47 protein-coding genes and 1 pseudogene (2 of these 48 only partly in view) are annotated in these 57,671 nt (G+C 63.6%); 23 read left to right on the top strand and 25 right to left on the bottom strand.

Annotation, left to right across the window (positions count from 1 at the left end; translation table 11 throughout):
* Window positions 1–912, top strand: partial view of an integrase domain-containing protein gene (locus tag ACNFIC_RS12565; RefSeq protein WP_416781107.1) — the 3' portion only. It extends 69 nt beyond the left edge of the window; 912 of the gene's 981 nt are visible here — the last part of the coding sequence; the start codon falls outside the window, past its left edge; it ends in the stop codon at window positions 910–912.
* Window positions 909–1,184: a hypothetical protein gene (locus ACNFIC_RS12570; RefSeq protein WP_416781108.1), complete on the top strand. Its 276-nt coding sequence runs from the start codon at window positions 909–911 to the stop codon at window positions 1,182–1,184. The genes ACNFIC_RS12565 and ACNFIC_RS12570 overlap by 4 nt, the downstream gene beginning before the upstream one ends.
* A 266-nt stretch (window positions 1,185–1,450) precedes the next feature.
* On the opposite strand, the gene ACNFIC_RS12575 is transcribed toward ACNFIC_RS12570, so the two are convergent.
* Window positions 1,451–2,404 carry a hypothetical protein gene (locus ACNFIC_RS12575; protein WP_416781109.1) on the bottom strand — a complete coding sequence of 318 codons (954 nt, stop codon included), beginning with the start codon at window positions 2,402–2,404 and terminating at the stop codon, window positions 1,451–1,453.
* Window positions 2,405–2,482: 78 nt separating this feature from the next.
* Here ACNFIC_RS12575 and ACNFIC_RS12580 point away from each other — a divergent pair, with 78 nt between their 5' ends.
* The 4 genes and pseudogenes from ACNFIC_RS12580 to ACNFIC_RS12595 all read left to right on the top strand — a co-directional run bounded on the left by ACNFIC_RS12580 (window position 2,483) and on the right by ACNFIC_RS12595 (window position 6,180).
* Complete coding sequence (locus ACNFIC_RS12580; protein ID WP_416781110.1) at window positions 2,483–3,262, top strand: hypothetical protein; 780 nt, start codon at window positions 2,483–2,485, stop codon at window positions 3,260–3,262.
* A gap of 4 nt (window positions 3,263–3,266) precedes the next feature.
* Window positions 3,267–4,772, top strand: coding sequence for a S1 family peptidase (locus tag ACNFIC_RS12585; RefSeq protein ID WP_416781111.1), 1,506 nt, complete (start codon window positions 3,267–3,269; stop codon window positions 4,770–4,772).
* Between the two features lie 92 nt (window positions 4,773–4,864).
* Window positions 4,865–5,074: pseudogene (locus tag ACNFIC_RS12590) on the top strand (transposase); the annotation flags it as partial.
* Between the two features lie 545 nt (window positions 5,075–5,619).
* Window positions 5,620–6,180 (top strand): hypothetical protein, encoded by a 561-nt coding sequence (locus ACNFIC_RS12595; protein ID WP_416781112.1) that lies wholly within the window; start codon window positions 5,620–5,622, stop codon window positions 6,178–6,180.
* A gap of 227 nt (window positions 6,181–6,407) precedes the next feature.
* Here ACNFIC_RS12595 and ACNFIC_RS12600 read toward each other — a convergent pair whose 3' ends face one another.
* From ACNFIC_RS12600 to ACNFIC_RS12610, 3 genes are all read right to left on the bottom strand, one after another.
* Complete coding sequence (locus tag ACNFIC_RS12600; RefSeq protein ID WP_171030929.1) at window positions 6,408–7,589, bottom strand: PAS domain-containing sensor histidine kinase; 1,182 nt, start codon at window positions 7,587–7,589, stop codon at window positions 6,408–6,410.
* Window positions 7,582–8,394, bottom strand: a complete 813-nt coding sequence (locus ACNFIC_RS12605) for an alpha/beta fold hydrolase (protein ID WP_138219420.1) — start codon at window positions 8,392–8,394, stop codon at window positions 7,582–7,584. The genes ACNFIC_RS12600 and ACNFIC_RS12605 overlap by 8 nt, the downstream gene beginning before the upstream one ends.
* Before the next feature lie 376 nt (window positions 8,395–8,770).
* A complete protein-coding gene (locus tag ACNFIC_RS12610; RefSeq protein WP_416781113.1) occupies window positions 8,771–11,047 on the bottom strand; it encodes a TonB-dependent siderophore receptor in 2,277 nt (758 codons plus the stop codon).
* Window positions 11,048–11,204: 157 nt separating this feature from the next.
* Between ACNFIC_RS12610 and ACNFIC_RS12615 the strand changes: the two genes are divergently transcribed.
* The 4 genes from ACNFIC_RS12615 to ACNFIC_RS12630 all read left to right on the top strand — a co-directional run bounded on the left by ACNFIC_RS12615 (window position 11,205) and on the right by ACNFIC_RS12630 (window position 14,579).
* On the top strand, window positions 11,205–11,924 hold the full coding sequence (locus ACNFIC_RS12615; RefSeq protein ID WP_138219360.1) for a response regulator: 720 nt from the start codon (window positions 11,205–11,207) through the stop codon (window positions 11,922–11,924).
* Window position 11,925: 1 nt separating this feature from the next.
* Entirely contained in the window at window positions 11,926–13,308 is a 1,383-nt protein-coding gene (locus tag ACNFIC_RS12620; protein ID WP_416781114.1) for an ATP-binding protein, read from the top strand.
* 721 nt (window positions 13,309–14,029) lie between these two features.
* Window positions 14,030–14,305 (top strand): hypothetical protein, encoded by a 276-nt coding sequence (locus ACNFIC_RS12625; RefSeq protein WP_416781115.1) that lies wholly within the window; start codon window positions 14,030–14,032, stop codon window positions 14,303–14,305.
* Window position 14,306: 1 nt separating this feature from the next.
* Window positions 14,307–14,579, top strand: coding sequence for a DUF3077 domain-containing protein (locus tag ACNFIC_RS12630; protein WP_138219363.1), 273 nt, complete (start codon window positions 14,307–14,309; stop codon window positions 14,577–14,579).
* Between the two features lie 43 nt (window positions 14,580–14,622).
* Here the strand turns inward: ACNFIC_RS12630 and ACNFIC_RS12635 are convergent, their stop codons facing one another.
* The 17 genes from ACNFIC_RS12635 to tagH all read right to left on the bottom strand — a co-directional run bounded on the left by ACNFIC_RS12635 (window position 14,623) and on the right by tagH (window position 35,646).
* Window positions 14,623–15,060 (bottom strand): hypothetical protein, encoded by a 438-nt coding sequence (locus ACNFIC_RS12635; protein WP_416781116.1) that lies wholly within the window; start codon window positions 15,058–15,060, stop codon window positions 14,623–14,625.
* A gap of 199 nt (window positions 15,061–15,259) precedes the next feature.
* A complete protein-coding gene (locus tag ACNFIC_RS12640) occupies window positions 15,260–15,658 on the bottom strand; it encodes a hypothetical protein (RefSeq protein ID WP_416781117.1) in 399 nt (132 codons plus the stop codon).
* 26 nt (window positions 15,659–15,684) lie between these two features.
* Entirely contained in the window at window positions 15,685–16,542 is an 858-nt protein-coding gene (locus ACNFIC_RS12645) for an NAD synthetase (RefSeq protein ID WP_416781118.1), read from the bottom strand.
* A 100-nt stretch (window positions 16,543–16,642) separates the two neighbouring features.
* Window positions 16,643–17,056, bottom strand: a complete 414-nt coding sequence (locus ACNFIC_RS12650) for a hypothetical protein (RefSeq protein WP_416781119.1) — start codon at window positions 17,054–17,056, stop codon at window positions 16,643–16,645.
* The gene (locus tag ACNFIC_RS12655) at window positions 17,053–17,955 is read right to left on the bottom strand and encodes an NAD synthetase (protein ID WP_416781120.1); all 903 of its coding nucleotides are present in this window, start codon (window positions 17,953–17,955) and stop codon (window positions 17,053–17,055) included. Before ACNFIC_RS12655 ends, ACNFIC_RS12650 begins: the two co-directional genes overlap by 4 nt.
* 374 nt (window positions 17,956–18,329) lie before the next feature.
* Window positions 18,330–19,256 carry a type VI secretion system-associated lipoprotein TagQ gene (gene tagQ, locus ACNFIC_RS12660; protein WP_416781121.1) on the bottom strand — a complete coding sequence of 309 codons (927 nt, stop codon included), beginning with the start codon at window positions 19,254–19,256 and terminating at the stop codon, window positions 18,330–18,332.
* A 76-nt stretch (window positions 19,257–19,332) separates the two neighbouring features.
* Window positions 19,333–21,108, bottom strand: a complete 1,776-nt coding sequence (locus tag ACNFIC_RS12665; RefSeq protein ID WP_138219373.1) for a formylglycine-generating enzyme family protein — start codon at window positions 21,106–21,108, stop codon at window positions 19,333–19,335.
* Window positions 21,101–22,303, bottom strand: a complete 1,203-nt coding sequence (locus ACNFIC_RS12670; protein WP_416781122.1) for an FtsX-like permease family protein — start codon at window positions 22,301–22,303, stop codon at window positions 21,101–21,103. Before ACNFIC_RS12670 ends, ACNFIC_RS12665 begins: the two co-directional genes overlap by 8 nt.
* Entirely contained in the window at window positions 22,303–23,007 is a 705-nt protein-coding gene (locus ACNFIC_RS12675) for an ATP-binding cassette domain-containing protein (protein WP_416781123.1), read from the bottom strand. The genes ACNFIC_RS12670 and ACNFIC_RS12675 overlap by 1 nt, the downstream gene beginning before the upstream one ends.
* The gene (locus ACNFIC_RS12680; RefSeq protein ID WP_416781124.1) at window positions 23,007–26,027 is read right to left on the bottom strand and encodes a protein kinase domain-containing protein; all 3,021 of its coding nucleotides are present in this window, start codon (window positions 26,025–26,027) and stop codon (window positions 23,007–23,009) included. Before ACNFIC_RS12680 ends, ACNFIC_RS12675 begins: the two co-directional genes overlap by 1 nt.
* Complete coding sequence (locus ACNFIC_RS12685) at window positions 26,024–26,752, bottom strand: PP2C family protein-serine/threonine phosphatase (protein WP_416781125.1); 729 nt, start codon at window positions 26,750–26,752, stop codon at window positions 26,024–26,026. The genes ACNFIC_RS12680 and ACNFIC_RS12685 overlap by 4 nt, the downstream gene beginning before the upstream one ends.
* Window positions 26,749–27,405, bottom strand: a complete 657-nt coding sequence (gene tagF / locus ACNFIC_RS12690) for a type VI secretion system-associated protein TagF (protein ID WP_416781126.1) — start codon at window positions 27,403–27,405, stop codon at window positions 26,749–26,751. The genes ACNFIC_RS12685 and tagF overlap by 4 nt, the downstream gene beginning before the upstream one ends.
* The gene (gene tssM, locus ACNFIC_RS12695; protein ID WP_416781127.1) at window positions 27,402–30,908 is read right to left on the bottom strand and encodes a type VI secretion system membrane subunit TssM; all 3,507 of its coding nucleotides are present in this window, start codon (window positions 30,906–30,908) and stop codon (window positions 27,402–27,404) included. Before tssM ends, tagF begins: the two co-directional genes overlap by 4 nt.
* Entirely contained in the window at window positions 30,905–32,218 is a 1,314-nt protein-coding gene (locus tag ACNFIC_RS12700) for a DotU family type VI secretion system protein (protein WP_138219380.1), read from the bottom strand. The genes tssM and ACNFIC_RS12700 overlap by 4 nt, the downstream gene beginning before the upstream one ends.
* A 187-nt stretch (window positions 32,219–32,405) precedes the next feature.
* Window positions 32,406–33,740 (bottom strand): type VI secretion system baseplate subunit TssK, encoded by a 1,335-nt coding sequence (gene tssK, locus ACNFIC_RS12705; protein WP_416781128.1) that lies wholly within the window; start codon window positions 33,738–33,740, stop codon window positions 32,406–32,408.
* Between the two features lie 15 nt (window positions 33,741–33,755).
* Complete coding sequence (gene tssJ / locus ACNFIC_RS12710; RefSeq protein WP_138219382.1) at window positions 33,756–34,250, bottom strand: type VI secretion system lipoprotein TssJ; 495 nt, start codon at window positions 34,248–34,250, stop codon at window positions 33,756–33,758.
* Between the two features lie 49 nt (window positions 34,251–34,299).
* Window positions 34,300–35,646 (bottom strand): type VI secretion system-associated FHA domain protein TagH, encoded by a 1,347-nt coding sequence (gene tagH / locus ACNFIC_RS12715; protein ID WP_416781129.1) that lies wholly within the window; start codon window positions 35,644–35,646, stop codon window positions 34,300–34,302.
* Window positions 35,647–36,040: 394 nt separating this feature from the next.
* Here tagH and tssA point away from each other — a divergent pair, with 394 nt between their 5' ends.
* The 9 genes from tssA to ACNFIC_RS12760 all read left to right on the top strand — a co-directional run bounded on the left by tssA (window position 36,041) and on the right by ACNFIC_RS12760 (window position 47,930).
* Window positions 36,041–37,078 carry a type VI secretion system protein TssA gene (gene tssA / locus ACNFIC_RS12720; protein ID WP_138219384.1) on the top strand — a complete coding sequence of 346 codons (1,038 nt, stop codon included), beginning with the start codon at window positions 36,041–36,043 and terminating at the stop codon, window positions 37,076–37,078.
* A 73-nt stretch (window positions 37,079–37,151) separates the two neighbouring features.
* A complete protein-coding gene (gene tssB / locus ACNFIC_RS12725) occupies window positions 37,152–37,667 on the top strand; it encodes a type VI secretion system contractile sheath small subunit (RefSeq protein ID WP_166885209.1) in 516 nt (171 codons plus the stop codon).
* A gap of 11 nt (window positions 37,668–37,678) precedes the next feature.
* Window positions 37,679–39,172 carry a type VI secretion system contractile sheath large subunit gene (gene tssC, locus ACNFIC_RS12730; protein ID WP_138219386.1) on the top strand — a complete coding sequence of 498 codons (1,494 nt, stop codon included), beginning with the start codon at window positions 37,679–37,681 and terminating at the stop codon, window positions 39,170–39,172.
* A gap of 136 nt (window positions 39,173–39,308) precedes the next feature.
* The gene (locus ACNFIC_RS12735) at window positions 39,309–39,797 is read left to right on the top strand and encodes an Hcp family type VI secretion system effector (protein WP_138219387.1); all 489 of its coding nucleotides are present in this window, start codon (window positions 39,309–39,311) and stop codon (window positions 39,795–39,797) included.
* A 137-nt stretch (window positions 39,798–39,934) separates the two neighbouring features.
* Window positions 39,935–40,450, top strand: coding sequence for a type VI secretion system baseplate subunit TssE (tssE, locus tag ACNFIC_RS12740; protein ID WP_138219388.1), 516 nt, complete (start codon window positions 39,935–39,937; stop codon window positions 40,448–40,450).
* The gene (gene tssF, locus ACNFIC_RS12745; RefSeq protein WP_416781130.1) at window positions 40,447–42,309 is read left to right on the top strand and encodes a type VI secretion system baseplate subunit TssF; all 1,863 of its coding nucleotides are present in this window, start codon (window positions 40,447–40,449) and stop codon (window positions 42,307–42,309) included. Before tssE ends, tssF begins: the two co-directional genes overlap by 4 nt.
* Window positions 42,273–43,322, top strand: coding sequence for a type VI secretion system baseplate subunit TssG (gene tssG / locus ACNFIC_RS12750; RefSeq protein WP_138219421.1), 1,050 nt, complete (start codon window positions 42,273–42,275; stop codon window positions 43,320–43,322). The genes tssF and tssG overlap by 37 nt, the downstream gene beginning before the upstream one ends.
* Complete coding sequence (gene tssH / locus ACNFIC_RS12755; RefSeq protein WP_416781131.1) at window positions 43,315–45,990, top strand: type VI secretion system ATPase TssH; 2,676 nt, start codon at window positions 43,315–43,317, stop codon at window positions 45,988–45,990. Before tssG ends, tssH begins: the two co-directional genes overlap by 8 nt.
* Window positions 45,991–46,001: 11 nt before the next feature.
* The gene (locus ACNFIC_RS12760) at window positions 46,002–47,930 is read left to right on the top strand and encodes a type VI secretion system Vgr family protein (RefSeq protein ID WP_138219391.1); all 1,929 of its coding nucleotides are present in this window, start codon (window positions 46,002–46,004) and stop codon (window positions 47,928–47,930) included.
* Window positions 47,931–48,060: 130 nt separating this feature from the next.
* Here ACNFIC_RS12760 and mutM read toward each other — a convergent pair whose 3' ends face one another.
* Complete coding sequence (mutM, locus tag ACNFIC_RS12765) at window positions 48,061–48,873, bottom strand: bifunctional DNA-formamidopyrimidine glycosylase/DNA-(apurinic or apyrimidinic site) lyase (protein ID WP_138219392.1); 813 nt, start codon at window positions 48,871–48,873, stop codon at window positions 48,061–48,063.
* 3 nt (window positions 48,874–48,876) lie between these two features.
* Window positions 48,877–49,695, bottom strand: coding sequence for an HDOD domain-containing protein (locus ACNFIC_RS12770; protein ID WP_171030936.1), 819 nt, complete (start codon window positions 49,693–49,695; stop codon window positions 48,877–48,879).
* Window positions 49,696–49,925: 230 nt separating this feature from the next.
* On the opposite strand from ACNFIC_RS12770, the gene ACNFIC_RS12775 reads away from it, so the two are divergent.
* Window positions 49,926–51,122: a class I SAM-dependent rRNA methyltransferase gene (locus ACNFIC_RS12775; protein ID WP_416781132.1), complete on the top strand. Its 1,197-nt coding sequence runs from the start codon at window positions 49,926–49,928 to the stop codon at window positions 51,120–51,122.
* Between the two features lie 305 nt (window positions 51,123–51,427).
* Window positions 51,428–53,269, top strand: a complete 1,842-nt coding sequence (ilvD, locus tag ACNFIC_RS12780) for a dihydroxy-acid dehydratase (RefSeq protein WP_138219395.1) — start codon at window positions 51,428–51,430, stop codon at window positions 53,267–53,269.
* A 149-nt stretch (window positions 53,270–53,418) separates the two neighbouring features.
* Here the strand turns inward: ilvD and ACNFIC_RS12785 are convergent, their stop codons facing one another.
* Window positions 53,419–54,477 carry a haloacid dehalogenase-like hydrolase gene (locus ACNFIC_RS12785; protein ID WP_138219396.1) on the bottom strand — a complete coding sequence of 353 codons (1,059 nt, stop codon included), beginning with the start codon at window positions 54,475–54,477 and terminating at the stop codon, window positions 53,419–53,421.
* Between the two features lie 288 nt (window positions 54,478–54,765).
* Window positions 54,766–55,281 carry a dihydrofolate reductase gene (locus ACNFIC_RS12790; RefSeq protein ID WP_138219397.1) on the bottom strand — a complete coding sequence of 172 codons (516 nt, stop codon included), beginning with the start codon at window positions 55,279–55,281 and terminating at the stop codon, window positions 54,766–54,768.
* A gap of 54 nt (window positions 55,282–55,335) precedes the next feature.
* On the opposite strand from ACNFIC_RS12790, the gene ACNFIC_RS12795 reads away from it, so the two are divergent.
* Complete coding sequence (locus ACNFIC_RS12795) at window positions 55,336–56,727, top strand: DUF2868 domain-containing protein (protein WP_416781133.1); 1,392 nt, start codon at window positions 55,336–55,338, stop codon at window positions 56,725–56,727.
* Window positions 56,720–57,671 carry the 5' portion of a GTPase/DUF3482 domain-containing protein gene (locus ACNFIC_RS12800; protein ID WP_416781134.1) on the top strand. 413 nt of this gene lie beyond the right edge of the window, so the window shows 952 of its 1,365 coding nt (coding positions 1–952); the start codon lies at window positions 56,720–56,722; its stop codon lies off the right edge, out of view. Before ACNFIC_RS12795 ends, ACNFIC_RS12800 begins: the two co-directional genes overlap by 8 nt.

A 57,671-nucleotide genomic window follows, 5' to 3' on the forward strand; every position in this document is an offset into this window, starting at 1 on the left:
CAGGCGTTGGAAGACATGTTCGGCGGCGGCCACTACGGCACGGTGAAGGCACACTGTGATCGGTGGCAGGCATTCGTCAGATGGTGCCGCTCCGAACAAGGGCCCGGTATCAATGATGCGCGGCAGATTGATCGGAAGGTATTGGCGGACTATGCGGCGTACCTGCGCGACGTGGTAAGGCGCGGTGACCTTGCTGTCAGCACCGCACAAAACCGCCTATCCAGCGTTAACAGGACAATGGCGGCGCTTCGCGGTGATCAGTGCGTGAAATTGCCCAGTCCGAGCAAGGCGTTGGGTATGCAGCGTAGCGGAGTTCGACACTCAGTGCCGCAGGGCCAAGACCGCAGACAGGTTAAGCAGATTGTCGATGTGCTTTGCCGCGATCATCAGCTACGGGCCGCTGCAACCGTTCTGTTGGCGCGAGCCACCGGCATGCGCTTGCGTGAGGCAATCCTAGCCGACTTGCCACGGCTGAGCCGTGAGGCTAACGACCTAGGCAGGATCAACATTCAGGATGGCACCAAAGGCGGCCGAGCTGGCGCCTCGGCGCCACGATGGATTGCGGTGGACCACCATGTTCAAGATGCACTTGAGTTTGCACGGCAGGTGTCGCCTGCGAGTAGCCGCAACCTGATTGCGCCAGACGAAAGCTATCGGAATGTTCTGCAGGAAATCATCCGCCCAGCGCGGGACGTCCTGCATGCACTCAAGCTCAAGGGCTTCCATGAGCTACGAGCGGCGTACGCATGTGAACGCTATGAGCAAATCACCCAGCACCCCGCGCCTATCAACGGCGGCCAATGTTGCCACGTAGATAAGACACTTGATCGTGAGGCCCGAAGGCAAATCAGCTATGAGCTGGGGCACGGTCGGATCGATGTGGTCGCGGCCTACATTGGAGGACGCATATGAGTAAGCCATTCGATATGGAACTGTTCTTGGCTGGCGTTCTGACCGGCTCACACTCAACCCGGCAACGCCATATACGCCAGGCGAAAATCATTCAGGCCGAAATTGCAGCGCGCTGGAAGCTAGAAACACCTTGGGGTTGGCAGAAAAAACATGTTGCTTGGTTTCTCGACCACCGACTAGCGAGGCGATGCAAAGCAACACGATATTACTACCTGCTGACCGTGCGGCTGCTGGCTCGCCGTTTAGAAAGAGAATGGATTTTCAAGTGCTAATAAGGTCTGACTTTGATATTCACGACCGACCGCAACCGACCCAAAGCGACACTTGGCGAAAAGCCGTTTGCTGCCCGTCATGAGCGGTAAAAGTCTGGCCAAGAGCGGCCATCCTGCCTGTCTATTAAACTAGTTTGGTGTTTCACAAATAACGACCATAATTCGCGGCGTCGTGCGGGCTGAACCATGGATACGTCCGTGTAAAATGCATCCTCCTCCTGGGGGGGTTAAGGATGCACCATGACTCTCTGGGACTGAACACCTAGCTATTCATCCCCATTTTCATATTCTGATTCAGAGTCGCTCTCCTTGCGTTTTTTATGCAGCGCATCCTGAATTTTGTAATATTCAACAAAGAACGTATTCGCCACATCAGTGTCTTCTTGTAGCTCGACGTCCTGGGCAACTACAGAATAGCCGCACTCTGCGTGTGCCGTGATGCTGCCATTGGCGGGCAAGGCAATTATCTGCACAAAGTTTGGATCAGCCAAAGAGAAGTGCTGAACAAAATCAACGTCGGAATTCTCAATCTTTGAGACACGGATAGTCGCCTGTCTGCACGCCGACGCAAAAAATACGCCTTTAGCACTCTGCAAGAACCCTGGGTCATTAAGATGCTTTACATCCACAGCGTCTGGGGGGACGGGGGCGACGGAAATAGTTGCCTGAACGCCCCATTCTGAAGCGTTCAGAATCGTTTTTTCGCATTTATTTCGACGGCACTCCCTTATTGCCTCACTGGCATCTATCACTGCTGGAAAGGCTTTAAATACAGGTTTAGCCTCACCCTCTGCCTTTTCACTAATAGGCAATTTCGCGATAGTCCCCAACAGCGTGAATGCTGACTGAATAAATTCTTTCCTCTTGTCTTCCACCTCCACTGTAACTGTTTGAACCAACTGAGTGTTATCGACTTTTGTCAGTGCGATCCGGGTTTTTACACCATACCATCTGTTCCACGGCGTAATACCTAAAGAAAGCCGTGTATCTTCAATCTTCCTCAACGCCACTTCTATCGCATCAGTCGCATTCCCATCCTCCTCTGAGATTTTTTTCGAGATCGTCAATTGAGACTTGGCAAGCATGTAGGTATCAGCCGTGCTGTCTATACTCACGCGCTCAGCGTTTTGGTCATATAAAGTGTATTTCGTACTTGGCACCGCACAACCGTAAAGACTCACAACGACAGAAGCCGTGAGCAAAGAGGGAACCAGTCGCATTTGAAAGCTCCTTTAGGGTGAACTACACTCTGAATCTAGCAGAAAAAAAAACATTGCAAGCGCCACCTGGAGTCGATGATGGACCGCATCCTGTACTTCGCGGTGTTGATAACAACCTCCACTCTCTCGGCTGGTGCCGCAGGCGAGCCGCAGGTCGAACAAGATTCACTTGAGCTTTATGCCCAGCCAAACGGACTCATTTCGGTCGATCAATATGGTGCGGTAAAGCGCCAGACCCGATGGAGCAATCCAGTCATTAACGTCTGTTGGGATGAACACCCGACAAACACTACAGAAGAGCATTACAGAGCCATTGTAGAGCTTGCTGTCGTTTCCAGTTGGCCGAAACATTCGGATGTCAGGTTCATTGGATGGAGGCTTTGCAAAGACTCTCGAGAAGGAGGCATTCACATAACAGTGAGAGATGAGGCCCCTAGAACAAAAGGATTGGGTCGCTATCTCGACGGCAGAGCGGGAGGCATGGTTCTGAATTTTGATTTCAAAAACTGGCGCCCTGCATGTCGGGTAGATAAATCGAAAGAAGACTGCGTCAAGTACTTGGCAGTACATGAATTCGGGCATGCTTTAGGATTTATTCATGAACATACTCGCAGTGATGCCCCTGAGTGTGCTGCTGATGTAAATAGCGTTGGTGCAAGAGGTGTAAAGCTCATCTCTAAGTATGATGAAAAATCCATCATGAACTATTGCTCACCCACTTGGAAAATGTATAGCAATAACGAGGAAGGCAACGGCCAAGTACTTGAAATACTCAGCCCCCTGGACAAATATTCGGTTGCCCAACATTACAAGCTGAAAACAGCTGAGCGCCATGCGCCGCTTGCAATGGAGAACTGATAGCATGCGCACCCTGAAATTCAAAATACTGGTTTCACTAGTTTTCTCCATTTGCCTCCCTCATAAGGCAGAAGCTGAAAGCATCCCTCGAACTCAGTATTTAGAAAGCGTGGCGGCCATCATATCAAATGCAACGCTTTACAATGGCGAAACCGAACGCTCTGGTGGGTCTGGCTTTGTGATATCGAAAAATGGGGAACTGTTAACTGCACTCCATGTTACAGGCAACCCTGAGTTATACGAAAGTATCGTTTTGAAGGTATTTTTTCCAAGAATACAAAACGGAAAATGGAAGTTCCAAGGTCCTTTTAATGCACGCATCAAGGATACCTACCCGGAGTACGATCTGGCACTTTTGCAGCTAGAGGACATATCTTATGCAGCCTCCCTTCCGCCCATGGGTCTCAGGTTCACAAATACTTTACTTCCAGGCGACTCCCTTAAAGGGCTTGGATATAACATCTTAAACGACCCACCCAAGGCTTATCCTCCCTCCCAAGTCTCCGCGACATTCTCAAGCCCCCTTGAACAGCCTCCATTCGGCTTGGTTGAAGAGTCAAGTTTGAACAGCGGGACAAGTGGTGGCCCAATATTTGAAAGGAAAGACATGGTCGCCGCTGTTTGGCATGGGAGGTTTGTCAGCTATATGGGAATTGGCGGAGGATCACAATCCATAATCGGCATGTCACTCATCATCCCGTTAACAACCCAGGTGAAGTCATGGCTCGAAAAAAACAAAGTTACCTTTAGCGAAAAGCGGCCCAAATATGAACTCCCAGAAATAAAAGGGTCGTCAACGATAGAGATCGATACAAGCCAGTTAAAACGATCCATCCCGGACAACCCAAAATCAAAGCTATTTGTAGCAGCGCCATTTGGGACGGAAATCACAGAAGCAAAATATGAAAACATATCCAACGTCGCCCATTGCGAACCATCTGCCACGGCCATTCTATGCGGAAAATCACTTGTTCAAGAAACCATATCCCTAAGCACTGACTCTGGCAGAGTCGTCTACACGGACTCGCCACTACCGAAAGGAAAAATAAGGCTAACTCTCAAGAAATCCGAGAGATCACCCAACTTCCTGATAGAAACGGTGGCATTTGAGGCGAATTTTTCAACCGTGGACAAATTCGCACAAGAGGTCGTCTGGTTTTCGCCTGAAGACAAAGAGTCCGTTCTGGCTGCCAATCTCACCTTGGAAGAACAGAGTAACAGCATAGGCAGCACTATTAAGGATAACTCACTTATATTGACACGCGAGGCCGGCGACGTCTCTGCGAGCGCTTGGTATCGCAAAATCCTGAAAGACAATCAGAATACCGAAGGCGCCTCTAAAGTTGTCAGAGGTTCCGCCGTACTTGTAATTGGTGATAAATCTGAAAGCGTATCAGAATCTGAAATAAATCAAGCGCTCCGCGCCAATGAAAAGATACAACTACCCACCCCTATGATCAACGAGCGAAATAGGAATATGCGTGCCATTATGAATGAGCGTCGCTTTTAGGCTCTGTACGAAACCCCGAGAAACCCAATCGTCGCGCTTCCAGCGCTGAGATTTTGTAGAGGCACCCGCCAGCAACGGAAAGGAATTCTGTGATGGCAAAGCGTTACGAACTCTCGGACGAGGCCTGGGGTTTGGTCTCCGACCTCTTCATCGAAACCCACGGCCAAGGGCGCCCGCGCCTTAGCGACCGACTGATGCTCGATGGTGTGCTCTGGGTGCTCTGTTCGGGTGCTGCGTGGCGAGATATGCGAGAGCGCTTCGGCCCGTGGTCAACGTGCCTCTGCCGTCATCGGCCGATTAGGGTCGATAGGGGCCCTCTGTAGAGGGCTGCTTCGAGAGATTTTGTTCACGTACCCGGCTAGTTATCAAAACCGGTGATTTCAGATCTCACTGAAGCTTTCAAGATGTCTTCAGCAGCAGACGTCCTCTTGCATCGAAGCAATCGATAGGGCCCCAAAATTCCCGATTCGATTCCACAGAAAGCCATAACTAGCTGATTTTTTTATAGATACCTTATGAGGTACATCAAAAAATCCACTAAATTCCAGGCCCGCGAATCCCCTGCCCTCACAGCAAGAAACCGTTCGTCTGGTGCCGGCACCATACGCAGTACTGAAAAGGCTCACCGAAAGGTGGGCCTTTTTTGTTTTCGCTCTCCCTGTAGGAGCGGCCTTGTGCCGCGATGGGCCGCAAAGCGGCCCCGGCAATCCCCTCTCTAGCGCTCCTTCCCAGCCGACGAACTGACCCGGTGGGCACCCCGCGCGTACGTTACCGAGCAACTACCCTCAACTTCTCAACGCGCCAGCCGTTAAATCCTTCATTGGTTATTCATACGATGAGGATGGCTATGAAGCGGGTCGAGAAGGATTTCATCACGCTGTTCAACTGCTTGTGGTACCGCGACTTCCCAGTGACAGAAGCCAACGACCTGGCAGGTCGCGCCGACTGGACAATCCACCTGGGCTTGGTGGTACGCCAATGCGCCACCCTGCTGGGCGCCAGGGCTTTGTTCGAGCAAGGCGGTCGCACCGATGCGGTAATACGTTACCCGGAAGGCAACACACTTTCGTTCGTCGAATGGGAATGGAAACGGGCGCATACCGACATCAACGAGATTTCCAAGCTCCTCGAGCGCGCGGACAATGCGGTATTCCAGACATTTATAGGTTATAGCCGCGTTCAAGACCTCAAGCTGACGCTCGAGCGGATTCACCAGCAATGGGAGGGCGCGGAGAAACCGCTTATCGTCTTCCTCATCACGTACGAACTGTCTGGGCGCAACCGCCACTTCATGGAGTTGCAGACATACATGTTTGCCCGCGGCCAGTACAAAAAGGTCCGAGCTCAACCGGCGCTGCCATGGATGGTGAGTCGAGCTAAAGCTAACAGTGCTGCTGAAGATGAATGATCTGATGGGAGCAACAGCTATAGGTCTGTGAGTTAGGCTGGGGATTCGGGGCGGGTTTTAGAGGCGACTACCGCATTTCGGGTCGGTAGCTGCCTTCCTCGAATGAGCGCTATGGTCGATAGCGTTCGCCTGTAAAAGGCTGCTCCGGCCCCCCAACACCCACCCCGTTCCAGCCCCGCGAATTCTCTGCCCTTACGGCAAAAAATCGTCCGTCTGGAGCCCCCCGCTCACCCAACACCGCCCCCCGCCCCTAACGGCAAAACAATCACAAACGATGTCCCATTCACCAAATCAGACGCCATGCTGATCCGTCCACAATGCGACTCGACAATCTGTTTGACGATAAACAACCCCAGTCCCACCGAGCGCAACCCCTCCTGCCGGTCGCTGCCCCGGGTCATCGGTTCGAACAAGGTCGGTAGCAACTCTTCGGCAATGGCTGGGCCGTGGTTGTGAACGCTCAGGATCACGCCCTCATCAGCAAACTCGGTTGTCAGCGTTATCGGGTAGCGCAGGTCGCCATAGGCCGCACTGTTGGCGACCAGGTTGCCGAGCATCTGCTGCAACCTGTCCGGGTCCACGTCGAACATGCCCTGGCCGCGTGACAGGTGGCGGATGCTGGCATTGCCGAAGGCGATCCTGAGTTCGCTCACGCATTGGTCCACCGCCTTGAGCAGGTCAACCTGCTGGCGGCGGATGCTGATGCCCTGCCCCAGCTTGACCGAGGCGAAGTCCAATAGGTCGACGACCATGCGTTGCGCCCGCTCGGCCGAGGTGCTGATGCTGCCCAGCAAACGCCGCGCGCGGCCGCTTTGCACGTCGCGTCCGAGCAACTCGGTGGCCATCTTGATGGCGGTCATCGGGGTTTTCAGGTCGTGGCTGGCAACCGCGACCATCTGCTCTGCCAGCACCGCTCGTCGCTCGGCCTCTGCGTAGGCCATGGCGAGCTTGTCCTGGGCCTGCTGCAAGGCTTTCTCGGCGCTGATTTTCTGCGCCAGCAGCTCTTCGGCGCGCTGCATGGACTGCAACACCAACTGCTCGTTGCGGTCGCGCTCCATGGTGCTGAACAGCGCCAGATGATAGCTCACCCCTTCGGCGGTTTCGCGCCGTATGGCGTTGAGCAGCATGCCCACCACATGCCCGGCGCGATGGCGCAGGCCGACTTTCACCTCCGAAACCGAGCCCTGCAGGTTCAGCAATGGCCCCCAGTGAGTCAGGTGGAACGTGCGACCACTCACGGTCAACAGTTGGTCGAAACTGCGCCCCTGCCAATACCCAGGGTCATAGCCCAGCCAGTGGCTGAGCGTCGAGTTGCACCGCAACAACGTGCCATCCGCCGCCATGACCACCAGCCCGCAGGGCGCGTGCTCGAAGTACGACTCGCTGAACAGCAGCGTCGGGTCATTCATGGCCTAGCCCTAGGCTTGCGAAAAATCCGTCCATGGCGGCGGAACAAGCACTGGGGGCGCTCAATTGTGGGTAATGGCCGATGTTGTCAATCAGCACCAGCCGGCTGTCGGGGATCACCTGTTGCAGGTACTCACCCACGGCCACCGGCACCACCGGGTCGGCCGTGCTTTGCAGGATCAGCGTCGGCAGGTGCAGGCCGATGACCTCTTGGCGATGATCGGACAGGAAGATGACCCGCGCAAAATGCCGGGCGATCTGCGCATCGGTGCGGCAGAAACTGTTGAGCAGTTCCTCTTGAAGTGCCGGCTGCCCGCTCGACCCCATCAGCACCGGCGCCATCGTACTGGACCAGCCAAGGTAGTTTTCGTCGATGCTGCTGAGTAGCGTCTGCACCTCTTCGCGCGAAAAGCCCCCGCTGTAGGTACTGGAGTCGATGTAGCAAGGCGACCCTCCGATCATCACCAGCCCGGCAATTCGCCCAGGCTGCTGACGTTCAGCCAGCACGCCGATCATGGCGCTGACCGAGTGGCCGACGATGATGACAGGACCTTGGGCAAACGCGCTGATGATCTCGTTGAGATCTGTCGCGTAGCCCCAGAGCGAAGCGTACTTTTCCCGATCATAGCCATCGAGATCTGACTGCCCGGCGCCGACCAGGTCATAGGTGATGACGCGCATGCGCGTAGCCCAATGCGCCAGCATGAGCCTCCACATCGACTGATCGCAGCCAAACCCATGGGACAAGATCAAGGTGGCGCTGCCATCACCGATGATATGTAAGTTATTACGCTTGTGCAGGCTCATGCATACCCTGGTTAGATTCGGCAATGTGCTGGGAGGTAATGGCCCGTCCATCTTGCCCAGAGAGGATAGTTGGATGTTGGACGCGTGAACGGCAGGCATGACTTGCGCATGCCGCGGGCACCACGCCCACCGGCATTCGACGTACACTTGGCCACCATACGCGATACGCTCGGACAAAGCCCGCGTTCTGGCACGACACGCCAGTCCAATCGCGGCCTACGTCGGCAAAGGCTCTGCAACGGGCGAGCAGCAGGTCGCGTGGATGGGCGTGCAGGGATGGGAAATGCGGCCTGAGCAGGCACGCCCAGCCTTCATGTGGGCGGCCCTGCCATCCGTCGGCCAGATGTGAGAAGCCCGCTTGCGCGGGCTTTGTGCGTCAGAACGAGGTGCTCACCGTCAGCGACAGGTTACGCGGATCGCCATAAATGGCCCCGGCATAGAACCCGTAACGGGTGTAGTAGTGCTTGTCGAACAGGTTGTTGGCATTGAGGGTGACGGCGGTCTGGTCGGTTAACTGGTACTTGGCCATGGCGTTCCAGATCGCATACCCCGACCAGTTCACGTCGGTCGCACTGCGGCTGACGCCATTGGTCGGCTGGCCGGCGGGGCTGGACAGCGCGCGGATATTGGTTTGCGCACTCACGCCAGTGCCCAGGGTCAGGCGCTCCAGCGGGCCGGACAGACGATAGGTGGTCGAGGCCTTGAACAGGTGCGACGGGTCGCTCAGGCCATCGCTGTCGACGCGGCGGAAGTGCAGGTAGGTATAGCCGGCGTACACGTTCCAGTTCGGGGTCAGCGCGCCGGCCACTTCCAGGTCGATACCGTCGGTTTCCTGGCCGGAGCCTGCGGTGTAGGCCTGCGCACCGGTCGGGGTGGTCAAGGCGCCATCGAGGACAGCTTTGTTTTCCTGCTTGGTGCGGAAATACGCCGCCGAGGCGTTCAACCGGCCATCGAACCAAGCGCCTTTGATACCGGTTTCGTAGCTCTGCCCACGGATCGGCTCGACCACGCTGCCGTTGACCGTCAGTTGGGTCTGCGGGTTGAAGATATCGGTGTAGCTGGCGTACACCGAGTAGGTATCGTTCAGGTCATACACCACGCCCAGGTACGGCGTGACGATGCCGTTGTTCTGTCGGTTGGTGCGCGCACCGGTGAGCGCCAGGGTGGTCGAGGAATAGTCGGTGACGCGCGCGCCGAGGATGACCGACAGCGGGTCGGTGATGCTCAAGCGGGTAGCGGCATACATACCCTGCAGGCGCGTGGTGGTCTTGGTGTGACGGCCCGTGCGCGAGGCCAGCAGTTGGTAGTCGTCGTCGACACCGTTGCCCCAGTCGCTGATGGGCAGGCCGTTGTTGGCGCGGAACTGGCAGCCCGCCAGGTCGTTGCGGGTGATGCCATCGCCCACCATGGTGCAGTCGTACTCCGGCGACCAAGCCACGGTACGGCTGTCGTTGTAACCGACCATCGCCTGATGGGTGCGGCCAAACAGCTGGAACGGACCGGATAGATCGATCTGCGCCGATTGCTGGGTGGTGTCGGTGGAGCTGTGCAGGCCGTTGAGCACCGCGCCGCTGCCGTCCTGGTCCCAGTAGCCGCCGTAGTTGCCGCCACCGGCCGAGTTGACCTTGGCCAGGCCGCGGTGGTTGAGCACCTCGCTGGTGCTCTGGGCAACGTTCAGGTCCAGGCTCCAGTCGTTGTCGAAACGGTGCGCCAGCGAGCCGAAGGCGGTACGGGTGATGTACTCCCCGAAGCTCCAGCTAGGCACCAGGTTGCTGCTGCGCGGCAGGTCGGTCTTGCTGCCGTCGGCGTACCAGATCGGGATGTTGGCGCCCCAGCCACCACCGACGATCTTGTTGTACTCGTACTGGTAGCCGGCGCCGAGGGTGGTGGCGTCGTCCAGGTCGAATTCGAAGTTGGCCAGCGCGGCGCGTGAGCGGTTGGACTGGTTGTCGCGGAAGGAGTTGGCGTCTTCCTGGGTCATCACGAAACGCGAGCGCAGGCGGCCGTCTTCGGACAGCGGCAGGTTCAGGTCGGCGCCCAGACGGCGTTTGTCCCAGCTGCCGTAAGTGGCGTAGGCACTGCCGCCAAAGGTCTTGGTCGGAGCCTTGCGGATCAGGTTGACGGTGGCCGACGGGTCACCGGTGCCGCCGAGCAGGCCGTTGGCACCGCGCACGATGTCGATACGCTCGTACAGGTCCATGTTCAACGCGTTGCCGCCACCCGCAAAGTCCGAGCCGCCCTGGAACTGCAAGCCGTCGATCTTCCAGTTGCTGATGGAGTAGCCTCGGGCGCGAAAATCGGTACGGCCACCCACTTCGCTCTTGCTCGCGGTGACGCCCGGCGTGGTCTCTAGCGCCTGCTCGATGTTTTGCACGCCGCGATCGTCCATCTGCTCACGGGTGATGGTGGTGACCGATTGCGGGGTTTGTCGCGGCGTCAGCTTCAGGCCTGTGGAACTGCGCGTGCTCTCGACGGTGTAGCCAATCTGGCCGGTCTCGTCGGCCACCGGCAGTGCGCTGCTGTCGATGTTGGTGGCGTCCAGCTCCAGCACCTGGCCCTCGGCCGCAGCGGTGCCAGACAGCCCGAGGGCAACGAAGAAGGCAAGCGGGGTGAGGCGGCTGCCGCCTCGGGTGAACAGGGATGTGTCGTTCATGATGCTCTTGCGTACCATTTGGGAAGGCTTCGTATTCGCAGATGATTTTTTGTTACGATTCTAGGCATCCGCCTTTTACGCTCCATGCCCGGCATGTACGGGTATGTAATGGGATGTAATGAGCGCCGAGGTTTCTTCTCTACAGGTACAGCCACAGATGAGCATGACCCTGCTGGTCGTCGATGATGACGACGAGATCCGCGAACTTCTCTGCGATTACCTCACCGACGCCGGCTACCAGGCCCTGGCAGCCGCCGACGGTGAGCAGATGCACGCGCAACTGGCGCGCCACAAGGTCGACCTGGTGGTACTCGACCTGATGCTGCCGGGCGAGGACGGCCTCAGCCTGTGCCGGCAGTTGCAGGCCCAGCCGGGGCTGGCGGTGATCATGCTGTCGGCCAAGGGCAGCGCCCTGGACCGCATCATCGGCCTGGAGGTAGGCGCCGACGATTACCTGGCCAAGCCCTTCGAGCCACGTGAGCTGGTGGCGCGGATCAAGGCGGTGTTGCGCCGACCGCAGCGTCTTGAGCCCAGCCCCGAGCAAAACGACGGTGAGCCACAGTGCTTCGCCGGTTTTCGTCTGGACCCGGTCACGCGCCTGCTGACCCACCCCGACGGCCAGGCGCTGACCCTGCCGCGCTCTGATTACCGGGTGTTGCGTGAACTGCTCGAAGCCAACAACCGCGTGGTCTCGCGTGATCACCTCACGCGTTGCGCGTTTGGCCGTGACCACCTGCCCGACGACCGTTCCGTGGACATGTGCATCAGCCGCCTGCGCCAGCAACTGCGCCGTGCGCCCGGAGCAACCGCGCAGATCCTCACCATTCGCAACGAAGGCTACCTGCTGAGCCTGAGCCGCGACGCGTCGGACGCCTGAGGTGCGCTTGCTCCGCCGGCTGTGGCCGCGCACCTTGTTCGGCCAACTGCTGCTGATCATGATCAGCGGCACGTTGCTGATCCAACTGCTGTCCAGCAGCATCTGGTTCGATGTGCGCTTTGCCCAGGTGCTGGAGGCGCCGGTGCGCCTGATCGCCGTGCGTAGCGCCCCGCTGATCGCCCAAGCCCAGTGCCATGCCGGAACGCTGCCGGTGCCTCGGTATTACCACCTGCGCTGCGCGCAAAGCCTGCCGGCAGCGCAAGCCGACGACCGTCGCGCTCGCCGCCGTGTCGAGCTGTTGCTACAGCAGGCCCTGGCCTATGAGCTGGGTCGCGATTCCCAGGTGCGGTTGCTGAAGGTGCAACTGACCAACGAGTTGGGCCAGCCGATCGTCTGGCGCAGCCTGTTCGGCCTGCGTACCGCCCAGGCGCATATCGAGTTCGCCGTGCCGTTGGCCGACGGCCACTGGTTGACCATCGACGGCCAGGAGTTGCAAGGCTGGAGTGGCGAGTCGGCCTGGGTACTGATCAGCGACTACCTGCTGCGGGTCTATGCGCTGCGAATCGTCGCCGTGTTGCTGGTGTGCCTGGTGGCCGTGCGCCTGTGCCTGCGCCCGGTACGTCGCCTGGCCGAAGCGGCGCGGGGCCTGGGCCGCAACCTGGAGCAGGCGCCGTTGCCACTGGATGGCCCGGAGGAGGTGCGCCAGGCCGCGCAGGCGTTCAACGCCATGCAGCAGCGACTGATCGCCATGGTCAGCGACAAGGCCTATTTCCTTGCGGCCGTGTCTCACGATTTGCGCACCCCGCTGACGCGCATGCGCCTGCGCCTGGAGCGGCTGGAAGATGGCGAGCACAAGGAGCGCCTGCGCCAGAACATCGCGCAAATGGACGGCATGATCGGCCAGGTGCTCGACTACCTGCGCGCTGGCGAACAGCGCAACCTGCAAACAGTGGACCTCGACCGCCTGGTAACGCGCCTGTGCGCGGATCTGGCCAGCGCCGAGGAACCGCTGCCGGTGCACGGCCAAGGCGGTAAGGTGCAGGTCGACGCCTTGCTGCTGCAACGTTGCCTGCAAAACCTGCTGACCAACGCACTGCGCTATGCCCGCGATGTTTCAGTCACGCTGGACGTCGCGGTTTCTGAGGTGTACATCCACGTAGACGATCGCGGTCCCGGCATCGCGCCGACCTTGATGGCCACCGTTACCGACCCGTTCGTACGCGGCGAGGGCTCGCGCAACCAGGCATCCGGGGGTTACGGCCTGGGCTTGAGCATCGCCCAGCGCATTGCGGCCAGCCATGGTGGGGAGTTGGTGCTGAACAATCGTGAAGGTGGCGGATTACGGGCCAGTGTACGGCTGCCCAAAGGCGGCCCAGCCGCTTGATACCCGCAGGACTGCGCCAAATCCCGAGTTCACCGACGCCTCCGTGTAGGCGCGGCCTTGTGCCGCGAACACCGGCAAAGCCGGTGCCATCTATCACATCGCCTGACTAACGGTGACCCGGCACTCCGCTAACCCCTCTCTCATAGAACTACACATAACTTGTTGATTTAGCAGGGACCTGTGGGAGCGGGCTTGCCCGCGAACACCGGCGAAGCCGGTGCCATACACCGGCGAAGCCGGTGCCATACACCGGGTCACCTTCTTCGCGGGCAAGTCGGGGCGCCGAACCGCCGCTCCCACAGGGTACGCGGAGCGCTTGCGAAATCAGTTCTCTGCGCGACAGCGCAGCCCAAAGGGCTGGGTGATCTCCTACAGGAACGTGCGATCAGTGCAGGATCTGTACGACATTTCCGAATCTGCAACCAAATACTTCAGCGTGGAGCAGCTTCGGACCTATCCTACGCACGACTCAGAAGCATCACCGTTGCCGGACTTCCACCTCGGGAATAACGTCCTCGGGTCGCCATCAGGTGACCGGGTGTGAGAACCCGTCTGGAATCCTTCAGCGGCTGAGTCGTCATGGCGGCCGTGCGCGGGCAGGCTTTGCCTGGCCGAGTTTCCCAAGGTTCCCTCGGTTTCTCACCCCACGCACGGCTGCCACCCCTCTGCCCGTGAGAAGGTCGACGTGGCAGCTCCTTGAAGCGAACCTTGGAGCTACGCCATGAAAAAGATCGTCCCAGATCCACCTGCCCGCAAACTACCCCTCTCCCCCTTCTTCACCGTCCGCACCGACATGTACCCTCCCGACGCCCTGATACACATCACCGAGCTATTACGCGGCGTCTCGCAAGTCATCGACGAACACTGCCGCAACCACACCGACCAACCCGGCATGAGCATGCTGGCCAACGCCGCCCACGCCACCGACATCGCCCGCGCGCTGAGCGAGCATGTACTGGGCACCCTGGACATGGCCAAACTCAGAGGCGAGGCATGACATGGAAAACACCACGCCAAGCGCCGTGACTGCCGGGGTCGAAACCCTGCTCGACGCCGGCAGCCCATCGATGCCGCTACTGCGGGTCATGCCGGGTATTCCCATCGAAGATGCCTACGAGCAGGTGTCGATACTGCTGGGCTACATCAAGCACCTGATCCGCGAAGGCGATGCGCAGGATGACCACAAGCTGCTGGGCGCCGCCGACTACCTGAGCACCCTGGCCAAGGCGCTGATGAACGATATCGAAATAGCCCGCAACCGGCGGTATTGAGCGCTCCCTCATCGCGGGGCCGGCTAGCCCCGCGATCAGGCCCTCAGCCCCTGCGCCGACGAATCACCTTCGGACGTCGCGCCAGCGCTGCTCGATCGGCTTTGCGTTGTTGCCGATACTCGAAAAGCTTCACGCGCATCTCTCGGTATTTCGTACTGTTGAGCACCAGCAGCGCAAGCAAGCTAGTCAGCAGAGCGCTTGAATAGATGAAGATATGCGGCCGGTATGCGTAGGTCGGCAGCGCAATGATGATGCTACCGACACAAAAACCCGCGACCAACCAGGCTCCCCAATTGCGGCCTCTCACGACCGCCGCATGCGCAGTGACAAAAATCACCACCAGCGTGAACAAGCTGAAGGGGAACACCGTCTCGCGGGTACAAGCCTTGCAGTAGGTATGCCACACCAACCAGAAGGTAGCCGCGAGAGCATAGATGGACAAAAAATACGCAGCCATGAACTTCGAAAAGTAGCGTTGCATGAACGGCCTAAGGTCGGGGTGGATCCTCACTCGGTGATTTCCTCACAAAAGCCGATGGAGGCCGTTAGCGTAAAGCAGCACCAGAAGAAGCCTGCAATGAATGTCGAAACGTAACGTGACATGAGGTTTTGAAACTCAAGGCCGTGATTCACTCAGCTATCTCCCTCTTCCAGACCTGTGGCCAACACCCGCAGCGCCACTACTGCTTACGGCGCGCAGCCTGGCGCTGTTGCCGATGCTCCGCCAACACCTCGCGCATTTCCCGATAACGCCTGCCGTTCATCAACAGCAGCGTCCCCAATGCAAACGCAATACTCGCGCAGAACAGAAACAGATGTGGACGCTGTCCATAGGTCCCGATCACCAGCACCACACAGGTCACACACATCGCTGCCACGATCCAGGCCCCCCAAGCACGCCCCCGTACTACCGCGCCGTGGCCGAGCATGAACACCACCAGCAGCGCGACCAAGGTGGCGCGCATCTCGTCCTTGGTCCCCGCCCTGAACCAGGTACCCCACACCAGTACGAAGCTCCATGCCACTGCCACCAGCGAGGTAAACCAAGCACCAATGAAGACTCCAAAGTAACGCTTCACGAACTCCGTAAATTCCGGGCTTCGTCTCACTCCGTGATCTCCTCGTACAAGCCGATTGCCAGGCCTTTGACTTGGCTCAGTCCGCCTCGCACTAAGCTGCTACCGGAAAGCCCCAGCACTCCGCCAGCAGCGTCCTGTATACAGGTGGTGGTCACCGCGTTGACCTGGGTCGGCGTCATGCGTTTGGGTAGCGTGCCTGCCGCCTGCCTGAGCTTGAGCTGCTTGGCTATCAGGGCCGGGTGCTCCAGGGCGAGTAGTTCAGTGGCCAGCGCCTTGCGCTGCGGGCGACTCAACGCCTTGGTCAGCTGGCGCCAACTCTGGCCGGTGGCACGCTTGCGCGCCAGTACGAACTGCACCGTACTCTTGGCGGTACTGGCCACCCCCGCCAGCGCCACCACATCGAGCACCATGGAGGTGGCATTGTAGAAATCATCCCCGTCCAAGGCGTCATTGAGCGAAGGGTCGTACATCTCGAAGCCGGTGCGCACCAACCCGACGCCACATTGAGCGGTGCCCGCTGCCGCTGCCGCGTACCCCACCACCGTCAACACCAGGCTGGCGCCCCCGGTAAAGGGCGCGGCCATGGTGCCATTGAGCATGACCAGCCAGCCCAGATAGGCGCTGCCGCAGGCCAGGCCCATATTGAAGGCCTCCCACAACACGCTTGCCTCGCGCGGGTTGGTTTCGATTTGCGTCTTGAACTGCTCCGGCGACAGATAGCGTGGTGTCTCGCGCAAGATCAGGCGTTTGGGCTGCACACTGCAGACCGGCTGGAACTCGCGCAATGTGATGACGTTGAATTCGCTGTCGATCCACACCACGCCAGCGCCGACGATGCCCGGGTCGGCATCGACTGCCGTGAACAGTTTCTGCGGGTCGATCAATGCAAGCAGGCGCTGGCGCGCCAGGTATTGCCCAATGGATTAGGCATGAATGCTGTCATGGGTATGTTTCCTTACAGATTTCAGGTTGCCGTCCAAGGCCTTAGCGCTGCCGACGCAATTCCACCAAGCGGCGCCGCATCTCGCGATGCCGAGCAGTGTTGAACACCAACAACGCCAGCAACGGCAGCACCAGCATGATCGCCAACAGCACCGCAGGCAGGCCGCTGCCGACAAGGCTCAGCGCCATCAGCAAGGCAACACCCGGTACAGGTAAAACTGCCCACATTGCCCATTTCCAACCGCGAATCATCGCGAAGTGCCCGATGCAAAGCAGCAGCCCCAGGCTTGCGATGCCCAACATGCTGTAAACCGGGTTATCAGGATGATTGCGCCAGTGGCTGTCGACCCACATCGCCAGTGACATGGCCACCGACACCACACAGATGAAAAAGCCCAACAGAAACGTCGGGAAGTAGTGGCGCATGAACCCTTGAAACTCGCCGAGGTTCATCATTCGAACTCCTCGTACAGCCCCACGGCAATGCTCTGCACCGTCCCACTACCGGCGAAACCCAAGGTTGCGCCAAGCGAATCGCGTAGCAGGGTTTGCGTGGCATGGTTGATCTGCGCCGGGGTGTAACGTTTGGTCAGGGTGCCTGCCGCCTGCTCCAGCTTGAGCTGCTTGGCAGTCAGGCTCGGGTGCTTGATCGACAACAATTCGTCGGTCAATGCCTTGCGCTGCTGGCGGCTGAGGCTTTTTGTCAGTTCCAGCCAGCTACGGCCGGTCGAGGCTTTGTGTACTTGCAGGTACTTGAGAGTGGTCAGGCCCGAGGCGCCGACTCCCAGCAGCGATACGCCATCGAGCACCAGCGATGCGTTCTGGTACCACTGACTGTTGTCCAGCGCGTCGTTGGCTGCCGGATTGGTCACTTCACGTACCGTGCGCATCACGCCGATACCGCACTGGATACTGCTGGCGGTAGCTGCGGCGCCACCGAGGTAAGTCAGCACCAGGCTGGTGCCGCCGGAAAAAGGCGCAGCGATGGTGCCGCTGAACACCACGAACCAGCCAATCACCGCACCGGCACAGGACAGCGTGGTGTTCACCGCCTCCTTCACCACCCGCGACTCACGTGGGTTGTTCTGCAACTGCTCGGTGTACTGGGCGGGGGTCTGGTACTTCTTGATCTCGCGTAAGATCACCCGCTTGGGCCGAATGCTGCAGATCGGCTGGAATTCGCGCAGGGTAATCACGTTGTATTCGGCGTCGATATACACCACCCCGGCACCGACGATGCGTGGGTCGGCATCGATGGCCGCGAACATCTGCGGCAGGTTGATCCGGGCCTGGATACGCTGTCGTGCCAGGAACTGGGAACTATTGGCCAGAGAGTTGACCAGGAGGTCTGTCACGGTTTGGTTTCCTTACTCAAGATGCGCCTGTATGAAGGCCCACCTAGCTATTCGCGCTGCACCAACGCCAGAACACGGGGTTCACAAGCGCTGCGCTAGCCCTGTAGGAGATCACCCAGCCCTTTGGGCTGCGCTGTCGCACAGAGAACTGATTTCGCAAACGCGCCGCGCCCCCTGTGGAAGCGGGTTTACCGGAGTGCCGGAGCACCGCGAAGCAAACGACGCGGTGCATGGCACCGGCTTCGCCGGTGTTCGCGGCTAAAGCCGCTCCCACAGGTCCCTGCTAACTCAAAAAGTTATGTGCAGTCCTATGAGAGCGGCCTTCGCGGCACAAGGCCGCTCAGAGAACGTGTCAGATCAGCGAAGCGTGATCATCAAACGTTCGGGCACGGCACCGGCGCCCAGTCGCCCATGTCCGGGTTGCGGCACATGCCGTTCACCTGGTCGGTACCGGCCTTGGCCACCTGCTGCGCCTCGGCCTGCTTGCTGTTGGCGTTCTGCAGGGTCTTTTCGGTGGCCACGGCTTCCTGCGGCACGTTCTTGTTGATCTTGGCCGGCTGCACTTTCTTGGTGGCTTTCTTCTTGCCGGTGGTGACCACCTTGGGCGGCTCGGCCACGGCGACCACCTCGGTACGCTCGACGCCCACTTGCTTGAGGTCTTGCTCGTAAGCCTGGGTGTAGTTGTTCAGGTTCTCACCCAGACGACCATTGACCGCCGTCAGCAGCTTGTTCGACTCCTGCAACCCCGAGACGATCTCGGCCAGGCGCTTGCGCCCCTCGGTGTCGTTGATACGGCCCGACTTGCGGCCATCGATCAGGCTGGTGAACTCGCGCTGGTAGCATGCCTGGGACGACTTGGCGTAGGCCGTGGTGCGGTCGACATCGGCGGCGTTCTTGCTGATGTCGGCGGCGTACGAGGCGATGCGCTGCTTGTCGTCGCTGATCTGCTTCTGACGCTCGGTGTAGTAGCCGGCAGCACCACCCACCAAGGCACCGCCAGCGGCGCCGATGGCGGCGTTACGGCCACGCTTCTCGTCATCCACCAAGGCCCCTGCAAGGGCGCCGCCCAGGGCGCCCATGACCGCGCCGGTGGCCACCGAACGGGTCATGTCGCCGTCGGTGCTACGCAGGTGCTGCACCGGCTCGTAGCAGTTGGGGTAGTACTCGACCTTGGTGGTCGCACCCACCTTGGAAACCGGGGAACTGGCGCAGCCGCTCAGCAACACGGTGCTGAAACCGGCGGCCAGCAGCAGGGCGGTACGAGCCTGGGAAGCGGTGATCAGGGGTTTGCGGGTGAACATGGTCAGGTTCTCTCTTGGGTTATTTCATCTCCGAGGGCCTCATGCCACCCGGAAGTCCGTTGTGCTGAAGCTGTCCTTAGGGTCGCGGGGCGGCCGATGCCAGCAGCTCCTTGAGGATCGTCGCCGGGTCGGCCCGCCGGTTCTGGCGGTACTCCCCGACATGGCGAACGAACAGGGTGGCGCGGGTCACCAGGCTGTTGCCCAGGACCGGCTTGCGATTGAGTTCTTGCGTGACCCGCTGGAACTGCGCCTGGATCACCGCATCGGTGTAGCGCGTGCCACTGGCCAGGTTGTCGATGTAGATCGCCACCGCGCCGTCGAGCGCGGCGCGGCCATTGGCGATGGCGGCGCCGTACATGCGCGCGCTGGTCTGGTCGCCGGACGCTTCGGCCTTGGCCTGGGTGTTCTGCAAGTTGGTCAGGCGAATGTTGTAGTTGTTGATGGTCTCGGCCACCAGGGCGGCGGACTGGATCAGGTTGCCGGCCGCTTCCTCGCGCTGGCGGGCGATCAGCGAGACGTTGCGCTTGAGTTCTTCGTTGACCAGCCCAAGCTCGGCCTGCTGGCGCGGATCGGGGGTGGCGGCGATGATGCTGTCCAGGCGTTTGGTCGGGTCCTGCGCGGCGTCGATGTCATCGGTCAGGCCCGCCAGGCGGCCCTCTTTCTGCCACTGCTCGAACAGCTCCGGGTAGCGTGAGCGCGGCGCCGACAACGCGCCGATGGCGATACGGAAACCGGTGGTCTCGTTGCGCTGCTCGGTGCCGTCCGCGGCGAACAGCGGGTACTCGCGGCGCATGCCGGTGAACAGCGTGCCCTCGCCCTCCAGGTAGTTGCCGCCCTTGACCACGAAGCCGCCGTAGGCGCCTTGCAACCGCCCGGCGTTAACCAGCTGGAACGACTCCTGAACCATTTCGGCGGCGTTGCCGATCACATCGAACAGCCCCAGCGGGTTGGGTTGTTTGGTGCCGATGGGCATCAAGCGCGCCGCTTGCCCGGTGCCACCGGCCACCTGGTTGAACACCGCCCAGTCGGCCAACGGGCCATCACTGTCGCCAGCGGCGAGCTTGCGCGGGAACAGCCGGCCTTCCAGCTCCTGGCGGCTGACCTGCGAGCCGCCACGCGCGGCGAACTCCCACTCCACCTCGGTAGGCAAGCGCACGAAGCCCACGCCGCCGTCCTCGGCCTTGCCATCACGCCCACTGACCGGCAGCAGGTCGCGGTGATGCTTCATCAACCAGGCGCTGTACACCGCGCCAAAGCGGTCGGCCTCGAAGCGCGAGAGCTTGACCTTGGGCAAGCGCCCGGCCGGGGTGGTATCGACCTGGCAAGCAGGCTCGGGGCCGCCATTGGCCAGCGCACTCGCCTGAGCCATGACCTGGGCGTACTGGCGTGCGGTCACCTCGTACTTGCCGATGAAGTACATCATCGGCTTGAGCGGGCTGTGCTTGTCCACCTTGGGCAGGCTCGGCGCCACTGCCTCACGCCACTGCGGCGCGAGGTCCTGTAGGCTGAACTGACCGTTGATGAAGTCGCGTCGATAGCCCGAGATGAACGACTGCTTGTAGCCCGCCTCGCCTTCGCTGAACGGGTAGCCGAGGTTCACTTCACGGTCATCCAGGCTGCCTTGGGCCAGTACGTAGACACTGCGCAACACCATTTCACCACCACACGGCAGCGGCAGGCTGACATCGCCTGGCAGCGGCTTGGGGTTATCCAGCTTGCTGGCATCCAGCGCCGGCTCGGCGGCCTGGGCAGTCGCTGGCTTGGCCTTGTCGTCGCCATCGGCCGGCGAACAGGCCGCGAGGGTCAAGGCGGTGAGGATCAGGGCAGCAGCCCCAAAGCGGTGGTCAGACATCACGGATTCCTTGGGCAGCATCGATGCGCGATACCCGCCAGCCGCCCAGGGCGGCGGCGGTGGTGCTGGCCAGTAGCACGGCACCCAGCGCAACGAGGTAATGCAGCGGCAGCAGGCGGCTGGCGAACTCGCCCGGCACCTGCATGAAAAGTCGGTTCAGGCCATGCTCGGCCAACAGGTACAGCAGCCCGGCGAGCAGGGCGGCGAGCAGGCCGCTGTACAGCGCCTGGAGCATCACGAACAACAGCAACGCGGCGCTGCCAAAACCCAGCAGGCGCAGCACCGCCAGCTCACGCTGCTTGCGCTCGACGCCGGCCACGGCACCGGCAGTAATGGCTGCCACCGCGCCCGCCACGGCCAACGCGGCGATGATCCAGAACACCAGGTCCAGGTTGCGGCTCAGCGATTGCACCTGAGCGATCTGCGCGGCTTGGGTCGAGACCAGCAACTGGCGCTCGGCAAAGAACCGGCGCAGCGGCTCGACATCGTCCAGTTCGCTGGCGTACAGACGAAACGCCGGGTACACCCGCACGCCCTCGCTGGCCGCCACTTCGCCGGGCCAGCCCAGCGCCGGTACTGCGCGGCCGTCGCGGTAGTCTTCCACCGCCTCCAGCAGCGCCAGTTGCGCGAACAGCCCATCGCGTTCGAACGCCGCCAGTGGCAGCACTGCCGCCACCTGCAAGCGGGTCTGGCGCCACTGCATCTGGCTGGCTTGCTGGCGGCTGAAACTTGCCACCAGTTCGTCACCGGCCTTGGCGCCGAGCTTTTCGGCGGCGGTAAAACTGAGCACCACCTGGCGCAGCTCGCTGGGCGGCGCGAGCGTGCCGAGCAAGGGATCGCCTGCGGCGGTCGGCAGCATCTCCACGGTTACCCCGCGCCCCTGGGCAGGCATCAACAGTTCGGCGGTGGCGGCGATCTGCCGGGTACGCGGGATGGCGAAGGCCACACCTTGGCGCTGGGCCAGTTCCTGGATGAAACCGGCGCTGAAACGCCCGCCGCCTAGCGCGATGACCTCGCGCACACCCGGGTCGCGTTGCAGGCGCTCGGTCAGGCTGCCCACCAGCCCGAACTTAAGCCCAAACAGCACCAGCAATGGCGCGATCACCGCCACCAGCGCGAGCACGCCGCACGCCGACAGCCGCGCTTCGTTGCGATAGTCCTGCCAGGCCAGGCCGGCGATCAGCAGCGGGCGCATCAGGCGGCCTGCCCAAGGGTGGCGGTGATGCCGCCGTCGGCATCGCGCCGGCAGGCCATGCGCAGCACCTTCAAACCCGCGCTGCGGGCAAGTTGTTCATCGTGCGTGGCCACCACGCAGGTCACCTGACGCTGCTCGGCTTCGCGCAGCAGCAGCTGCATGACCCGCTCGGCATTCACCGGGTCCAGCGCGGCGGTAGGCTCGTCAGCCAGCAGCAACGCCGGGGCATGCGCCAGGGCGCGCGCGCAGCTGACCCGCTGGCGCTGGCCGAGCGACAGCGCGGCAGGCTTCTTGCCCAGTTGATCGTGAACATCCAGCGCCTGGGCCAAGCGCTCGACGCTGCCATCGTCACCCAGCCCAAGCAATTGCCGAGGCAGGCGAATATTGCTGCGTACATCCAGATAGCCCAGCAGCCCACCGGCTTGCAGCACATAGCCAAGCCGACGGCTGCGCAGTGCCGCCAGGCGGTCGAGGGCGCGCTGGCGCCACAGCCCGGCGATGTCCTGGTCGCCCAGGGCGAAGCCTTCGGCGGCGTCCGGCGCCAGCACCAGCGCCAGCAGGTCGAGCAAGGTGCTCTTGCCACACCCGCTGGGGCCTACCAACGCCACCCGTTCGCCCACCGCCAGCTCCAGCCGGTCGATCATCAGGCTGTAACGCTGGGCGCCCTGCCCGCGCGTCTTGCGCACCGCGTTCAGACGAATCATCACGGCAGCGTCGACAGCGGCACACGGTACAAGGCGTCGCCCGGCTCGGCCTTGCCGAAACGCACCCAGTTGGCCATGTCGTTGTGGAAGGTTTCGTACAGGCGGATCTTCGAGTCGAGTTCGTCGATGAAGTCTTCCTGTTCGGCCACCGACAACGACAGCCACAGGTCCTGGGTCATGCCCAGGGATTTGCTGCGGTACGGCAGGCCTTCGAGGTACTCACCCAGCACGCCGCCCTGGGCGAGGTTGGCGCCCTTTTTCAGGGCGGCTGGGTCGCGGCTCATGTAGGCGCTGGCGCTGGCGATTTCGTTGAAGAAGTCGCCCGGCGAAGTGCGGGTCTTGCGTGCGGCATCGACGATCAGCTTGAGCGATTGCTGCAGGTCGTTGAGCTGCAACTTGGTGAGCATCACGCACACTTGCAGGGTCGGCAGCGCCGGGTTGGTCAGGTCGCGGTCGGCGGTCCAGGCACTGACCAGTTGCGGCGCCTGACTGGCGCCCTGGCGGCCAAGGAAGTCCATGTGCATGGCATAGCCGAGCGCCTGGGACTTGGCCGCCAGGCTCGCGCCCGCAGCCAGCACCGGCACGGGTTGCGGCTGCTGGTTACGGACTTGATGCACCAGTTCGGCGAAGGTCGAGCCGATCTCGCGCACACGCTCGCCAAACGCGCCCACCTCGCCGCCCGGCACGCCCACGTACAGGTCGCCGATCTTCGGGTTGCTGTCGGCGGTGAGCACGCGGTACTGGCTTTCGGCAGCGCCGTGGTTGTTGGCCCCTGCCGGGGTACGCAGGTGCAGGGCGTAGATCTTGATCTGCTTGCTCAACGCTGCCTGACGCACCTCGGCTTCGTTCATCTGGGTGCTGCTGTAGGGGTCGTTCTTGCGCAAGGCGCCGGCATCGCTGACCAGCAGGATGATGCGCCCGCCGTAGCCAGACCAGTCCATGCCCTCCACCGCCTGCATCACCCCGGCGAAAGCATCTTCGTTGAACGAATGGCTGGAGACGCTGGTGGCCTTGACCTGCGCGGCGGCCTTGAGGAAACGCGCAGGGTCACGGCCTTGCTCCAGGCTGACCAGGGTCTTGCTCAGGTATTCCAGGCCCGGCGTGCGCTTGACGCTGTTGCGAAAGCCCACCAGACCGAAGCTCACGCTGTCCAGCTCGCCACGCGCGGCCAGTTGCTGCTGCAACTCGCTGACCACTTGGCGGACCCGGTCAATGTAGGGCTGCATGGACACCGACGTGTCCACCACCAGCACGATGCCGGTGCGAAAGCGATTGTCAGCCGCCATGGCCACGCCCGCCGCCTTCGGCGCAGGGCTGCGTCCGCCGGGATCGATGGAGGCAATGTTGAGCAGTTGCACCGGCTGGCCGTCGGCATCGAAGCTCTCGCGGTAGTCGAAGATCGGCATCAGGTAGAACTGGTTCTGCGGCACAGCGCTGGCGGCCGGTTCCAGGGCCAGCACCTGGGGCACCTGGTCGGGCTGATTCTGCGCCTTGAGCAGGCTGTCACGGGCCTTGGCGGTGTCATCGAGCAGGCGCTGCACATCGTCGGCCTGACGCAGGAACATCACCGGCGAACGCCCGGAGCGCTCGGTGAGCTTGAGCACCAGGCTCTGTTTCCAGTCGCTGGTCTGCGCAGCTTGCAGCCAGCCGTCGCGCTGGCCATCGCTGGCGGCGCCGACCTCGACCCACTGCTGGCCCCCGACATCCTTGCGCTGGTACACGTACAGCACCGAGAACGCTGGCAACACCTGGCCTGAAGCATCGCCAGGGTTGGCCACCAGGCGCGCGTCGGGCTTGCTCAGCACACGCTGGAACAGGGTCTTCTTGCCGGGCAGCAGCAGCGGTCGGCCGTCTTCGCTGGCAGCCAGCGGCGGCGTCACCGGCTGCACCGGGGCGCTCGTCTGGACTGGGGCCTGAGCCACGGGTGTCTGCGGCGCAGGGGTATCGCTGCCGGTCAGTAGCCAGAAGAACGTACCACCCAGGCCCAGCGCAGCAGCAATGGCCACTGCAAGCACGGCCTTGGCGGGTTTGCTGGAGCCTGACTTAGCCTGCGGCGCGGGCTTGGGCTGCGGCTTCTCAGCCTTGGCCGGGGGCACGGCCACCGGCTCAGGCTGTGCCTGTGGGATTTCGATGGACACGGGCGTCAGGCCGCCCAGGTCGGGCTTGGACGCGGCGACATCGGGCAGTGGGCGAATCACGGTGCTTTCGCTCTCGCTGGCCTGGGCCTCGACAGGCAGGCGGTCGAGCGCTGCCAGCAACGCGGCGGCATCGGGGAAGCGCTCGTTTGGGTCCTTGGCCAGCAGCCCACGCAGGATGTCCTGGTAACGGCCGTGTTCGATAGGCAGCTCAGGCAAGGGCTCAGTGAGGTGCGCCAGCGCCGTGGAAAGTGCGTCGGTGCCGCTGTAAGGCAATTCGCCGACAAGGATTTCGTACAGCACCACGCCCAGTGCATACAGGTCGGCGCGACCGTCGATCTCCTGGCCGCGGGCCTGCTCAGGGCTCATGTAGCTGGGCGTGCCCACGGCAAAACCGGCCTGGGTGAACTGGGTCCGATCATCCAGCGACTTGGCGATGCCGAAGTCCGACAGCACGGCGGTGCCATCGGCGCGGAACAGGATGTTGGCCGGTTTCACATCCCGGTGCACCAGCCCTTGCGCATGGGCATAGCCCAACGCCTGGGCGATCTGGCGCACGTAGGCCAGGCCCTGCTCCGGGCTAAGCCCGGCGGCGATGCGCTCCTTGAGCGTGCCGCTGGGCAGGTACTCCATGGCCATGTAGTACAGCGCATCGACATTGCCGATGTCATGGATGGTGGCGATGTTCGGGTGGGCCAGCCGCGCCAGGGTGCGGCCTTCGCGCAGGAAGCGTTCGCAGAAGGTCGGGTCAGCCGCCAGGCTCGCGGCCATGACCTTCAGCGCCACCTTGCGCTCCAGCGAGCGCTGGGTCGCCAGGTAAACGCTGGCCATGGCGCCCTGGCCAATCTCGCTGTCAATGTCGAATCCGGGGATGTGCATGTTCATTGTCTTCCGTTCGCCTTCACGACCACGGCGGTGATGTTGTCGGGCGCGCCGCGAGTCAGGCCCAGGTGCACCAGGCTGCGCACCACCTGGTAGGGGTCTTCATGGCCGAGCACGTCGGCGATCTCGTGGTCTTCGGCGGTCTTGTTCAGACCGTCGCTGCACAGCAGGTAGGTGTCGCCGGGCTGCACCTGCAAGGCCACGCTTTGCAGCTCGAAATGATCCTCGACGCCAATGGCGCGGGTGACGATGTTGCCGCGCGGGTGCACACGGGCTTCGGCCTCGTTGAGCAAGCCGCTGTCTTGCAGTTCCTGGACGTAGCTGTGGTCGTGGGAAAGGCGTTCGATGCGCCCTTCGCGCAGGCGATACAGGCGGCTGTCACCGGCCCACAGGCCAATCGCCTGGCTACCGTGGGCGACCAGCACCACCACCGTGCTGCCCATCATCGCCACGCCGCGCCGGACGGTTTCCTCGCGTACCTTGCGGTTGACCCGCACCAGGTTCTCGCGCACGGCCTGGGCGAAGCTGTCGAGGGTTTCGAACAGCGGCAGATTGCACAGGCTGTCCATCACCAGGCTGCTGACATAGTCGCCCGCCGCGTGCCCGCCCATGCCGTCGGCCACCGCCCATAAGCCTTCCCAGGTGTGATCCAGGCAGGCATCTTCGTTGATCTTGCGCACCATGCCGACATGACTGTGGCTGGCCGCCTGGTAGTGCAGGGCGCTCATACGGTGTGTGCCTCGCAGCCCAATAGGAACCCGGCGAAATCCGCACTGCGCGGCAGCCCCGCACAGCGCATGAGCCCCGGCGCGATGCGTTCCGAGCCACGCCCCCACCACAGGCTCACGCCTGCGCACGCGCACTCGGCCAACGCCAGCGCACGTGCTTCAGGGCTGGTCGCCGCCAACCGCTGCAAGCCACCCAACGTCTCACGTGGCCCCTGTAGGAGCGGCCTTGCGCCGCGAAAAGGCTGCAAGGCCGCCTCGAAGCGCTCGAACCCTGCCTCTGGCTCAAGGGTGGCCAACAACACCGCCTCAACCTCCTCGAACCACGTATCCTCGCCAGCCAGCACACTGGCCAACGACTCCTCCGGCGCCAGCACCTGCGCCACGGTCAGCGGAAAATACCGCCCGACCCGGTCGATGCTCGGCATCAGCACGCCAACCACCGCATCCGGTCCGCACAGCCCCGGCGCCAACGCGAAACGCCACAACGGGCTGACCAGGTAGGCGTCGAGCCAGCGTTCGCCGAGCGCCTGCTGGCTGGCCTGAATGCCCGCCGCCAGCCACTGGTCCCAGGGCTGAATGAACGTCTGCGGCAAGCCACGGCTGACGAAGTCGCCGCGGCAGGCCAGTTTTCCGTAGAACCCCAAGTCGTTCACAAGCGCTCCGGCAGGCTGAAACCGCTGACCACTCGGCTGCGGAACGGGTTGAACGCGCTGCTGGCACGCAGCTCGTAGGACACGCTGACGCCATCGACGCGCAGACGCAGGTTGAAACGCTCCGGCGAGCCAGCGGCGACCAGATCCGACTGATCCAGCAAGCGGAACCAGGCCCACGGCCCTTCCACGGTCATGCCGGAACGCCCGCTGGCCAGCGCCGGCGACACCGACAGACGCACCACCCCAATGCTGTTGGGATTAGGCCACTGCAAGGCCACTGGCCGGCTCGGGCCATGGTCGTAGCTGACCTGCTGGCCGTCGAGGTCGAGCAGGAACTGGGTGATGCTGGCGTCCATCGCCACCGGCTTGAGTTCGAAGCGCACGCCCGGTTGCAGGCCGCTGCTGTTGCGGAAGAACGCATCGCGAATGCTCGCTGCGCGCTGGAAGGTCGCCAGCACGTTGCTGCTGATGCCCAGTTTTTGCGCAGCGCCCGGCTGCCAGCTCCAAGGCGTGCTGGAGGTATTCACGTAGGGTTGCAGGTATTTGCGGAAGTAGTTGTCCATCACCCCGCCCACCCCGAAGAACTGGCCGAAGTCCTCCAGCGTGGCGTCGCGGCTGCTGCCCGCCACCAACGGGTAGCGCCCGCTGAGCGACTGGCGATAGACATTGACCACTTCGCTGGTCCAGGCGGCGTTGAGCTGGTTGCGCACCCCGCCCATGACGATGCCGTGGGTCGACCCCAGCACCGAACTGACCAGGTTCTGCACCACCTTGGGCTGGCGCGCCGCGCCCAGTGCCACGCGCTGCGCAGCCGCCTGGGCCTGGTTCTTGGCCTCGCCCAACAGTGCGTCGCCACTGGCGCCGACCATCGCGCTGACTTGCACGTACAGCGCATTCATGTCGGTGAGCAGGCCATCGATGGCCGCTGGCTGCCCGTCGCCGGTAGCCACCAGCGCGGCCACGTCAGCGAAGTGCGCGGTCACCGGGTCGACCTCGCGGGCGGCGGGGTTGTCGCTGGGCAACGCCGTATCGCCAAGCAGCCCGCCAAGACGCTGGCGCAGCTGATCCACGCCGGCCTGTTCGGCCTTGGCCTGCACCTTGTCGAGGGGGGTGGGCTGGGACAGGTCTGTCTCGTGGGCGACCGCTTGCAGGAGTTTTTTCAACGGTGACGTCGGCCCGGACAGTACGCGCAGCACGTCGGCGGCCTGGCCGACGCTGGTGATCGGCACAAAGTCCAGGTCGGCCAGCAGGGCATCCCAGGTGCGGATGTAATCCTGGTAGTAGAGCTGCAGCACATCGTCAGCCAGGCGTTTGGCATCGCCCGCTTCGCCCGGCTCGCGGCCCAGTACCCAGCGTTCCTCGGCCAGGGTCGCGCTCTGCGCCAGGCTCGCGGCAAGAAACGCCTTGCGATAACCCTCGACGCTGAACAGGCCAGGCAGTGGCTCGCTCAGGGGCTTGCCACTCTTGAAGCGGAACACCAGCGCGGCATCGCGGCCGGCTGCATCACTGACACGAAAATCGCTGACGCCCGAGGGCAGCTTCTGACGTTTGACCCGGTCGTACACCCGCTGGGCCACTGGCAGCTGCTGCAACTGGCGGCGGGTGTCGTCGATCAGGCGTTGGTCCAGGCGCGCGTTGGGCGGGCGCTTGTCGAACAGCGCCGCCAGATGCTGCTCCAGGGCCTGGCGCATATCCGGGGCGAGGTCGCGCGGCAGGTGGCGCTCCCAGTCGAGAGTGATCCAGGCCTTGATGAACGCAGGGTCGTAGTGCTCACCATCGGCCAGCATCAAGTACGCCTTGAGTCCCTCGTAGAGGTAGTCGGACGGCCCCCCGGCATACAACTGCTCTTCGATACGGGTGACCAGACGTGGCGCGAAGATGGCGATCAGCAGCTTGCGGTAAACGCTGTCGGACTCACTTTCGAGCATATCGCCCTGGTACAGGCCCAGCCCTTCGGCCCACGCTGGCGGGTCATCCGCCAGGCGGCGCACGGCGTTGAGCAGCGGCAGCACATCAACCACGTTGCGCTGGGCCGGGCTCAGCGTCTGCACACTCATGCCCACCGGCTTGAGACGACTGTCGACGTCGGCAATGTACTGCTGATTGGCGCGGTAGCTAAAAGCCCACAGGACGCCGACCACCAGCACCAAGGCCACGCTCAACGCCAGCGCGCCCCGGGTGATCCACTTTCGCCGCTGCTCGATTTTCGGGTTGCTGCCCACCAGGCCGCGCTCGGCGAAGGCCACGGCGCTGAACAACTTCTCGATGAAGTAGCTACGCCCGGTGCCGTTCTGCCGGGCCAGGTGCGCGCGGTCCAGGCCCATGCTCTGGGCCATGCTGCCGATCAACCGGTCGATCGGGCTGCCTTCCTGGGTGCCGCTGGTGAAGTACACCCCGCGCAGCAAGGCGCGCTCCTCGAAGGCGTTGGGCTTGAACACGCCCTCGAGCAAGCCCTTGAGGTGGCCGCGCAAGGCCGCGAACTGCTGGGCGAAGCCGTATACCAAATCGCGCCGGGCCGGGTCGCGCTCCTGTTGCAGGCGCTCCACCAGACGTTGGTTCAGGCGCTGTTCGAGCAGCCCGAACTCCTCGCTGAACTGCGCCAACGGGCCGTCGCCCTGCTGGCCGTCGTCCAGGGCGAAGGTCATGCCCCAGACCTGGGCGCGCTCGTCCTTGCTGAGGTTATCGAAGAACTCCATGAAGCCCGGTACAAGGTCGAGCTTGGTCAGCATCAGGTAGATCGGGAAACGTACACCCAGTTGGGTGTACAGCTCCTGGATCCGCGTACGAATGGCACCAGCATGTGCAGCGCGCTCGGCATCGCTGCACAGCAGCAAGTCGGACAAGCTGATGGCGATGAACGCCCCGTCGATCGGACGACGCGAGCGCTGGCGCTTGAGCAGGTCGAGAAAGCCTAGCCAGGCCGCCTTGTCCACTTGGGCGTGGCTGTCCTGGGTGGTGTAGCGCCCGGCGGTATCGAGCAGCACGGCCTGGTCGGTGAACCACCAGTCGCAGTTGCGCGTACCGCCCACGCCGCGAATGGCGCCCTCGCCCAACTGTGCGGCCAGCGGGAAGTGCAAGCCGGAGTTGACCAGCGCGGTGGTCTTGCCCGAGCCGGGTGGGCCGATGATCACGTACCACGGCAGTTCGTAGAGGTTGCGTCGCTCGTCACCGCCCAGGCGGGCTTTCTTCAGCAGCGCCAGGGCTTCGTCCATACGCTGGCGCAGGGTCGCCAGCTCTTCGGCAGTGGCCACGCTGGCAGGGTCCGGCGTGGTGTCGGCGGCCAGGCTCGCCATGACGCTTTGCGCCTGACGACGAGCCTGCACGATGCGCCATACGCGGTAGGCGATCCACACGGCGAACAGCAGCACGATCAGCACCACACGCGGGGTGGCCGGCACCAGCGCATCGAGCAACGGGCCGACGAACCAGATGATCAAGCTCAACGCCAACAGGCCCAACAGCGGGATCACCCAGCGGACCACGAAACTGAAAAACGCCTTCACTCGACGCCCTCCGCCAGAACGGTGATTTCAACCCGACGATTCTTCGCCCGGCCCTGTGCGCTGTCGTTCGACGCCAGCGGCTCGGTGTCGCTCAGCCCCTGGGCGGTGAAGCGATCAGGCTGTCCGGTGCGCGCAGCAAGCAGCGCGCGCACTTCTTCGGCGCGGGCCTGCGACAACGCCCAATTGGAGGGGAAGCGCAGCGTGGCAATACGCTGGTTGTCGCTGTGGCCGGTGACTTTGACGTTGCCCTTGACCTTGCCCACGGCCTCGGCGATGCGCAGCATCAATGGCTCGAAGTCGCCTTTGATGCTGGCGCTGCCACTGGCGAACAGTTCGTCGCCACGGATGGTCACTACCGAGCGATCCACTGCATCTTCCACGGCAACCTTGCCGGCCTTGATCTCGTCGGCCAAAAAGCCCGCCAGGCGCGGGCGCTCCACGGCCTTTGGCTGCACCACCGGGCGGTCCATGGCCTGCACCGGAATCTCGCCCAGGGCGTGGATGCCACGAAACACGGGCTCTGCATCGGCGGCCAGTTTCAGGCGCAGGCCGAACAGCACGAGTAACAGCAACGCCAGGGCTACCGCCAGGCCGACCCACGGCGGGACGAACTGCGCCAGGCGATCACGCGCCACACTCACGCCACGCCAATGCGGCGACAGCTCGCGCTCGATCTCGCCACGGGCACTGCGGATGGTCGCGGCGGTGCGCTCGCGCAGGGCCTCAAGCTGGGCACGTCCGCCATTCATCACCCGGTAGCGACCTTCGAAACCCAGGCTGGTGCACAGGTACAACAGCTCCAGCAGGTTCAGGCGCTCGCGCGGGCTTTGCAGGCAATGCTCCATCAACTGGAACACCTTCTCGCCGCCCCAGGCCTCGTTGTGCACGGTGATCAGCAGGCTCTGCTTGCCCCAGTCGCTGGCACTGCCCCAAGGCGTGCTGAGCACCGCTTCATCGAGGGCGGTACACAGCGCGTAGCGCGCCAGCAGGACCTCGTTGCGCGGCACCCCGCCGGCCTCGGCACGCTCTTCGAACTGGCGCAGGTAGGCCAGCAACTGCGCGCGCAAGCTGGCCGGCGCGGGGTGGGCGATGGTGTTGCGCAGGCGCGTGAGCAACGCCAGCAACGGGCCGGCGGCCTGCTCCAGCGGGTTGAGGCCCATGGCCTGGCCCGGGGCCAGGGGTTCGGTGGGCACGTTCAGCGGTGCGGCCGGGGCTGGCTGTGGTTGCGCAGCAGCAGGCTGCGGGCCTCGGCCACCGGGGCGCGGCATGAATTGGGTGCGGTCGTTGGCCAGCGGATCGTCCGATTGCATCGCGGCTTAGTCTCCGGTCCTTGGAAAGTGGGTGGCACAGGCCTGCCTAAGGCTTGTTGACCTGGCAGGGGCCTGTAGGAGCGGCTTTAGCCGCGAACACCGGCAAAGCCGGTGCCATCCACCGCGTTGTCTGCTTCGCGGGTAAACCCGCTCCCACAGGGATGCGGGGCTATGGAATGCCATCGACTTACCCCCGAATGGCCCAGAACGCCAGGTTCAGCCCAGGGAACTCCCCGGCCATGTAGAAGGCAAAACCACCAGACTGCTGCAATTGCTTCCAGTGCTCGCTTCCGCGGTCGAGTTCGAAGTAAGTCGAGCCTGCATGGAATGGGATCTGCCGCGGTGCCACCGGCAGCGGTAGCAGGCCGATGCCCGGCAGTTGCAGGTTGACCAAGTCGCGGATGTGCTCCACCGAGCCGATCTTGCTCTGCTGGCCGAAACGCGCGCGCAAGGTCTCGCTCGGCACGTCGGCACGCACCACCAGAATGAAGCTGGCGCTGTCCAGCAGGCTGCGGTCCGCGAGCATGCCGACGTGGATACCGTAGGCCTTCTCCACCAGCGGAATCGCCACGGCCTTGCTGTCGATCAGCATCGACAGGGCCTCACGCAGGGCGGCCATCACCGGGGTGAAGGTCGCCGCCAGGTCATCGTGCTGGTACGCCGGGTAGCTTTCAGGGCGCCGGCCATCGCGGGTGAACGTGGCGAACTCGCCGGCCAGGGCCACCAGTTCGCTGTACAGGCGCTCCGGGTGCAGCGGGGTCAGCTGGTTGAGGTGCTCCACCAACGGCTGGGCGCGGTTGACCAGTTGCAGCAGCATGAAGTCGGCGATCTCCGAAGCCCCGCCATTGGCCGACGCCACCACGCGCCCGGCCAGCGCTTCGCCGCGCTGGTGCAACAGGCCCAGCAGTTCGCCACGAAAACCCGATAGCTGGGCATTGGCCGTGACATCCAGCAGTGGCGGGATATAACGCTCGTCCAACACCAAGGCGCGGTCGGCGCGCTTCTCGCGAACGCGTACAACGCCGAGGGCTGCGTAGTCACTCAGGCCGTCCTCTGCGCGTAGCAGACGCAAGGCGCGACTGCCCAGGGCCAGCGGCGCGCGGTTCTCGAACGAGGCGTTATCGTCACGCACTTCGCTGATACGGCTGACGTAGCGCGCACCCGCGACACCTTCGCCCTCGTCTACAGTGTCACGGGCTCCGGCGCGCTTGAGCGGCAGACCCAGGTAGATCACCCCGTCGCGCAGGTCATCGGGGACCTCCAGCGGCGCAGGTGGCAGGTCATCACGGGGGATATCGAACGGCGTGCCATCAGGCAGCAAGCCACGGGCACTGAGGATCGCCAGCTTGCCCTGGGCCAGCAGGCCCTGGTCGATGAGCAACTCGGAAAAGCCCCAGGCCGCCGCGCTGAGCGGCCGACTGCGGGCGTCGATGAAGTTTTCCAGGTAGCGGTCGTGCTGCTGAAAGTGCTGGGTCGTGATGAACATGCCTTCCGACCAGACCACGCGATTGTTCCAGGACATGGGGACTCCGAATGCCTAGTGGGCAGGCTCAGGTTGTGGGGTGGCCACGGCGCTGCGCACGGCGCGCACATCGAGGCTGATCTGATAGTCACGTGGCGGCACCGGCAGCAAGCTGCGCCACTGGGCCTGGTCGACCTCGCGGTAACCGACCACCAGTCCGACCTGGCGCGTGGCCGGATCGAGCGCACGTTCCAGGCGCAGTTGCTCGCCGGGTTGCAGCAGCACCTCGTCCTGGTCGATCAGGTCGGCGCCGAGCGTCGCCTGGGCTCGCTCGGCCAGGGCGAAATAATCGGCACGGGCAAAAGCCGCGCCGTTCTTCAACTCGTAAAGGCGCACGCGAACCGGCGCGGGGTGGCCGGTCGCGCCTGGGTTGAGCCCGGCAGCGGCGCTGAAATACAAGGTAAGGTCCGGCGCCGACGCATCGCCAGGGGCGGGCTCGACCGGCATGTCCTTGCCACAGGCGCTGAGCAGCACCATGGCCAGGGCTGCGATCAGTCGTGTTGCGTTCATCCTCGTCCTCATGACGTCGTGTGTTCTTCCTGTGCCCCGGGCGGATGCCTCAGGGGCGTTGCAAACGGCTGCTGTGGGCTTCGTAGGCGCGGCTGAACTCGCGGCCGAACAGGTCCTGGAAATCGTCCTCGGCCTCACGCGAAATCTGCCCGTAGAGCGCGGTAAACTGCTGCCAGCAATGCGCCTGGCGCGAGCCGCCGAACAGCTTGGCCAAGCCTGCTGCAGGCGCCAGGCGCTGCTCCAGGCGGGCCGGTTCGAAGCGACTCAGCAAGTGCTTGAGCGCGGCCTCCACGCCCGCCATCACGGCCAGTTGGTGGGCCCGCAAATCATCGAAGCTGTCGCGTACGGCGCGGTCCGGCGCCATGAACGCCTGATTGCCATGGCGCAACAGCAGCAGCAACGCTTCGTCGGCGTTGGGCGCGAATTTCAGCGGATTGTTCTGCACCGGGGCGATGCTGGTCTGCTGCATGCGGAACTCGCCCTTCAAGCTGCTGCGGGCGCGCAGTACGTCGATCAAGCCCTCGACCATCAGGCGGTAGCTCTGGCCGATGGCCTGCATCTGCGCAGCGGCATCCACCGCGTCGATGCGCAGGTGTTCGATGCCGGCGCCACGCAGGAACGCCTGCAACAGTGCATCGCTGTTGGCGGCGGGAGCGGGCGGCGCAGCGCCTGGCGGTACCGGCGCAGCAGCCACAGGCGCGGGCACCGGTTCTACCACGGGAGGCGGCACGACCGGCGCTGGCGCAGGCGCAGGCGTTTCGTCGAACAGGTTCCAATCTGCTGGAATCACCCCTGGCGCGGTGGGCACCGCAGGCGGCGGCGCGACCGGGGCTGGAGGGCGAAAATCGTGTTGCTGGGCCGGGACATGGTCGGCCTGGCTGGCCGGCGGCAGGCTGGAAGGCCCGAGGAAATCGAACAGGTCGGGCAAGGTATCGTGGTTCGACGCGCCTTGCAGGAAAGCCGCAGGCGCACCGCTAATCGGTGTACTCGGCGTGATCGGCGCAGCCACCTGATTGGCCATCAGGGCTTCGAAGCTCTGCGCTTCAGGCTGCCCGCCAAGGGCAATGCTACGCCCCGCATCGATACGCGCCTGGATTTCATACTCGCCAATGCGAATAACTTCGCCATCCATCAACGGCTCGCTGTTGCCGCGGCGCAGGCGAATACCAGCGTTGACCAACTCCACACCGTTGGTGCTGTTATCGGTCAGATAATAACGGCCATCTTTGAACTGGATCACACAATGCTTTGAAGATACCAAGCGTTCAGGATCCGGCAGTACCCAGTCATTATCCGCCGCACGACCAACAGTGATGGCACCGGTTTCCAGCAACTTCTCCGGGCATTGCCCAGGGGTGATCTTGTGGTAACTGGTGATAGTTAGGCAAAGTGCCATCATGCCTCCGTGCATATATGTAATTCGCGATTCCATTCATTTGAATGGCTCGACGAGCCTGCGCTCCCGCCTGGCAAAAAGCCCAATGAATACTGGGCTATACGCTCAAAATCAGACATTGTGAGGCAGCGATCGATGAGACGATCAAGGCACTTTGACAGTACCCGCCCAATGGACAGCGCACCTGCCAACGGGTTCACATCGGTCACTCGCGGCGCGTAGCTTACCTTGACACTTGTTTACAAATAAACCATAAATGCGCAACTTCTGAATGCCCGAGTGATATCATCATGATGTCACTTTCGCGTTCTTTGACAAGTTTGTGCGTTAGTTCACAAAATTAACTTCGCGCAAACAAAGCCCCACCACGGGCCGATATGGAGATCGAATTCTGGTGAACTCGCCGCAGTTGCTCGCCGCTGTTTCCGCAGACTTTCCCTGTGGTGACGACCTCGAATACGACGCCGATTTCCTGCAATTGGAGCGTGATGCCCAGGGCCGCCCCGAGCGTGTAATGGGCGACGCTGTGCTGCCGGCCGAGCCGCCCCAGTGGCGCGATATCGAGCAGTCCTGTAACGCCCTGCTGCAACGCAGCAAGGACCTGCGCATCACCCACTTCCTGGTGCAGTCGAACCTGGCCCTGCATGGCCTGCCGGGCCTGGCGGCGAGCCTCGAACTGATCCGCGACCTGCTGAACGAATACTGGCTCTACCTGCACCCGCAACTGGACGCCGCAGACGACAACGACCCCACCGTGCGTATCAACGCGCTGGCGGGCCTGACCTGCGACACCAACATCGGCCTGCTGCGCGACGCAGTGCTGGTGCGCTCGCGCGCGTTCGGCCCAGTGACCCTGCGCGCCGCCTTGCACGCCGCTGGCGTTCAGCATTTCGCCAGCGAACAGCTGAGCCCCGAAGAGCTGGCCGCCGCCCTGCGCGACGCCGAGCCCGAACAGCTGCAACAGAGCCTGCAAGCGCTGCAACGCGCCCGCGAGGCCCTGGACAGCATCGAGAGCCGGGTCAACGAGCAGGTCGGCTCGGCCAGTGGCGTCGACCTCTCGGCCCTGCGCCAGCCGCTGCGCCAGGTGCATCAAGTGCTGGCCGACTACGCCCCGGACGGCGCAGCAGCGCAGCCAGGCAGCGATGACAGCCAGGCTGAGCACGCCGACGAATACGTCCAAGCCGCGCCTCAGGCAGCCGCACCCCGCCCAGCCGCACGCCCTGGCGAGGTGAGCAGCCGCGAGGACGTAACGCAAAGCCTCGACCGCCTGTTGCAGTACTACGCCCGTCACGAGCCATCCAGCCCGCTGCCGGTGCTGCTGCGCCGGGCAAAGAATCTGGTCAACGCGGATTTCGCGACCATCGTGCGCGACCTGATCCCCGATGGCATGTCGCAATTCGAGAACCTGCGCGGCCCCGAAGGCGACTACTGACGCCTTCAACGCCGCATAAACACCGACGCCCGCAACGAACAGAGCCGCCGCACCGGCGCCCAGGAGGAACAACGTGGCGAAAGACAGCTCCCAGAAATTCATCGCGCGCAACCGCGCGCCGCGGGTACAGATCGAGTACGACGTCGAGCTGTACGGCGCCGAGAAAAAGGTCCAGCTGCCCTTCGTCATGGGCGTGCTTTCGGACCTCGCCGGCAAACCCGCCGAGCCACTGCCAGCCGTGGCCGAGCGCAAGTTCCTGGAAATCGACGTCGACAACTTCGACTCGCGCCTGAAGGCCATGCAGCCACGGGTGGCGTTCAACGTGCCCAACGAGCTGACCGGTGAAGGCAACCTGAGCCTGGACATCACCTTCGAGAGCATGGACGACTTCAGCCCGGCCGCCGTGGCACGCAAGGTCGACGCCCTGAACCAGTTGCTGGAAGCTCGCACCCAGCTGGCCAACCTGCTGACCTACATGGACGGCAAGACCGGCGCCGAGGACATCATCCTCAAGGCCATCAAGGACCCTGCCCTGCTGCAAGCCCTGGCCAGCGCACCAAAACCCGCCGACACCGAGCCGAGCGCCTGAGGAGAGCCCCGATGAACGATCCATTGCGCGACACCCAGGCCCCCCAGGCGGCCACCCAGGACCCGAGCGAGTTCGCAAGCCTGCTGTTGCAGGAGTTCAAGCCCAAGACCGAGCGTGCCAAGGAAGCTGTCGAAAGCGCCGTGCGCACCCTCGCTGAGCAGGCGCTGGCGCAAACCAACCTGGTGTCCAACGATGCCATCGGCTCGATCGAACAGATCATCGCGGCCATCGACCAGAAGCTCACCGCACAGGTCAACCAGATCATCCACCACAACGATTTCCAGCAGTTGGAAAGCGCCTGGCGTGGCCTGCACTACCTGGTCAACAACACCGAGAGCGACGAGCAGCTGAAAATCCGCGTGCTCAACATCTCCAAGACCGACCTGCACAAGACCCTGAAGAAATTCAAGGGCACCGCCTGGGACCAGAGCCCGGTGTTCAAGAAGCTCTACGAAGAGGAATACGGCCAGTTCGGCGGCGAGCCTTACGGCTGCCTGGTGGGCGACTACTACTTCGACCAGTCGCCGCCTGATGTCGAGCTGCTCGGCGAAATGTCCAAGGTCTGCGCCTCGATGCACGCGCCGTTCATCTCAGCCGCTTCGCCGACGGTAATGGGCATGGGCTCGTGGCAGGAGCTGTCCAACCCGCGTGACCTGACCAAGATCTTCACCACCCCGGAATACGCCGGCTGGCGCTCGCTGCGTGAGTCGGAAGACTCGCGCTACATCGGCCTGACCATGCCGCGCTTCCTGGCCCGTCTGCCCTACGGCGCCAAGACCGACCCGGTCGAAGCCTTCGCCTTCGAAGAAGACACCGACGGCGCCGACAGCAGCAAGTACACCTGGGCCAACGCCGCCTATGCGATGGCGGTGAACATCAACCGTTCGTTCAAGCACTACGGCTGGTGCTCGCGCATCCGTGGCGTGGAATCGGGCGGTGAAGTGCAGGGTCTGCCGGCGCACACCTTCCCCACCGACGACGGTGGCGTGGACATGAAGTGCCCGACCGAGATCGCCATCTCCGACCGCCGCGAGGCCGAGTTGGCCAAGAACGGCTTCATGCCGCTGCTGCACAAGAAAAACACCGACTTCGCCGCCTTCATCGGCGCGCAGTCGCTGCAAAAGCCCGCCGAATACGACGACCCGGACGCCACCGCCAACGCCAACCTGGCCGCGCGCCTGCCGTACCTTTTCGCCACCTGCCGCTTCGCGCATTACCTGAAGTGCATCGTTCGCGACAAGATCGGCTCGTTCAAGGAAAAGGACGAGATGCAGCGCTGGCTGCAGGACTGGATCCTCAACTACGTCGACGGCGACCCGGCGCACTCCACCGAAACCACCAAGGCCCAGCACCCACTGGCAGCCGCCGAAGTGGTGGTCGAGGAGGTCGAAGGTAACCCCGGTTACTACAACTCGCGCTTCTACCTGCGCCCGCACTACCAGCTCGAAGGGCTGACCGTGTCGCTGCGCCTGGTGTCGAAGCTGCCTTCGGCCAAAGGGGCCTGAGCCTGAACGGGGCCGCTGCGCGCCCCATCGCGGGAAAAGCCCGCTCCTACAGGATTTGTAGGAGCGGACTTGCCCTCGATGGGCTGCACAGCAGCCCCAATAGCACCGCCAACCGATTGAACACTCCGAGGACATCATGGCTGTAGATATTTTCATCAAGATCGGCGACATCAAGGGCGAGTCCCAGGACAAAGCCCACAAGGAAGAGATCGACGTGCTGAACTGGAGCTGGGGCATGTCCCAGTCCGGCAACATGCACATGGGCAGCGGCGGCGGCTCGGGCAAGGTCAACATCCAGGACCTGTCGATCACCAAGTACATCGACAAGTCCAGCCCCAACCTGATGGCCCATTGCTCCAGCGGCAAGCACATCGACAAGGTCAAGCTGACCGTGCGCAAGGCCGGTGGCGAGAGCCAGGTCGAGTACCTGATCATCAACCTCGAAGAGGTCATCATCAGCTCGCTGAGCACCGGCGGTTCGGGCAGCGACGATCGCCTGACCGAGAACGTGACCCTGAACTTCGCCAAGGTCACCGTTGACTACCAGCCGCAGAAAGCCGACGGCACTAAAGACGGCGGCGCGATCAAGTACGGCTGGAACATCCGCTCCAACGTCAAGATCTGACGAGGGCTGCCGTGCAGCCCTTCGCGGCGCAAGGCCGCTCCTACAAGGACCGAGCGCTTCTGTAGGAGCGGACTTGCGCCACGAAAGGGGCGCACAGCGCCCCAGCACTGCAACACCCCTAGGGAGAGATCACCGCCGTGGTAGCCGAAATCGCCAGCCGCGACCGCCTGCAGCCCTCGCTGCTCGATCGCCTTACCGACGACGATCCGGGCAACCCGCAGGAAGCCCCGGACAAGCGCGTGCTCAGCCTGCAGCAGCTCAAGACATCGGTGCTGCGCGACCTGGCCTGGCTACTCAACACCACCGCCCTGCTCGACCGCATCGACACCTTGAACACCCCGGCCGGTGCGTCGGTGCTCAACTACGGCCTGCCCGCGCTGGCCGGCAACAGCGCCTCGAACATCGACCTCACCGCGCTGGAACGCATCATCCACCAAGCCATCGCCACCTACGAGCCGCGCATCCTCGCCCACACCCTGAAAGTGCGCGCCCAGGCCGCACCCGGCGAGATGAACGCCAATGCCCTGAGTTTCGAGATCGAGGGCGACCTGTGGGCCCAGCCTGCAGCACTGCCGCTGCTGCTGCACACCGAGGTGGACCTGGAGTCAGGCCATGTGCGCGTGGCCCCCGCTGAACGCCGGAGACGTGCATGAACCCGCGCCTGCTCGAACTGTACAACCAGGAGTTGCAGCACATTCGCGAGGGAGCCGCCGAGTTCGCCCGGGAATACCCCAAGATTGCCTCACGCCTGACCCTGTCGGGCGTCGAATGCGCCGACCCGTACGTGGAGCGGCTGCTCGAAGGCTTCGCTTACCTGACTGCGCGGGTGCAGCTCAAGCTCGATGCCGAGTACCCGACTTTCACTCACAACCTGCTGGAAATCGCCTACCCGCACTACCTGGCGCCGACTCCGTCGATGACCGTGGTACAACTGCAAACCGACCCCGACGAAGGTTCGTTGGCGGCAGGTTTCGCACTGCCCCGCGGCAGCGTGCTGCGGGCGAACCTGGGCCGCAACTCGCAGACCCCGTGCGAGTTTCGCAGCACCCAGGACGTGACCCTTTGGCCGCTGCACGTGGCGCGTGCCGAATACTTCGGCAACCCCGGCGCGGTGCTCGGGCGCCTGGCTGCCAGCGAACCCAAGGCCCGCGCAGGCCTGCGCCTGACCCTACGCAGCGGCGCCGAGACCCCGTTCAACAGCCTGCCGCTCAGCCATCTGCCGCTGTATCTCAACGGCGCCGACGAAACCCCGTTCCGCCTCTACGAACAACTGCTGGGCAGTGCCTGCGCGGTGTTCGTGCGCCAGCCTGGGGCCGACTGGGTCGAGCGCATCCCGGTGCACGAAGCCCTGTTGCCGTGTGGTTTCGATGACCGTGAAGCCGCCCTGCCAGTAGTGCCCCAGGCCTTCCAGGGCTATCGCTTATTACAGGAATACTTCGCCCTGCCGCAGCGTTTTCTGTTCATCGACTTCGCCGGCCTGGAGCGTGCGGTCAAGCGCTGCGACGGGCAGGAGCTGGAACTGCTGGTGCTGTTCGAGCGCTTCGAGCAAAGCCTGGAAAGCAGTGTCGGCGCCAGCCAGTTCGTGCCGTTCTGTACCCCGGCGATCAACCTGTTCCCCCGGCGCGTGGACCGCATCCACCTGACCGACCGGGTCAATGAGCATCATGTAATCGCCGACCGCACCCGACCTACCGATTTCGAAATCCACTCACTGCAACAGGTGACGGGCCACGGCACCGGCCCCGACCAGTCGTTCCTGCCGTTCTACGCGGTGCGCGACCCGTCGCGCTATGGTCGCGACCAGGCCTACTACATCGTGCGCCGTGAGCCGCGCGTGTTGTCCAGCGAGCAACGGCGAAACGGCACGCGCTCCAGCTACATGGGCAGCGAGACGTTCGTCAGCCTGGTCGATGGCCAACAGGCGCCGTACCGCCACGACTTGCGCCAACTGGGCATCAGCGCCCTGTGCAGCAACCGCGACCTGCCACTGTTCATGAACGTGGGCGACGGACGCAGCGACTTCAGCCTGGCCGACAGCGCACCGGTGGCCGCCGTGCGCTGCCTGGCCGGCCCCAGCCGACCGAAGGCCAGCCACGCCCACGACAACCGCGCCTGGCGCCTGATCAGCCAGTTGTCGCTGAACTACTTGTCATTGGCCGAGCAGGGCCAAGGTGCCGCAGCCTTGCGGGAATTGCTGCGCCTGTACGGCGACCCGCACGACAGCGCCTTGCAGTTGCAGATCGACGGCCTGCGCGAGGTCAGCAGCAAGCCCTGCACCCGGCGCCTGCCGATGCCGGGGCCGATCGTCTTCGGCCGAGGCCTGGAGATCACCCTGACCTTCGACGAAAACGCCTTCCGTGGCACCGGCGTGTTTCTGCTCGGGGCGGTGTTCGAGCGCTTCCTGACCCGCTACGTGTCGATCAACAGCTTCACCGAAACCGTGCTGCGTACCAGCGAACGTGGCGAGATCATGCGCTGGACCGCCAAGCCCGGACGCAGGCCGACCCTGTGAACACGCTAGAGGCCATGCAGACCGAGCCCTGGGAGTACGACTTCTTCCAGGCCCTGCGCCGCCTTGAGGCGGAAAACCCAGCGCTGCCGCGCTTCGGCCACTCGTTGCGCCTGGCCGATGAACCGGTGCGCCTGGGCCAGCGCCTGGATTGCAGCTTCGCCCCGGCCACGCTGGCCTCGGTCACCGCGCAAGCAGACGGCCCGGCGCGCCTGGAGCAGTTCTTCTTCGGCCTGGGCGGGCCCAACGGCCCGCTGCCGCTGCACCTGACCGAGTACATGCGCGAGCGCCAGCGCAACCACGCCGATCCGACCAGCAAGCGCTTTCTGGATATCTTCCATCACCGCCTGCTGAGCCTGTTCTATCGCGCCTGGGCCGAGGCGCGGCCGACCGTCAGCCACGACCGTCCGGGTGATGACTACTGGGCGGCGCGCCTGGCCGCCCTGAGCGGTCGTGGCCAGCCTGAACTGCAAGGCCAGGGGCCGCTGGCCGACACCGCCAAGCTACATTGGTCCGGCCACCTAGCCGCGCAAACCCGTTACCCGGATGGCCTGTGCAGCATCCTGGCGGCGTATTTCGGCGTACCCGTGAGGCTTGAAGAGTACGTCGGCCAGTGGCTGGAACTGCCCGAACGCAGCCAACTGGGGGTGCGCGCCAACCGCCTGGGCGTCGACCTGTGCCTGGGCCGCTACGTGTGGGACCGTCAACACAAGTTCCGCCTGTGCCTGGGCCCGCTGAGCCTCGACCAGTACCACGCCCTGCTGCCCGGCGGGCAGGCGTTCGTCGAGCTGGCCGCATGGGTCGCCGAGTACCTGGGCCAGGAGCTGGACTGGGACCTCAACCTCATCCTCGCGCAGGCTCAAGTGCCTGCGCTGCAACTCAATGCTGGCCAGCGCCTGGGGTTCGATACCTGGGTCGGCCGCCCCTCGCACGATGCACGCGACTTGAAGCTTGCCCGGCACTACGCCGAGCAGCCGGTCGCCGCCCCACACACAAGGAGCCAGGACCATGGGTGAAATCAGCCGCGCCGCGCTGTTCGGCAAGCTCAACAGCGTCGCCTACAAGGCCATCGAGGCCGCCACCGTCTTCTGCAAGCTGCGCGGTAACCCTTATGTCGAGCTGGCGCACTGGTTGCACCAGTTGCTGCAACTGCAAGACAGCGACCTGCACCGCATCATCCGCCAGTTCAATGTCGAGCCTGCTCGCCTGGCGCGCGACTTGACCGACGCCCTGGACCGCCTGCCGCGCGGCTCAACCTCGATCACCGACCTGTCGTCGCAGGTGGAAGAGGCGGTCGAACGTGGCTGGGTGTACGGCAGCCTGATGTTCGGCGAAAGCCAGGTGCGCACCGGCTACCTGCTGGTGGGCATCCTCAAGACCCCGAGCCTGCGCAACGCGTTGCTGGGGCTGTCCAGCGAGTTCGCCAAGCTGAAGATCGACGCCCTGAGCGAGCGCTTCGACGAATACGTGGGCGATTCGCCCGAGAACAACCTGACCGCCAGCGATGGCTTCAGTGCGGGTGTGCCGGGCGAGGCCAGCGGTGCCGTGGCTCCGGCGGCGATGGGCAAGCAGGAGGCGCTCAAGCGCTTCACCGTCGACCTCACCGAACAGGCCCGCAGTGGCAAGCTCGACCCGATCGTCGGCCGCGACGAGGAGATCCGCCAGTTGGTGGACATCCTCATGCGCCGACGCCAGAACAACCCGATCCTCACTGGCGAGGCGGGCGTGGGCAAGACCGCGGTGGTCGAAGGCTTCGCCCTGCGCATCGTCGCCGGCGACGTGCCTCCAGCGCTCAAGGACGTCGAGCTGCGCAGCCTGGACGTTGGCCTGCTGCAAGCCGGCGCCAGCATGAAAGGCGAGTTCGAACAGCGCCTGCGCCAGGTGATCGAGGACGTGCAGGCCTCACCCAAGCCGATCATCCTGTTCATCGACGAGGCCCACACCTTGGTCGGTGCTGGCGGCGCTGCCGGCACGGGCGATGCCGCCAACCTGCTCAAGCCCGCCCTGGCGCGCGGCAGCCTGCGTACCGTGGCCGCCACCACCTGGGCCGAGTACAAGAAACACATCGAGAAAGACCCGGCCCTGACACGACGTTTCCAGGTGGTGCAGGTGGACGAGCCGAGCGAGGCAAAGGCGCTGCTGATGATGCGTGGCGTGGCCTCGACCATGGAAAAGCACCATCAGGTGCAGATCCTCGACGAAGCCCTGGAAGCTGCCGTGAAGCTCTCGCACCGCTATATTCCGGCGCGCCAGTTGCCAGATAAATCGGTCAGCCTGCTCGATACCGCCTGCGCCCGCGTGGCCATCAGCCTGCACGCCGTACCGGCCGAGGTGGACGACAGCCGCCGGCGCATCGAAGCGCTGCAAGTCGAATTGCAGATCATCGCCCGCGAAACGGCCATCGGCGTAGCCACCGGTCAGCGCCAGGCCCAGGCCGAAACCCTGTTGGCCGAAGAGCGCGAGCGCCTGACCGCACTGGAAAGCCGCTGGGCCGAAGAAAAGGCCCTGGTGGACGAACTGCTGGCCACCCGTGCGCAGCTACGCGAGCAGGTGGGTGTGGTGGACCAAGAGGTGGACGCCCAAGGCAGCCATGCGCTGCGCGAAACACTCATCGACCTGCAACAGCGCCTGGGCGAACTGCAAGGTGAGCGCCCGCTGATCCTGCCGACCGTGGATTACCAGGCGGTGGCGTCGGTGGTCGCCGACTGGACCGGCATCCCGGTGGGCCGCATGGCGCGCAACGAGATCGAGACGGTGCTCAACCTGGATACGCACCTGGCCAAGCGCATCATCGGCCAGGACCACGCGCTGAAGATGATCGCCAAGCGCATCCAGACTTCCCGCGCGGGCCTGGACAACCCGAACAAGCCGGTCGGCGTGTTCATGCTCGCCGGCACCTCCGGGGTGGGCAAGACCGAGACCGCGCTGGCCCTGGCCGAGGCCATGTATGGCGGTGAGCAGAACCTGATCACCATCAACATGAGCGAGTTCCAGGAAGCCCATACCGTGTCCACCCTCAAGGGCGCCCCGCCTGGCTACGTGGGCTACGGCGAGGGTGGCGTGCTGACCGAAGCGGTGCGCCGTCGCCCCTATAGCGTGGTGCTGCTCGATGAGGTGGAAAAAGCCCACCCCGACGTGCACGAAATCTTCTTCCAGGTATTCGACAAGGGCGTGATGGAAGACGGCGAAGGCCGCCAGATCGACTTTCGTAACACCCTGATCCTGCTCACCACCAACGCCGGCACCGAGCTGATCGCACGCACCTGCAGCAACCCGCAGGCGCTGCCCGACCCGGAGACGGTGGCTACATCCTTGCGCCAGCCGCTGCTGGAGATCTTCCCGCCCGCGCTGCTCGGCCGCCTGGTGACCATCCCCTACTACCCGCTCAGCGACGCCATGCTGCAAGCCATCACCCGCCTGCAACTGGAGCGCATCCGCAAGCGCGTGCAAGCCACCCACAAGGTTGGCCTGACCTACGATGATGGCGTGGTGGAGCTGATCGTGTCGCGTTGCACCGAAACCGAAAGCGGTGGCCGAATGATCGACGCCATCCTTACCAACGGCCTGCTGCCAGACATGAGCCGCGAGTTCCTGACGCGCATGCTCGAAGGCAAACCGTTGGCCAGCGTGAGCATCAGCCGCCGCGACAACGACCTGCACTATGACTTCGGCGCCGCCGACTGACAGGAACGATCATGCTGTTCAAGCAGTTCACGCGCCTTGCGCAGATCAACAGCCCACTGGGGCCGGACAAGCTGATCCTTGCCGAAATGGGCGGCAGCGAGGAACTTGGCCGGCTGTTCGACTACGAATTGCAGGTGACCAGCGACGACCCGGCCATCGACCTCAACCAACTGCTGGGCAAGCCCATGAGCCTGAGCGTGCAGGTCAGCGTGGGCAACTCGCGGCACTTTCACGGCATCGTCGCGCGGTGCAGCCAGTCGGTGGACCGCGGCCAGTTCGCCAGCTACCGGGTGACCCTACGACCGTGGCTGTGGCTGCTGACGCGCACCAGCGACTGCCGGATCTTCCAGCACCTGAGCGTGCCGCAGATCGTCAAGCAGGTGTTCCGCGACCTGGGCTTCTCGGACTTCGAAGACGCCCTGAGCCGCACCTATCGCGAGCGTGAATACTGCGTGCAGTACCGCGAGAGCAGCTTCGATTTCGTCAGCCGGCTGCTGGAAGAAGAAGGCATCTACTATTTCTTCCGTCACGAGCAGGAGCGCCACGTGCTGGTACTGGCCGACGCCTATGGCGCGCACCAGACCGCACCGGGCTATGCCAGCGTGCCGTACTACCCGCCCGACGGCCAGCACCGAGAGCGCGATCATATCAACGACTGGCACTTGGCCCAGGAAGTCCAGCCGGGGTCGTTCGAACTCAACGACTACGACTTCCAGCGCCCCAGCGCACGCATCGACGTACGCTCGGCCATGCCGCGCCCGCACCAGGCCGGCGACTACCCGCTGTACGACTATCCCGGCGCCTACGCGCAGACCCAGGATGGCGAGCACTATGCGCGCACGCGCCTGGAGGCCCTGCAAAGCCTGCACGAACGTATCGAGCTGCGCGGCAATGCCCGCGGCCTGGGCAGCGGCCACCTGTTCAGCCTGGAGGGCTTCAGCCGCCAGGACCAGAACCGCGAGTACCTGATCGTCGCGGCGCGCTACTACGTGCATCAGGAACGCCTGGAAAGCGGCGGTGGCAGCGGCGGACCGCAGTTCGAAAGCAACCTCAGCTGCATCGACGCGCAGCAAAGCTACCGACCGGTCGCCAGCACCCTGCGGCCTATCGTCAAGGGCCCGCAGACCGCCGTGGTGGTAGGCCCGGCTGGCGAGGAGATCTGGACCGACCAGTACGGGCGGGTGAAGGTGCACTTCCACTGGGACCGCCACGACCAGTCCAACGAAAACAGCTCGTGCTGGATCCGCGTCTCCCAGGCCACGGCAGGCAAGAGCTGGGGGGCGATCCAGGTGCCGCGGATTGGCCAGGAGGTCATCGTCAGCTTCCTCGAAGGCGATCCGGACCGCCCGATCATCACCGGAAGGGTCTACAACGCCGAACAGACGGTGCCCTACGACCTGCCCGGCAACGCGACGCAAAGCGGCATGAAGAGCCGTTCGAGCAAGGGCGGTACGCCGGCCAACTTCAATGAAATCCGCATGGAGGACAAGAAGGGCGCCGAACAGCTGTACGTGCACGCCGAGCGCAACATGGACAGCGTGGTGGAGCAGAACCAGACGCTGTCGGTGGGGATCAGCCGAGTCAAGACCGTGGGCCTGGTGGAGGTCGCGACCATCGGCCAGGACCGTATCCGCACGGTGCGCCAGCATGACACCTTGCAGGTCGGCGGCAACAAGCGCGACAGCGTTGGCGCCAACTACGTGATGGACGCTGGCGACAAGATTCGTCTGGTGTGCGGCAAGAGCGTGATCGAGCTAAAGGCCGACGGCACAATCAACATCAGTTGCGAGAACTTCAATGTGCATGCCGGGGAGAACGGTATCATCAACACCGGTGGCCAGCTCGACCTGAACCTAGGCGGCGGCCCGGTGGCCAAGACGTCCGGGCAGGGCGACAAGGGCGAGATCAGCGGGCGGGTGGAGCAGGTGTTCAAGAAGTAGCCACCCGCTTGCCTGGGCTGCCCCCCAGGTTGTCAGCGCAAAAGCTGAAATAGCCGGGGCTGCTGCGCAGCCCTTTCGCGGCACAAGGCCGCTCCTACAAGGGATTGCGCCAGCTTGGAAATGCCGCAAATCAGCGCTGGCAGCGCGGGCAGAACACGCTGGCGCGCTGGCCCAGGGTTACCGAGCGCAGCTCGCTGCCACACACCTTGCACGGCTGCCCGGCGCGCCCATAGACGAACAGCTCCTGCTGGAAATACCCCGGCTGCCCATCCCCACCCATGAAGTCGCGCAAGGTGGTGCCACCCTGCTCGATAGCCGCCGCCAGCACGCGCTTGATCTCGATCGCAAGCTTCAGGTAGCGCGCCCGGGAAATCCCGCCCGCCGCCCGGCGTGGGTCGATACCCGCGGCGAACAGCGCCTCGGTGGCGTAGATGTTGCCCACGCCCACCACCACCGCGTTGTCCATGATGAACGGCTTGACCGCCATCGCCCGGCCCCGCGACAGCTGGAACAGGCGTTCACCATCGAACAGCTCGGTCAACGGCTCCGGCCCCAGGCGCAGCAGCAGTTCATGCTTGAGCGGGTCGAGGCTCCAGAGCATCGCGCCGAAGCGCCGTGGGTCGGTGTAGCGCAGCATCAAGCCCGACTCCAGCTCGATATCCACATGCTCGTGCTTGGCCGCAGGTAGCCCCTGTTGCACCAGGCGCAGGCTGCCGGACATACCCAGGTGGCTGATCAAAGTGCCCACCTCGGCATTGATCAACAGGTACTTGGCGCGCCGCTCGACGGTGACGATGCGCTGCCCCGACAGGCGCACATCAAGGTCTTCAGGAATCGGCCAGCGCAAACGCCGGTCACGCACCACCACGCGGCTGACGCGCTGGCCTTCCAGATGCGGGGCGATACCCCGGCGGGTGGTCTCGACCTCGGGCAATTCCGGCATCGGTCAGTGCCCGCCCAGTTCGCGGATGTTCTGCTTGAGCTGCTCGAATTCGTATTCGGTCAGGCCGATGTAGTCCAGCACCAACGAGCCGACCACGTTCCACTCATGATCCACGCTCTGATTACCCAGCACACGGTAGGAGGCGCAGATGTGCTCGGACATCTTCAGCACCGCCAGCAGGTTCTTCAGTTGGGTCTGGGTATTGCGCGAGGACTCGTCGCGGAACACCGCCAAGGCATTGTGATGGTTGGCGATGGCCGAGCTGATGTGCTCGGGCAGACGCCAGGACTTGGCGGTGAAGTAGCCAACCACCGAATGATTGGTATTGAACGCACGGTTCTCGGTGTCGACCACGCGGGTATCTTCGCCCGTATTGGCGTAGGACTCCTCCAACACTTCCATGTAGTTGGGGAAGCGCTTGTGCATCAGGGGCACACCGCAGTCATGGAACAGGCCCAGGGTGTAGGCCTCGTCAGGGGCCTGGATACCCGTGCGTTTGGCCAGGGTGAGGCAGGTCATGGCCACATCCTGTGCGGTGTCCCAGAAGCGGTTGAGGGTGACGATGGTCTCGTCGCTCATCTCGCCCTTGATCGACTGGGCGTTGATCAGGTTGATGATCGAACGGCTGCCGAGCAGGTTCACCGCGCGCTGGATCGAACCGATCTTGTTGGCCAGGCCGAACTGCGGTGAGTTGACCAGCTTGAGCAGGGCGCCGGCAAGGCCGGGGTCCTGGGAAATCAGCTTGGCGATGGTCTCCAGGTCCGGGTCAGGCATGTACTGCTCGAACTGCAGATCGACCATGATCTGCGGCTGTGGCGGAATGGTGATGCCTTGCAAGGCATGCTGGATCTGTTCGGCGGTAAGTTCCTGGGACATGGCTGCGTACTCCTTGGGGACGGGGGATTCTAAACCCTGGACGTCGCCAGGGCATCCATTGAGTGGATCGTTCGTTCCAGTTTTCATCGAACTGCCAGCCGCACACTTGGTCGCACCCCGCGCCGAACGCGGGGGCAACACGTTATACTCCCGCTCTTTTTTCCCGGAGCGACGTCATGTCCCTGCCCAGTCTTCGTCTCAAAGCCAATGCCGACCGCCGCCTGCGCGCCGGCCACCTGTGGGTCTACAGCAATGAAGTCGATGTTGCCGCGACCCCGCTGCAGGGCCTGAAGGCCGGCCAGCAGGCCATTCTCGAAGCGGCTAACGGCAAGCCGCTGGGCGTGGTAGCAATGAGCCCGAACAACCTGATCTGCGCTCGCCTGCTGTCGCGCGATGCCAAGCTGCCGCTGGACAAGTCGCTGCTGGTGCACCGCCTCAACGTGGCCCTGTCGCTGCGCGAGCGCTTGTTCGACAAGCCCTGCTACCGCCTGGTGTACGGCGATTCCGACCTGCTACCGGGGCTGGTAGTCGACCGCTTCTTCGACATCCTAGTGGTCCAGCTGGCCTCGGCCACCATGGAAGCGCACAAAGAGGACGTGATGGCCGCCCTGGTGCAGGTGCTCAAGCCCAGCGGCATCCTGTTCAAGAACGACTCTGCCGCGCGCGACGCCGAAGGTTTGCCGCGCTATGTCGACGCCGTCTACGGCGAAGTGCCGGACTGGGTCGCCCTGGAAGAGAACGGCGTGAAGTTCGAAGCCCCGGTGCGTGACGGCCAGAAGACCGGCTGGTTCTACGACCACCGCATGAACCGCGCGCGCCTGGCGCCCTACGTCAAGGGCAAGCGCGTGCTCGACCTGTTCAGCTACATCGGTGGCTGGGGCGTGCAGGCCGGCGCATTCGGTGCCAGCGAGGTATTCTGCGTAGATGCCTCGGGCTTCGCCCTGGATGGCGTCGAGCGTAATGCCGCGCTCAACGGCATCAGCGAGAAGCTGACCTGCATCGAGGGCGATGTGTTCGAGGCCCTGCGCGAACTCAAGGCCGCCGAAGAGCGCTTCGACGTGATCATTGCCGACCCGCCCGCCTTCATCAAACGCAAGAAAGACCTGAAGAACGGCGAGGCCGCCTACCGCCGCCTCAACGAACAGGCCATGCGCATGCTGAGCAAGGACGGCATCCTGGTCAGCGCGTCGTGCTCGATGCACCTGCCCGAGGACGACCTGCACAACATCCTGCTGACCAGCGCCCGCCACCTGGACCGCAACCTGCAACTGCTCGAACGCGGCGGCCAGGGCCCGGACCACCCGGTTCACCCGGCCATCGGCGAAACCCGCTACATCAAGAGCATCACCTGCCGGTTGCTGCCCAATAGCTGATCGGCAAGCTGCAAGCTGCAAGCTGCAAGCTGCAAGCAACGATCGTGCGCCCGCACGCTCCTGTCTTGCAGCTTGTAGCTTGCCACTTGTAGCTCAAGCATTCCCTCGCCGCGCCAGCGGTGTAGAATCGGCGCTATTCATCGCCAGACATCCCCGGCGGGTTTATGAGCTCCGGTCGAGCCTGCGGCGATCCCGCGCGGACTTCGGCCACCCTCCTTGCCAGCGGCAACCGGCCTTCGGCGTTTCAGGACAAGAGAAGCTCACTCCCCAATTTTGTGACGTGATTTAGCCGCCAGGAGCGCTCCATGCCTGATTATCGTTCCAAGACCTCCACCCAAGGCCGCAACATGGCCGGCGCCCGTGCCCTGTGGCGCGCCACCGGGATGAAGGACGAAGACTTCAAGAAACCGATCATCGCCATCGCCAACTCGTTCACCCAGTTCGTCCCAGGCCATGTGCACCTGAAGGACCTGGGCCAGCTGGTCGCCCGCGAGATCGAACGCGCCGGTGGCGTGGCCAAGGAATTCAACACCATCGCCGTGGATGACGGCATCGCCATGGGCCACGACGGCATGCTGTATTCGCTGCCGAGCCGCGAGATCATCGCCGACGCCGTCGAGTACATGGTCAACGCCCACTGCGCCGACGCCATCGTGTGCATCTCCAACTGCGACAAGATCACCCCCGGCATGCTGATGGCCGCCCTGCGCCTGAACATCCCGGTGATCTTCGTCTCCGGCGGCCCGATGGAAGCCGGCAAGACCAAGCTGGCCAGCCACGGCCTGGACTTGGTCGACGCCATGGTCATCGCTGCCGACTCCTCGGCCAGTGACGAAAAAGTCGCCGAATACGAGCGCAGCGCCTGCCCGACCTGTGGTTCGTGCTCCGGCATGTTCACCGCCAACTCGATGAACTGCCTGACCGAAGCGCTGGGCCTGGCCCTGCCGGGCAACGGCTCGACGCTGGCTACCCACTCGGACCGCGAGCAGCTGTTCCTCACCGCAGGTCGCACCATCGTTGAGCTGTGCAAACGCTACTACGGCGAAAACGACGACTCCGTGCTGCCACGCAGCATCGCCAACTTCAAGGCGTTCGAGAACGCCATGATGCTCGACATCGCCATGGGCGGCTCGACCAACACCATCCTGCACCTGCTGGCCGCCGCCCAGGAAGGTGAGGTGGCGTTCGACCTGCGCGACATCGATCGCCTGTCGCGCAAGGTACCGCAGCTGTGCAAAGTGGCGCCGAACATCCAGAAGTACCACATGGAAGACGTGCACCGCGCAGGTGGCATCTTCAGCATCCTCGGCTCGCTGGCCCGTGGCGGCCTGCTGCACACCGACCTGCCGACCGTACACAGCCGCAGCATGGAAGAAGCCATCGCCAAGTGGGACATCACCCAGACCGATGACGAAGCCGTGCACACCTTCTTCAAGGCAGGCCCGGCCGGCATCCCGACGCAGACCGCGTTCAGCCAGTCGACCCGTTGGGAAACCCTCGACGACGACCGCGAGAACGGCTGCATCCGAAGCTTCGAGCACGCTTACTCGCAAGAAGGCGGCCTGGCCGTGCTGTACGGCAACATCGCCCTGGACGGCTGCGTGGTGAAAACTGCCGGCGTGGACGAGTCGATCCATGTGTTCGAAGGCACTGCGAAGATCTTCGAGAGCCAGGACAGTGCCGTGCGCGGCATCCTCGCCGACGAAGTGAAGGCCGGCGACATCGTGATCATCCGCTACGAAGGCCCGAAAGGCGGCCCGGGCATGCAGGAGATGCTGTACCCGACCTCGTACCTGAAGTCCAAGGGCCTGGGCAAGGCATGCGCCCTGCTCACCGACGGTCGCTTCTCGGGCGGCACCTCGGGCCTGTCCATCGGCCACGCCTCGCCGGAAGCGGCCGCAGGCGGCGCCATCGGCCTGGTCCGGGACGGCGACAAGGTACTGATCGACATTCCGAACCGTTCGATCAACCTGCTGGTCAGCGATGAAGAGCTGGCCCAACGCCGCGTCGAGCAGGACAAGAAAGGCTGGAAACCGGCCGAAGTCCGCCCACGCAAGGTGACCACTGCACTGAAAGCCTACGCCCTGCTGGCCACCAGCGCCGACAAAGGTGCGGTGCGCAACAAGGCGATGCTGGACGGGCTGTGAGTCGCTGACTGGCTGAAACAAGAACCGGCGCCCTGAGCGCCGGTTTTTTATGCCTGGAGTCGGACATTTGAGATGGATGGCACCGGCTGCGCCGGTGTTCGCGGCCCAAGGCCGCTCCTACAGGCGGTGGCGCAGGAGCAACGTAACGCTTACTGAATCTGCTCCGGCGTCACGATCACCCAATTCTTGTCCGCCGTCACCGGCAACCCTTCCTTGGCCTGCGCCGCCGCATGCTTGCTGATCATCCCGTTCAATTGGTCCATGTACTTGGCCTTGCGGTTTATCCACAGGTGGATGCCGCCCTTGCCCACATCGACGCTATGAAACTGCATGTAGCCATCGCTGGTCGGGGTATCGCCGCCAACCAGCACCGGCTTTTTCCACTCATCGATATAGGTGAGGATCGCCGCTTGCTTGCCTGCCATCCAGGTGGCAGGGGTCCACAGGTACGGGGTCAGCTCCAGGCCTTCGTTGGCCTTGGGGTCATAATGGCCAGCGCTGATCTGCTTGCGCGCCGTGGTCAACTGGCCGCTGGCGCGGTCCTTGAGCAGCAGGCTCACGCCGATCACGTTTTCGGGTTTGACGTTGTAGCCGTACTTGGGATCGGATGCGACCATGCGCACCAGCTCTTCGGACGCGGCAGAGATCACGTAGACCTCGATGCCGTTCTCCATCAGTTTGTTGTAAAGCTCGGCCTGGCCGCTGAAGACCTTCGGCGGCTGCACCTCGATGGACTTGACCTGGTCGCCTTCAAAATAAGTGCTGGGGATCGGCTTGCCCGAGGCCATCAGCTCGTCCACCTGGACCTTCAACTCCTTGAGGGTGAAGCCTGAGAACACTTGAGCCACCCAGGGGTAGCAGACCATGTCGTCGATCTCGCACAGCCGGTAGTAATAGCTAAACAGGCTTTCCTTGTGCTCGGCGGTGTCCTTGAACGGGATCAGCTTGAGCGAAGGATCGAGCTTGTCGCGAGTCAGCAGACCCTTGTTCTCCATGAACGGCAGCAGCGACTCCTCAAGGTCGTAGCGGTAGCTGGTGTTGTCCATGTCGAACACCGCGTAGTTACCCTTGTTGGCGTTCGCCTTGATCATCGCGTCGAGCTGACTGGCGGCCTCGGCAGGCCAGTGCTTGAGTTCGGTGGCGGCCCAACTGCTGGCGCTCAGCAACAGGGCCAGGCTACCGGCGAGGATTTTCGAAGCAGACTTCATACAGGCATCTCCCTAAGACGTGGCCGTTCAACCCTAGACCGGTTTGGTGACAAACGGACACTCCGTACCGACCCCAGAACAGCCCTCAGCGTCACGCGCACCGCCAAAAGCGACACCTGGTTATTCAAAAAACGACTATCACCATTACTTTTGGATATAAACCCGTTTGCTTTCAGGCTGTTAGCATTTTTGCTTTTTCCCGAACCAGCCCCTGTCTTTGAGCCTGCTGGCGCGGCATTGATCAACGTACGCAAGGCCCTGCAGAAGCAGCCTTGCGCCGCGACAATCTCAACGCTTGTCCCACACCTCGAAGTGATACCCAGGCTTGCCTTCCTCAGCCTGCGCCTCGCTCGACGTCAGCGCCCACTGTTGCTGATCGAATTCAGGGAACCAGGCATCGCCCTGCGGCGACAGCTCCACACGGGTCAGGTACATGCGGCTCACCAGCCCCTTCTCCAGCGCCTGCGCATACAACTGCGCGCCGCCGATCAGCATCAGCTCATCGACGCCCTGCTCGCGTGCCCACTGCTCGGCACGCAGCAGCGCCTGCTCCAGCGAGGCGAAGACCTCGGCGCCGGCCAGCGCCAGGCCTGCCTGGCGGCTGACCACGATATTCAGCCGCCCCGGTAGCGGACGGCCCAGCGAGTCCCAGGTCTTGCGCCCCATGATGATCGGCTTGCCGAGGGTGGTGGCCTTGAAATACTTGAAATCCCCCGGCAGGTGCCAGGGCATGGAATTGTCGATGCCGATCACACGGTTCTCGGCGAGCGCCGCGATCAGGCTTAGGGGAAGTGAGGTAGTCATGCCGGCGAGGATAGCACCGGGCGCGTGGGTTATGCTTGCCCCCTGACCTGTGCAATGGAAGAGCTTGTGACCGCACCGACCCCACTCGACAAGCGCTGGCTCACCGAAGCGGTGCGCCTGCGCGAGGAACACGCAGGCCCCCTGGAGGATCAGGAGGCCAACCGTCACGCCCGCCAGCAGGGCGGCGATCTGGCGGCGCGCATCGAGACCCGCGCCCTGTGGCTGGCCGAGCGCGACGGCATGACCGACGCGCTGCGCCACTGGAAACAAGGCGCGCGCCTGGCGTTGCTGGCCTTGATGGTATTGGCCGTACTCAGCGGCGCAGGCCTTGGCCTGGCTGCTCTGGGCGATGGCCAGCGACCGGTGAACGTGTTCTGGGCCTTGGGCAGCCTGCTGGGGCTGGACCTGCTGTTGTTGATCGCCTGGGCGCTGGGCTTTTGCCTGGCCGGCGAGCACGGCGCAGCGTTGGGCCGCGTGTGGCTGTGGCTCAGCGAACGCTTCGCCCGTGACGCCAAGGCCGCGCAGCTGGCGCCAGCACTGCTGGTATTGCTACAACGTCAACGCCTGAACCGCTGGTTACTGGGCCTGCTGGTACATGGCCTGTGGATGCTGGCGATGCTCGCGGCGCTGGGCATGCTGCTGGCGCTGCTGGCAACCCGACGCTATGGCTTCGTCTGGGAAACCACCCTGCTGGCAGCCGAACCGTTCATCAGCCTGACTCGCGCCTTGGGCGCACTGCCCTCTCTGCTGGGCTTCGGGTTGCCTGACGAGGCGATGATCCGCGCCAGCGGCGCCACCCTGCCAGCCCTGGATGGGGCGCGCCAGGCCTGGGCCAGCTGGCTGCTTGGAGTGGTGCTGGTGTATGGCCTGCTGCCGCGCCTGGCGCTGGCGGCGTTGTGCCTGTGGCGCTGGCGCCAGGGCCGCGCACGTCTGACGCTGGACCTCAACCTGCCCGGCTACGCGCAGTTGCGCGAAGCCCTGATGCCGCGCAGCGAGCGCCTAGGTGTGCAGGACGTCGCCCCCGACGCGCTGCCACACCTGGAAGCCGGACAACTGGACAGCGGGAGCAGCGGCGCGTTGTTGGTCGGGCTGGAGCTGGACGACCAGCACCCCTGGCCACCCGCCCTGCCCCCTGGCATCACCCACGCAGGCGTGTTGGACAGCCGCGAATCGCGCCACAAGTTGCTGGAGCAGCTCAGCCGGTTTCCTCCGGCACGCCTGGCCATTGCCTGTGATCCGCGCCGTTCAGCGGATCGCGGTAGCCTGGCGCTGCTCGCCGAGCTGGCGCGCAATGCAGGCGCCACGCGCATCTGGCTGCTCCAGCCGCTGCCCGGCCAAGCCCTGGACGCTGCACGCCTGGGTGACTGGCACGAGGCCCTCGACCGCCTGGGCCTGCCCCACGCCGACACCTCGCCCCTGACCTGGCTGGAGCATGGCCATGACTGAGCCGCTGAAACTCGCCGTGGTTGGGCACACCAACGTCGGCAAAACCTCATTGCTGCGCACCCTGACCCGTGATGTCGGCTTTGGCGAGGTGTCGCACCGCCCCAGCACCACCCGTCACGTCGAGGGCGCGCGTCTGTCGGTGGACGGCCAGCCACTGCTGGAGCTATACGACACCCCCGGCCTGGAAGACGCCATCGCTCTGCTCGACTACCTCGAACGCCTGGAGCGCCCCGGCGAGCGTCTGGACGGCCCTGCGCGTCTTGAGCGGTTCATGCAGGGCAGCGAAGCGCGCCAGCGCTTCGAGCAAGAAGCCAAGGTGTTGCGCCAGTTGCTGGCCAGCGATGCCGGGCTCTATGTGATCGATGCACGCGAACCCGTCCTCGCCAAGTACCGCGATGAACTCCAAGTGCTGGCCGGTTGCGGCAAGCCGCTGCTGCCGGTGCTCAACTTCGTCGCCAGCCCGTCGCACCGCGAAGCGCAATGGCGCGAAACCCTGGCGCGCCTTGGCCTGCATGCACTGGTGCGCTTCGACAGCGTGGCCCCGCCCGAGGATGGTGAGCGCCGCCTGTACGAGAGCCTGGCCCTGCTGCTCGAACAAGCCCGTCCGGCGCTGCAACGGCTGATCGACGACCAGCAGGCCCAGCGCTTGGACCGGCAGCGCAGCGGCAAACGCCTGATCGCCGAGCTGTTGCTCGACTGCGCCGCCTGCCGACGCAGCGTCGAGACCGAGCCTGGCGCCGAAGCCCGCGCCATCGAAGCCCTGCGCCAGGACGTACGCCAACGCGAGCAACGCTGCGTGGAAGCGCTGCTCAAGCTGTACGCTTTCCGTCGCGAGGACGCCAACGCCGCTGATCTGCCGCTGCTCGACGGCCGCTGGGGCGATGACCTGTTCAACCCCGAGACACTCAAACTGCTGGGCGTGCGCTTGGGCAGCGGGGTGGCCG

The sequence above is a fragment of the Pseudomonas sp. NY15463 genome, assembly GCF_048068415.1.
Classification (GTDB): Bacteria; Pseudomonadota; Gammaproteobacteria; order Pseudomonadales; family Pseudomonadaceae; genus Aquipseudomonas; species Aquipseudomonas mosselii_C.

Coding starts and splice junctions, on each gene's coding strand:
- ACNFIC_RS12570 (WP_416781108.1), top strand. CDS start 909: ATGAGTAAGCCATTCGATATGGAACTGTTCTTGGCTGGCGTTCTGACC.
- ACNFIC_RS12575 (WP_416781109.1), bottom strand. CDS start 2,404: ATGCGACTGGTTCCCTCTTTGCTCACGGCTTCTGTCGTTGTGAGTCTT.
- ACNFIC_RS12580 (WP_416781110.1), top strand. CDS start 2,483: ATGGACCGCATCCTGTACTTCGCGGTGTTGATAACAACCTCCACTCTC.
- ACNFIC_RS12585 (WP_416781111.1), top strand. CDS start 3,267: ATGCGCACCCTGAAATTCAAAATACTGGTTTCACTAGTTTTCTCCATT.
- ACNFIC_RS12595 (WP_416781112.1), top strand. CDS start 5,620: ATGAAGCGGGTCGAGAAGGATTTCATCACGCTGTTCAACTGCTTGTGG.
- ACNFIC_RS12600 (WP_171030929.1), bottom strand. CDS start 7,589: ATGAATGACCCGACGCTGCTGTTCAGCGAGTCGTACTTCGAGCACGCG.
- ACNFIC_RS12605 (WP_138219420.1), bottom strand. CDS start 8,394: ATGAGCCTGCACAAGCGTAATAACTTACATATCATCGGTGATGGCAGC.
- ACNFIC_RS12610 (WP_416781113.1), bottom strand. CDS start 11,047: ATGAACGACACATCCCTGTTCACCCGAGGCGGCAGCCGCCTCACCCCG.
- ACNFIC_RS12615 (WP_138219360.1), top strand. CDS start 11,205: ATGAGCATGACCCTGCTGGTCGTCGATGATGACGACGAGATCCGCGAA.
- ACNFIC_RS12625 (WP_416781115.1), top strand. CDS start 14,030: ATGAAAAAGATCGTCCCAGATCCACCTGCCCGCAAACTACCCCTCTCC.
- ACNFIC_RS12630 (WP_138219363.1), top strand. CDS start 14,307: ATGGAAAACACCACGCCAAGCGCCGTGACTGCCGGGGTCGAAACCCTG.
- ACNFIC_RS12635 (WP_416781116.1), bottom strand. CDS start 15,060: ATGCAACGCTACTTTTCGAAGTTCATGGCTGCGTATTTTTTGTCCATC.
- ACNFIC_RS12650 (WP_416781119.1), bottom strand. CDS start 17,056: ATGATGAACCTCGGCGAGTTTCAAGGGTTCATGCGCCACTACTTCCCG.
- tagQ (WP_416781121.1), bottom strand. CDS start 19,256: ATGTTCACCCGCAAACCCCTGATCACCGCTTCCCAGGCTCGTACCGCC.
- ACNFIC_RS12665 (WP_138219373.1), bottom strand. CDS start 21,108: ATGTCTGACCACCGCTTTGGGGCTGCTGCCCTGATCCTCACCGCCTTG.
- ACNFIC_RS12670 (WP_416781122.1), bottom strand. CDS start 22,303: ATGCGCCCGCTGCTGATCGCCGGCCTGGCCTGGCAGGACTATCGCAAC.
- ACNFIC_RS12675 (WP_416781123.1), bottom strand. CDS start 23,007: ATGATTCGTCTGAACGCGGTGCGCAAGACGCGCGGGCAGGGCGCCCAG.
- ACNFIC_RS12680 (WP_416781124.1), bottom strand. CDS start 26,027: ATGAACATGCACATCCCCGGATTCGACATTGACAGCGAGATTGGCCAG.
- ACNFIC_RS12685 (WP_416781125.1), bottom strand. CDS start 26,752: ATGAGCGCCCTGCACTACCAGGCGGCCAGCCACAGTCATGTCGGCATG.
- ACNFIC_RS12700 (WP_138219380.1), bottom strand. CDS start 32,218: ATGCAATCGGACGATCCGCTGGCCAACGACCGCACCCAATTCATGCCG.
- tssK (WP_416781128.1), bottom strand. CDS start 33,740: ATGTCCTGGAACAATCGCGTGGTCTGGTCGGAAGGCATGTTCATCACG.
- tssJ (WP_138219382.1), bottom strand. CDS start 34,250: ATGAACGCAACACGACTGATCGCAGCCCTGGCCATGGTGCTGCTCAGC.
- tagH (WP_416781129.1), bottom strand. CDS start 35,646: ATGGCACTTTGCCTAACTATCACCAGTTACCACAAGATCACCCCTGGG.
- tssC (WP_138219386.1), top strand. CDS start 37,679: ATGAACGATCCATTGCGCGACACCCAGGCCCCCCAGGCGGCCACCCAG.
- ACNFIC_RS12735 (WP_138219387.1), top strand. CDS start 39,309: ATGGCTGTAGATATTTTCATCAAGATCGGCGACATCAAGGGCGAGTCC.
- tssF (WP_416781130.1), top strand. CDS start 40,447: ATGAACCCGCGCCTGCTCGAACTGTACAACCAGGAGTTGCAGCACATT.
- tssH (WP_416781131.1), top strand. CDS start 43,315: ATGGGTGAAATCAGCCGCGCCGCGCTGTTCGGCAAGCTCAACAGCGTC.
- ACNFIC_RS12760 (WP_138219391.1), top strand. CDS start 46,002: ATGCTGTTCAAGCAGTTCACGCGCCTTGCGCAGATCAACAGCCCACTG.
- mutM (WP_138219392.1), bottom strand. CDS start 48,873: ATGCCGGAATTGCCCGAGGTCGAGACCACCCGCCGGGGTATCGCCCCG.
- ACNFIC_RS12775 (WP_416781132.1), top strand. CDS start 49,926: ATGTCCCTGCCCAGTCTTCGTCTCAAAGCCAATGCCGACCGCCGCCTG.
- ilvD (WP_138219395.1), top strand. CDS start 51,428: ATGCCTGATTATCGTTCCAAGACCTCCACCCAAGGCCGCAACATGGCC.
- ACNFIC_RS12785 (WP_138219396.1), bottom strand. CDS start 54,477: ATGAAGTCTGCTTCGAAAATCCTCGCCGGTAGCCTGGCCCTGTTGCTG.
- ACNFIC_RS12790 (WP_138219397.1), bottom strand. CDS start 55,281: ATGACTACCTCACTTCCCCTAAGCCTGATCGCGGCGCTCGCCGAGAAC.
- ACNFIC_RS12795 (WP_416781133.1), top strand. CDS start 55,336: ATGGAAGAGCTTGTGACCGCACCGACCCCACTCGACAAGCGCTGGCTC.